This window comes from Pseudarthrobacter sp. C1, from assembly GCF_034720455.1.
Taxonomy (GTDB): Bacteria; Actinomycetota; Actinomycetes; order Actinomycetales; family Micrococcaceae; genus Arthrobacter.
Map to the genome: position 1 here is coordinate 120,903 of NZ_JAYESK010000009.1, position 50,634 is coordinate 171,536.

55 protein-coding genes and 1 tRNA gene (1 of these 56 cut by a window edge) are annotated in these 50,634 nt (G+C 66.1%); 40 read left to right on the plus strand and 16 right to left on the minus strand.

All coding sequences use genetic code 11. The features are described 5' to 3' along the window. The 4 genes from pstC to U7114_RS15480 form a co-directional block, all read left to right on the plus strand. Positions 1–354 carry the 3' end of a phosphate ABC transporter permease subunit PstC gene (pstC, locus tag U7114_RS15465; RefSeq protein WP_157239674.1) on the plus strand. 579 nt of this gene lie to the left of the window's left edge, so the window shows 354 of its 933 coding nt (coding positions 580–933); the start codon falls outside the window, past its left edge; it ends in the stop codon at positions 352–354. Next, positions 355–1,467 (plus strand): phosphate ABC transporter permease PstA, encoded by a 1,113-nt coding sequence (pstA, locus tag U7114_RS15470; protein WP_157239672.1) that lies wholly within the window; start codon positions 355–357, stop codon positions 1,465–1,467. 79 nt (positions 1,468–1,546) lie between these two features. Then, the gene (gene pstB / locus U7114_RS15475) at positions 1,547–2,326 is read left to right on the plus strand and encodes a phosphate ABC transporter ATP-binding protein PstB (RefSeq protein WP_009357830.1); all 780 of its coding nucleotides are present in this window, start codon (positions 1,547–1,549) and stop codon (positions 2,324–2,326) included. 169 nt (positions 2,327–2,495) lie between these two features. After that, positions 2,496–2,774: a hypothetical protein gene (locus U7114_RS15480; RefSeq protein WP_323057857.1), complete on the plus strand. Its 279-nt coding sequence runs from the start codon at positions 2,496–2,498 to the stop codon at positions 2,772–2,774. A gap of 1 nt (position 2,775) precedes the next feature. Here the strand turns inward: U7114_RS15480 and U7114_RS15485 are convergent, their stop codons facing one another. From U7114_RS15485 to U7114_RS15500, 4 genes are all read right to left on the minus strand, one after another. Then, positions 2,776–3,183, minus strand: a complete 408-nt coding sequence (locus U7114_RS15485; RefSeq protein WP_157239668.1) for a hypothetical protein — start codon at positions 3,181–3,183, stop codon at positions 2,776–2,778. Between the two features lie 203 nt (positions 3,184–3,386). Beyond that, positions 3,387–4,400, minus strand: a complete 1,014-nt coding sequence (locus tag U7114_RS15490; protein ID WP_323057858.1) for an inorganic phosphate transporter — start codon at positions 4,398–4,400, stop codon at positions 3,387–3,389. Position 4,401: 1 nt separating this feature from the next. Beyond that, entirely contained in the window at positions 4,402–5,019 is a 618-nt protein-coding gene (locus U7114_RS15495; protein WP_321215097.1) for a nuclease PIN, read from the minus strand. A gap of 318 nt (positions 5,020–5,337) precedes the next feature. After that, the gene (locus U7114_RS15500) at positions 5,338–5,997 is read right to left on the minus strand and encodes a hypothetical protein (protein ID WP_157239667.1); all 660 of its coding nucleotides are present in this window, start codon (positions 5,995–5,997) and stop codon (positions 5,338–5,340) included. A gap of 188 nt (positions 5,998–6,185) precedes the next feature. On the opposite strand from U7114_RS15500, the gene U7114_RS15505 reads away from it, so the two are divergent. Beyond that, positions 6,186–6,258 (plus strand) — tRNA-Lys (locus U7114_RS15505). A gap of 108 nt (positions 6,259–6,366) precedes the next feature. Here the strand turns inward: U7114_RS15505 and U7114_RS15510 are convergent. Continuing rightward, on the minus strand, positions 6,367–6,774 hold the full coding sequence (locus U7114_RS15510; protein WP_323057859.1) for a DUF302 domain-containing protein: 408 nt from the start codon (positions 6,772–6,774) through the stop codon (positions 6,367–6,369). Positions 6,775–6,927: 153 nt separating this feature from the next. Between U7114_RS15510 and U7114_RS15515 the strand changes: the two genes are divergently transcribed. The 5 genes from U7114_RS15515 to U7114_RS15535 all read left to right on the plus strand — a co-directional run bounded on the left by U7114_RS15515 (position 6,928) and on the right by U7114_RS15535 (position 11,191). Next, positions 6,928–7,956 carry a LacI family DNA-binding transcriptional regulator gene (locus tag U7114_RS15515; protein WP_323057860.1) on the plus strand — a complete coding sequence of 343 codons (1,029 nt, stop codon included), beginning with the start codon at positions 6,928–6,930 and terminating at the stop codon, positions 7,954–7,956. Between the two features lie 97 nt (positions 7,957–8,053). Then, a complete protein-coding gene (locus U7114_RS15520; RefSeq protein WP_323057861.1) occupies positions 8,054–8,887 on the plus strand; it encodes a DUF4397 domain-containing protein in 834 nt (277 codons plus the stop codon). 468 nt (positions 8,888–9,355) lie between these two features. Beyond that, the gene (locus tag U7114_RS15525) at positions 9,356–9,832 is read left to right on the plus strand and encodes a class F sortase (protein WP_323057862.1); all 477 of its coding nucleotides are present in this window, start codon (positions 9,356–9,358) and stop codon (positions 9,830–9,832) included. 50 nt (positions 9,833–9,882) lie between these two features. Further along, positions 9,883–10,461, plus strand: a complete 579-nt coding sequence (locus U7114_RS15530; RefSeq protein ID WP_157239661.1) for an RNA polymerase sigma factor — start codon at positions 9,883–9,885, stop codon at positions 10,459–10,461. Next, complete coding sequence (locus U7114_RS15535; RefSeq protein ID WP_157239660.1) at positions 10,448–11,191, plus strand: anti-sigma factor; 744 nt, start codon at positions 10,448–10,450, stop codon at positions 11,189–11,191. Before U7114_RS15530 ends, U7114_RS15535 begins: the two co-directional genes overlap by 14 nt. Before the next feature lie 18 nt (positions 11,192–11,209). Here U7114_RS15535 and U7114_RS15540 read toward each other — a convergent pair whose 3' ends face one another. After that, a complete protein-coding gene (locus U7114_RS15540) occupies positions 11,210–12,157 on the minus strand; it encodes an ANTAR domain-containing protein (RefSeq protein ID WP_323057863.1) in 948 nt (315 codons plus the stop codon). Between the two features lie 233 nt (positions 12,158–12,390). Between U7114_RS15540 and U7114_RS15545 the strand changes: the two genes are divergently transcribed. The 12 genes from U7114_RS15545 (at position 12,391) to U7114_RS15600 (ending at position 22,795) form a co-directional block, all read left to right on the plus strand. Beyond that, the gene (locus tag U7114_RS15545) at positions 12,391–13,917 is read left to right on the plus strand and encodes an alpha-N-arabinofuranosidase (RefSeq protein ID WP_323057864.1); all 1,527 of its coding nucleotides are present in this window, start codon (positions 12,391–12,393) and stop codon (positions 13,915–13,917) included. Positions 13,918–14,008: 91 nt separating this feature from the next. Then, positions 14,009–14,593: an HhH-GPD-type base excision DNA repair protein gene (locus U7114_RS15550; protein WP_323057865.1), complete on the plus strand. Its 585-nt coding sequence runs from the start codon at positions 14,009–14,011 to the stop codon at positions 14,591–14,593. Positions 14,594–14,716: 123 nt separating this feature from the next. Continuing rightward, positions 14,717–15,721: a LacI family DNA-binding transcriptional regulator gene (locus tag U7114_RS15555; protein ID WP_323057866.1), complete on the plus strand. Its 1,005-nt coding sequence runs from the start codon at positions 14,717–14,719 to the stop codon at positions 15,719–15,721. 52 nt (positions 15,722–15,773) lie between these two features. After that, positions 15,774–16,325, plus strand: coding sequence for a cysteine hydrolase family protein (locus tag U7114_RS15560; RefSeq protein WP_157239654.1), 552 nt, complete (start codon positions 15,774–15,776; stop codon positions 16,323–16,325). 123 nt (positions 16,326–16,448) lie between these two features. Next, complete coding sequence (locus tag U7114_RS15565) at positions 16,449–16,751, plus strand: urease subunit gamma (RefSeq protein ID WP_157239652.1); 303 nt, start codon at positions 16,449–16,451, stop codon at positions 16,749–16,751. A gap of 11 nt (positions 16,752–16,762) precedes the next feature. Further along, a complete protein-coding gene (locus U7114_RS15570; RefSeq protein WP_157239650.1) occupies positions 16,763–17,101 on the plus strand; it encodes an urease subunit beta in 339 nt (112 codons plus the stop codon). Next, positions 17,098–18,840, plus strand: coding sequence for an urease subunit alpha (ureC, locus tag U7114_RS15575; RefSeq protein ID WP_323057867.1), 1,743 nt, complete (start codon positions 17,098–17,100; stop codon positions 18,838–18,840). Before U7114_RS15570 ends, ureC begins: the two co-directional genes overlap by 4 nt. A gap of 25 nt (positions 18,841–18,865) precedes the next feature. Continuing rightward, complete coding sequence (gene ureE / locus U7114_RS15580) at positions 18,866–19,345, plus strand: urease accessory protein UreE (protein ID WP_323057868.1); 480 nt, start codon at positions 18,866–18,868, stop codon at positions 19,343–19,345. A 186-nt stretch (positions 19,346–19,531) separates the two neighbouring features. Then, a complete protein-coding gene (locus tag U7114_RS15585) occupies positions 19,532–20,197 on the plus strand; it encodes an urease accessory protein UreF (protein ID WP_323057869.1) in 666 nt (221 codons plus the stop codon). Positions 20,198–20,238: 41 nt separating this feature from the next. Beyond that, on the plus strand, positions 20,239–20,856 hold the full coding sequence (gene ureG / locus U7114_RS15590; protein WP_323057870.1) for an urease accessory protein UreG: 618 nt from the start codon (positions 20,239–20,241) through the stop codon (positions 20,854–20,856). Further along, positions 20,853–21,710 (plus strand): urease accessory protein UreD, encoded by an 858-nt coding sequence (locus U7114_RS15595; RefSeq protein ID WP_323057871.1) that lies wholly within the window; start codon positions 20,853–20,855, stop codon positions 21,708–21,710. Before ureG ends, U7114_RS15595 begins: the two co-directional genes overlap by 4 nt. Then, on the plus strand, positions 21,710–22,795 hold the full coding sequence (locus U7114_RS15600) for a nickel transporter (protein ID WP_323057872.1): 1,086 nt from the start codon (positions 21,710–21,712) through the stop codon (positions 22,793–22,795). The genes U7114_RS15595 and U7114_RS15600 overlap by 1 nt, the downstream gene beginning before the upstream one ends. A 37-nt stretch (positions 22,796–22,832) precedes the next feature. On the opposite strand, the gene U7114_RS15605 is transcribed toward U7114_RS15600, so the two are convergent. From U7114_RS15605 to U7114_RS15630, 6 genes are all read right to left on the minus strand, one after another. After that, positions 22,833–23,291, minus strand: a complete 459-nt coding sequence (locus U7114_RS15605; RefSeq protein WP_323057873.1) for a DapH/DapD/GlmU-related protein — start codon at positions 23,289–23,291, stop codon at positions 22,833–22,835. Between the two features lie 91 nt (positions 23,292–23,382). Then, on the minus strand, positions 23,383–25,692 hold the full coding sequence (gene treS, locus U7114_RS15610) for a maltose alpha-D-glucosyltransferase (RefSeq protein ID WP_157239638.1): 2,310 nt from the start codon (positions 25,690–25,692) through the stop codon (positions 23,383–23,385). A gap of 124 nt (positions 25,693–25,816) precedes the next feature. Beyond that, positions 25,817–26,476 carry a GntR family transcriptional regulator gene (locus tag U7114_RS15615; RefSeq protein WP_157239636.1) on the minus strand — a complete coding sequence of 220 codons (660 nt, stop codon included), beginning with the start codon at positions 26,474–26,476 and terminating at the stop codon, positions 25,817–25,819. A gap of 119 nt (positions 26,477–26,595) precedes the next feature. Further along, positions 26,596–27,621 (minus strand): transketolase family protein, encoded by a 1,026-nt coding sequence (locus tag U7114_RS15620; protein ID WP_323057874.1) that lies wholly within the window; start codon positions 27,619–27,621, stop codon positions 26,596–26,598. Further along, complete coding sequence (locus U7114_RS15625; protein ID WP_323057875.1) at positions 27,618–28,520, minus strand: transketolase; 903 nt, start codon at positions 28,518–28,520, stop codon at positions 27,618–27,620. Before U7114_RS15625 ends, U7114_RS15620 begins: the two co-directional genes overlap by 4 nt. Then, positions 28,520–29,857, minus strand: coding sequence for an MFS transporter (locus U7114_RS15630; RefSeq protein WP_157239630.1), 1,338 nt, complete (start codon positions 29,855–29,857; stop codon positions 28,520–28,522). Before U7114_RS15630 ends, U7114_RS15625 begins: the two co-directional genes overlap by 1 nt. 184 nt (positions 29,858–30,041) lie before the next feature. Here U7114_RS15630 and U7114_RS15635 point away from each other — a divergent pair, with 184 nt between their 5' ends. From U7114_RS15635 to U7114_RS15675, 9 genes are all read left to right on the plus strand, one after another. Beyond that, positions 30,042–30,866: a sugar phosphate isomerase/epimerase gene (locus tag U7114_RS15635; protein WP_323057876.1), complete on the plus strand. Its 825-nt coding sequence runs from the start codon at positions 30,042–30,044 to the stop codon at positions 30,864–30,866. 45 nt (positions 30,867–30,911) lie between these two features. Further along, positions 30,912–31,685, plus strand: a complete 774-nt coding sequence (locus U7114_RS15640) for an SDR family NAD(P)-dependent oxidoreductase (RefSeq protein ID WP_157239627.1) — start codon at positions 30,912–30,914, stop codon at positions 31,683–31,685. A 61-nt stretch (positions 31,686–31,746) separates the two neighbouring features. Further along, complete coding sequence (locus tag U7114_RS15645; RefSeq protein WP_323057877.1) at positions 31,747–33,495, plus strand: dihydroxyacetone kinase family protein; 1,749 nt, start codon at positions 31,747–31,749, stop codon at positions 33,493–33,495. Further along, a complete protein-coding gene (locus U7114_RS15650) occupies positions 33,492–33,983 on the plus strand; it encodes an RpiB/LacA/LacB family sugar-phosphate isomerase (protein WP_323057878.1) in 492 nt (163 codons plus the stop codon). The genes U7114_RS15645 and U7114_RS15650 overlap by 4 nt, the downstream gene beginning before the upstream one ends. A gap of 107 nt (positions 33,984–34,090) precedes the next feature. Then, a complete protein-coding gene (locus tag U7114_RS15655) occupies positions 34,091–34,804 on the plus strand; it encodes a FadR/GntR family transcriptional regulator (RefSeq protein ID WP_321215120.1) in 714 nt (237 codons plus the stop codon). A gap of 217 nt (positions 34,805–35,021) precedes the next feature. Further along, positions 35,022–36,392: an MFS transporter gene (locus U7114_RS15660; protein ID WP_321215121.1), complete on the plus strand. Its 1,371-nt coding sequence runs from the start codon at positions 35,022–35,024 to the stop codon at positions 36,390–36,392. A gap of 27 nt (positions 36,393–36,419) precedes the next feature. Then, positions 36,420–37,193: an SDR family NAD(P)-dependent oxidoreductase gene (locus U7114_RS15665; protein WP_321215122.1), complete on the plus strand. Its 774-nt coding sequence runs from the start codon at positions 36,420–36,422 to the stop codon at positions 37,191–37,193. 178 nt (positions 37,194–37,371) lie between these two features. Beyond that, positions 37,372–37,812, plus strand: a complete 441-nt coding sequence (locus tag U7114_RS15670; RefSeq protein ID WP_321215123.1) for an SRPBCC family protein — start codon at positions 37,372–37,374, stop codon at positions 37,810–37,812. A gap of 178 nt (positions 37,813–37,990) precedes the next feature. After that, complete coding sequence (locus tag U7114_RS15675) at positions 37,991–38,743, plus strand: GAF and ANTAR domain-containing protein (RefSeq protein ID WP_323057879.1); 753 nt, start codon at positions 37,991–37,993, stop codon at positions 38,741–38,743. On the opposite strand, the gene U7114_RS15680 is transcribed toward U7114_RS15675, so the two are convergent. Continuing rightward, a complete protein-coding gene (locus U7114_RS15680; RefSeq protein ID WP_321215125.1) occupies positions 38,728–39,018 on the minus strand; it encodes a hypothetical protein in 291 nt (96 codons plus the stop codon). The two genes, U7114_RS15675 and U7114_RS15680, sit on opposite strands and share 16 nt — an antisense overlap. A 203-nt stretch (positions 39,019–39,221) precedes the next feature. Beyond that, a complete protein-coding gene (locus tag U7114_RS15685) occupies positions 39,222–40,073 on the minus strand; it encodes a helix-turn-helix transcriptional regulator (RefSeq protein ID WP_416235564.1) in 852 nt (283 codons plus the stop codon). Positions 40,074–40,148: 75 nt separating this feature from the next. On the opposite strand from U7114_RS15685, the gene ilvD reads away from it, so the two are divergent. Then, a complete protein-coding gene (ilvD, locus tag U7114_RS15690; RefSeq protein ID WP_323057880.1) occupies positions 40,149–42,014 on the plus strand; it encodes a dihydroxy-acid dehydratase in 1,866 nt (621 codons plus the stop codon). Between the two features lie 24 nt (positions 42,015–42,038). Here ilvD and U7114_RS15695 read toward each other — a convergent pair whose 3' ends face one another. Then, positions 42,039–42,443 carry a hypothetical protein gene (locus tag U7114_RS15695; RefSeq protein ID WP_323057881.1) on the minus strand — a complete coding sequence of 135 codons (405 nt, stop codon included), beginning with the start codon at positions 42,441–42,443 and terminating at the stop codon, positions 42,039–42,041. A gap of 100 nt (positions 42,444–42,543) precedes the next feature. Between U7114_RS15695 and U7114_RS15700 the strand changes: the two genes are divergently transcribed. Both U7114_RS15700 and U7114_RS15705 read left to right on the plus strand, forming a co-directional pair. Then, entirely contained in the window at positions 42,544–43,008 is a 465-nt protein-coding gene (locus U7114_RS15700; RefSeq protein ID WP_323057882.1) for a phage tail protein, read from the plus strand. A 62-nt stretch (positions 43,009–43,070) separates the two neighbouring features. Continuing rightward, entirely contained in the window at positions 43,071–43,289 is a 219-nt protein-coding gene (locus U7114_RS15705) for a hypothetical protein (RefSeq protein ID WP_323057883.1), read from the plus strand. A gap of 177 nt (positions 43,290–43,466) precedes the next feature. On the opposite strand, the gene U7114_RS15710 is transcribed toward U7114_RS15705, so the two are convergent. Further along, positions 43,467–44,240, minus strand: coding sequence for a FadR/GntR family transcriptional regulator (locus tag U7114_RS15710; protein WP_157239603.1), 774 nt, complete (start codon positions 44,238–44,240; stop codon positions 43,467–43,469). 141 nt (positions 44,241–44,381) lie between these two features. Here U7114_RS15710 and U7114_RS15715 point away from each other — a divergent pair, with 141 nt between their 5' ends. From U7114_RS15715 to U7114_RS15740, 6 genes are all read left to right on the plus strand, one after another. Beyond that, positions 44,382–45,677, plus strand: coding sequence for a sugar ABC transporter substrate-binding protein (locus tag U7114_RS15715; protein ID WP_323057884.1), 1,296 nt, complete (start codon positions 44,382–44,384; stop codon positions 45,675–45,677). A 113-nt stretch (positions 45,678–45,790) separates the two neighbouring features. Next, positions 45,791–46,744 carry a carbohydrate ABC transporter permease gene (locus U7114_RS15720; RefSeq protein ID WP_228405109.1) on the plus strand — a complete coding sequence of 318 codons (954 nt, stop codon included), beginning with the start codon at positions 45,791–45,793 and terminating at the stop codon, positions 46,742–46,744. Next, positions 46,741–47,619 carry a carbohydrate ABC transporter permease gene (locus U7114_RS15725; RefSeq protein ID WP_157239597.1) on the plus strand — a complete coding sequence of 293 codons (879 nt, stop codon included), beginning with the start codon at positions 46,741–46,743 and terminating at the stop codon, positions 47,617–47,619. The genes U7114_RS15720 and U7114_RS15725 overlap by 4 nt, the downstream gene beginning before the upstream one ends. 7 nt (positions 47,620–47,626) lie before the next feature. Beyond that, positions 47,627–48,775 carry a galactonate dehydratase gene (gene dgoD / locus U7114_RS15730; protein WP_157239595.1) on the plus strand — a complete coding sequence of 383 codons (1,149 nt, stop codon included), beginning with the start codon at positions 47,627–47,629 and terminating at the stop codon, positions 48,773–48,775. A 53-nt stretch (positions 48,776–48,828) separates the two neighbouring features. Continuing rightward, positions 48,829–49,500, plus strand: coding sequence for a bifunctional 4-hydroxy-2-oxoglutarate aldolase/2-dehydro-3-deoxy-phosphogluconate aldolase (locus tag U7114_RS15735; protein WP_323057885.1), 672 nt, complete (start codon positions 48,829–48,831; stop codon positions 49,498–49,500). After that, entirely contained in the window at positions 49,497–50,486 is a 990-nt protein-coding gene (locus U7114_RS15740; protein WP_323057886.1) for a sugar kinase, read from the plus strand. The genes U7114_RS15735 and U7114_RS15740 overlap by 4 nt, the downstream gene beginning before the upstream one ends. Positions 50,487–50,634: the final 148 nt, after the last annotated feature.

Below are 50,634 nucleotides of genomic sequence, written 5' to 3' on the forward strand. Positions count from 1 at the left end.
GAGGAAGCCGCGCTCGCCCTGGGCGCGACGCGCTGGGAAATGATTAAGATGTCCGTCCTGCCGTTCGCCCGGCCCGGCATCATCAGCGCCGTCATGCTCGGCCTGGGCCGTGCACTCGGCGAGACCATGGCAGTCGCCCTGGTGCTGTCCTCCGGCGCCCTCACCGCCAGCCTGATCCAGTCCGGCAACCAGACCATCGCCGCCGAAATCGCCCTGAACTTCCCGGAGGCCAGCGGGCTCAAGGTCAGCACCCTCATCGCTGCCGGCCTGGTCCTCTTCGTCATCACCCTGGCCGTGAACATGATCGCGCGCTGGATCATCACCCGGCACAAAGAATTCTCGGGAGCCAACTAAATGACCTCCACGCTTACCCCTGTGCGCAGCAAGCGCTCGGCACTTACCAAAGGCCAGCTGCCCAAGTATGCGCCGTACGTCGTCCTTGCCGCAGCCCTGATCCTGGGTGCCGCCATCATGGCCCTGGTGGGCTTCAACCCCGTCGGCTGGGGCATCGTCTCGGCGTTGCTGTTTGCCATCGGGCTGGTGTCCTGGAGCGCAGCCGTGGAAGGCTCCCGCAAGGCAAAGGACAAGCTGGCCACCTGCCTGGTGGTGGGGTCCTTCCTCATCGCCCTGCTGCCGCTCATTTCGGTGATCTGGACGGTCCTGGTCAACGGCGTTCCCGGACTCCTCAACCCGGGGTTCCTCACGACGTCCATGAACGGGGTCACCGGTGTCTACGACAACCGGGCCGCGGAGGAAGGCGCCCCGGTCCTGGGCGGTATTTACCACGCCCTTATCGGCACCATCCAGATCACCCTCCTGGCCACGGTCATCTCGGTGCCGGTGGGCCTGCTGACGGCCATCTACCTTGTGGAGTACGGCAACGACGGCCGGCTGGCCCGCGCCATCACGTTCTTCGTTGACGTCATGACCGGCATTCCTTCCATCGTGGCAGGCCTCTTTGCGGCGGCCTTCTTCTTCGCCATTGTCGGCCCCGGCACCAAAACCGGCGCCGTTGCCGCGGTCGCGCTTTCCGTGCTCATGATCCCCGTGGTGGTGCGTTCCAGCGAGGAAATGCTGAAGATCGTTCCCAACGAACTGCGCGAAGCCGCGTACGCCCTGGGCGTGCGCAAGTGGCGGACCATCGTCAAGGTTGTCATCCCGACGGCGATTTCCGGCATTGCCTCAGGCGTCACCCTGGCGATCGCCCGCGTCATCGGTGAGACGGCGCCCATCCTGGTCACCGCGGGCTTCGCCACCAGCATCAACTCCAACGTGTTCAGCGGCTGGATGGCTTCGCTGCCCACGTTCATCTACACCCAGATCCTGAACCCCACGTCGCCGGCCAACCCGGACCCGTCATCCCAGCGTGCCTGGGGCGCGGCCCTCGTGCTGATCATCCTGGTCATGGTCCTCAACCTTGGCGCCCGCCTGATCGCCCGGGTTTTCGCCCCCAAGACGGGCCGCTGACAGTTTCCAGCCAGCGTCCCTTCCGGTCCTATCCGCCGGAACCTAGACTTCAATTCATACCAGTTAGTGAAGGAACACCATGTCTAAGCGCATCGACGTCAAGGACCTGAACGTGTACTACGGCGATTTCCTCGCCGTAGAGGACGTCACCATCAACATCGAGGCCAAGTCCGTTACCGCATTCATCGGACCCTCGGGCTGCGGAAAGTCCACCTTCCTGCGCACCCTGAACCGCATGCACGAGGTCCTCCCGGGGGCGCGCGTCGAGGGCGAGGTCCTGCTCGACGGCGACAACCTGTACGGCCCGGGCGTGGACCCCGTGACCGTCCGCTCGCAGATCGGCATGGTGTTCCAGCGGCCCAACCCGTTTCCCACCATGTCCATCCGGGACAACGTGCTGGCAGGGGTGAAGCTTAACAACAAGAAGATCTCCAAGGGTGAAGCCGACGTCCTGGTGGAACGCTCGCTGAAGGGCGCCAACCTGTGGAACGAGGTCAAGGACCGCCTGGAGAAGCCAGGCTCAGGCCTTTCCGGCGGACAGCAGCAGCGCCTCTGCATTGCCCGTGCCATTGCCGTGGAGCCGCAGGTGATCCTCATGGACGAGCCGTGTTCCGCGCTGGACCCCATCTCCACCCTGGCCATCGAGGACCTCATCAATGAGCTCAAGGACCAGTACACGGTGGTGATCGTGACGCACAACATGCAGCAGGCAGCCCGCGTCTCGGACCGCACCGCTTTCTTCAACATCGCAGGCACCGGCAAGCCAGGCAAGCTGATCGAGGTGGGAGACACGCACACCATCTTCAGCAACCCCACCCAGAAGGCCACCGAGGACTACGTCTCCGGCCGCTTCGGATAACCCGCCGTCTTTTTATCCAGGCGCTCCACAGCCCGAGGAGGAACCCTTCCTGCTCGGGCTGTCGGCTGCCCGGGAGGACGCCAAGGAACTGCTGGCGGGGACTTGGGGAATTTAGTACGCTGGACTAGATACTTCGGGAGCTAGTAACTAGAAGAAATAGGAGCTTTCCTTGACGCAGACGGCAAACGGCCTCAGGGGCCATCATCCCAACGGGCCTGGAACCTTCGTCGATGGGGAGCACCTCTCTGCGGTCTGGCGCACCAGTTCCTACCTGGAGAGCATCCAGTGGGAACTCGACGCCGCCCACGAGTCCCTCAGGGAAGCCGTCCAGCAGGCAGCCAGTTCCGGGGTGGACCACGGCGCGCTCCTCCAGGCGGCCAACATGACGTCCCAGGAACTGGAAGCGGCCCTGCTGGACGCCCCGCCAGCCTGGCCCACGGGGTTTTAGCCTACTCCGGCACTTCAAGCTGGAAGCCGCACCGGCAGCGCAGGACCCTCGTGGGCAGCGAAACCGCGTTGAGTCCCCCTCCGCTGTCGCTGCTGCGGTAGCAAAGCCGTTCGATCTCGAACTCGGCTTCCTCCATGGGAAACCCGCAGTGGATGTACTCGTCGCCGAACAGGATGACCTGGGCCATCCGGCGCACCTGGTGCAACGCCGCCGCCACATCCCGTGCATAGGCGAGGTGCTCCTGGAACAGCCCGCAGTCGTTGCAGGTGTATCCAACGGTGACCAGGTCCCCGTTGGCTGCCCCCATCGCACTGATGGCGTGGATGGTCAATTGATGTTCGGTCCCGCAGGTTTCGCAGCGAAGCTGCCGCGGCTGGGGCAGGGAATGCCGGGGCCTCGAAGTAGACATGATGCCTGCTCTTTTCCGCGAGGTGCATCCATGCCGCCGATATGCTGCAGCAGCCCAGTCCGCGGCCCTGCACCCGGCGGCGGATGTCCGGCCCGGGAAAGCGAAAGTACGGGATTCCAGGGACCTACTTTCGAATCTACGTCACCGTGATCAGCCTGTATAGGGCAATGAAGCCCCCGCATGAAGACATGGCACTACCAGGTTCAACCGGCCACCGGGGTGAGTGCCAGGGCCAGCACGAATGCCAGTGCAGCCGTGGCGGCGGGGGTGAGGACCCAGAGCCCCACGATCCGGATCACCAGCTTCCGGTTAGTCACGGAAAAGTGCTGGTTCTCTCCCGCCCCGAGGACTGCCGAAGTCACCGTGTGCGTGGTGGACAACGGCCAATGGAGCGCAATGGAACCCACAAAAAGCATCACGGCGCTGAGAGTCTGGGCAACAGACCCGCGCAGCGGATCCACCCGGGTGATCTTGTACCCGATCGTGTGCGAGATCCGCCAGCCGCCGAACATGGTCCCGGCGGCAATCATCACCGCTGTCAGCAACATCACCCACAGGGGCAACGAGCCGCCGTCGGAATACCCTGCGGCCAACAGCGCCAGCAGCAGCACGGCGCTCACGCGCTGCCCGTCCTGTATGCCGTGCCCAAAAGCCACGGCCCCGGCCGCCACTGCCTGGCTTCGGCGGAAGCGGTGGTTGACCACATTGGGCTGGGTGTAGCGGGCCGCCCAGGTGGCCGGATACACCAGCATGAATGCGCCGCTGTAGGCGACGAGCGGGGACAGCACCAGTGGAAGCACAACCTGGAAGAGCAGGGACTGGTCCACCCCTCCGACGCCGGTGCCGCCCACCGCCAGGCTGGCCAGGCCGGCGCCGGCAAGGCCGCCCACCAAGGCGTGGGTGGATGAGGCGGGAATGCCCCGCCACCACAGCAAAATCCCCCATGCGCACGCGCTTGCCAGGCCGGCCACCAGGATGCTGAGGCCCTGCGGACCCGGAGGAAGGCTGATCCAGGCCCGGCTGATGGCCACAGCCAGCCCGGCGCTCAGCAGGGCGCCAATGAAGTTGAAGAAGGCCGCCAGCAGGACCGCGACGCTGGGGGTGAGGGCCCTGGTGCGGACCGCAAGCGCCACGGAGGTGGAGGCATCGCGGAAGCCGTTGAGGAAGGCAAACGCCGCGGACAGCAGGACCACCAAGCCGAAAATGGCCGGCGTCACCTCAGGATTCCTTGACGATGAGGCTGCCCACCTGGGTGGCGATCCGCCGCATGTCCTTGGTGACCTCCACCAGCTGGTTGGCGATGTCCCGGTTGCGGGAATACTGCGCCCATTTCATGTCCGCGATCATGTCCGCCACCCATACGCGGTGGGTGCGTTCGGCGCGCTTGGTGAGGCGGAGGATTTCGATCCAGTAGTCCTCGAGGTCATCGAGGTTATTGAGCCGGCGCATTGCATCCACGGTCAGTTCGGCCTGCCGGCTGATGATCTCCAGCTGGTCGGCGGCCCGCTTGGGCAGCCGCTCCAGCTTGTACAGGGCCACCAGCTCTGCCGCCGCGTCCATCTTCTCCATCGCCTCGTTGAGGTAGCGGGAGAGCGCGTACATGTCCTCGCGGGGCAGCGGGTTCACGAAACTGGAGCGCATATGCGTCAGGAGGGCGAAGTGCAGCTCCGCGGACTTCGCCTCGTGGTTGTGCATGTCCTCCACCAGCTTGCCGTGTTCAGCGGCAGGGACGCCAAGAATTTCGGCCAGGGTGGCGGCAGCCAGCACAATCTGCTGGGCCAACTGCGAAAGGAGGTCCAGCCCGGCGGGCTCCTGGGGGAAAAGGCGCAGCTTCACGTGTTTACCGGTCTCCGGGGAAAAGTACGGGGCGGGGTGTTGCTGCCGTGTGACTTGACTCCGGCGCGCAACTGAGCCAACTCTACCGGCCCGTAACTTGGTGCTTGGAAACAGGCCCGGAATGTCTGGGAAGACGGGCAGGAAAAGTGGCAGAAAAATGGTGCCGAACCGGATACGCCTCTCGGCGGTAGGCCGCTCTAGGCGGCTAATTGTTGAAGCCCGGGGGTTTCGCGGCTCGGCACCGATTTCAGTTTTCTACTTTGGCTGGCGCAAGTCAATCTTGACAGATTGGGCAAGGGCGGGGCAGGCAGGGCGGTCTCAGTCGAGTTCACCCAGCCGCCACGCGTTCGCGGCATGTTCCAGGTCCTCAGCGGTCTTCACCAGCTGGTGCGAGTTTCGGGTGAGCTTGCTGGCGTGCGCTTCGTTGCCGTGCTCGGCGCCGTCGGCGATGGTTGCCTGGCCGAGTGCCACAACCCGGCAAAAGGCTGCGGAACGTTCCAGCGCGACGTCGAACTCGCCGTCGAACGCGCCGGAGAGGATGGCATCCGCCATGGCCCGCATCTCATCGGCGCCCGGAGGCTCGGCCGCTCCGGCCACCACGTTGGACACCTGGGCAGTGTCTTTTCCGGCCCGGAAATACACCGAGATGCGCTCCGGGTCCTGGACCGTCGCAGCACGCAGGGCGTAGAGGCGCCACAACGCGCCGGGAAGCGAACGCGCGGGACTTTCGGCCCACATTTCCGCGATGGCTTCCAGCCCCTGCTCGTCGGCGAGTTTCACCAGGCGCTCAGTGACCACGGGATCGTCACTGTCGCGGCCGTGGCGGACCAAGGCCTGGGCCGCGAGGTGGGCCGCCTCCGAGACCCGCGCGGGATCCGCGCCCCCGGCAAAGGGCTCGAAGTCGATGGGAGCGAAGGGCTTGGGCTTATGGTGCCGGTTCGCGCCGCCGTAAGGACTGGATCCTGCTTGCTCACTCATGCCCCCACGCTACTCCTGTGCCAAGGCGGAAATCGAGCATCCGTGCTCCCCGGCCGTAGCGTGATTCCGGGCCGACAGCGGTTTGGCAGCGTCGTGCGAACGCGCCGGAACCATGGGTTAGAGTATTAACGTCCAGAAATGGACTAGGCCGTATTGGCCAGCGCCGACGGCGCTGAACCATTCGGCGGGGGCCTTTAGCTCAGTTGGTAGAGCATCGGACTTTTAATCCGTGGGTCGTGGGTTCGAGCCCCACAGGGCCCACTCTTTTAGCGAAGAGTGGAAACCCCCGGTTCCTTGCACCTGCAGGGAACCGGGGGTTTTTCTTTGAGTTCATGCCGGATCCGAGCATCAGCGCCCGGGACTGGCGGATTAGTCGCTCAAGGCGTCAAGGACTTTGCGCAGCCGGGCACCGGCGTCGTCGGCAACCTCTTTGACGGCCGGCGCAGCGCTAAGCTGGGCCATGGTCTGGGGGTCGATGGCCTCGACAGTGGTGGCTCCCGCGTCTTTGCTGCGGCGTACGACGACATTACAGGGCAGGAGCGCGCCCATTTCCGGCTCTGCAGCAAGCGCCCGGCTGGCCAGCGCAGGGTTGCAGGCGCCAAGGATGACGTAGTCGCCGACGGCCTCAGCGGCTTCGGTGCCAAGCTTGGCTTCGAAGGTGGACCGGACGTCGATTTCCGTGAGTACTCCGAAGCCCTGCGCTGACAGGGCATCCCGGGTGCGGTCCAGGGCTTCGGCCCATGGAAGAGCGATGGTGGTGCTGAGCGTGTACGTCATGATTCTCCTTGGGTGGGCTTGACAGTGAAATTGATCAGGCGAGGGAAAAGAAGGACTTCTCCATAGATCGGGTCCTCCGTCCAGCTTATACCCCCTGGGGTGTTTTTCTCCGAGCGGAAGCCGCAATCCTCTGCACGCAGGCAGAATAGGCACATGGCAAAAAGTAGCAAGGGGCGGATGCCGCGCCTTGAAGATGTGGCGGACAGGGCCGGGGTTTCCCACCAGACAGTCTCCCGGGTGATCAACAACCACCCCAACGTCAGCGAATCGACGCGCGCGAAGGTGGAGGCCGCCATCGCCGAGCTGGGGTACCGCCGGAATACCGCCGCCCGTAGCCTGGTCACCCGGCGCTCGCAGACCATCGGCGTCCTGGCCAGCGAGCTGTCCCAATACGGTCCGGCCAACACGCTCCTGGGGGTTGAACAGGCCGCCCGGCACGCCGGCTATTTTGTCAGCATCGCAGCCCTCCGCGAGGTAGGCAGGGATGCCATTTCCGACGCCGTCAACCACTTCATGGACCAGGCCGTTGACGGAATTGCGGTGCTGGTGCCGCACGCCGACACCCTGCTGGCCCTGGAAGAAATGCGCCTGCCCGTGCCTGTGGTGGCGGTGGGGTCCCTAGGCAGCAGCAGTGTCAGCGGGGCCATGGTGGACCAGCGCCGGGGCGCCGAGCTCGCCGTAGAGCACCTGATCAGCCAGGGCCACCGCCGGATCGGCCATATCGCCGGACCGCAGGACTGGACGGACGGTTCAGAGCGCGCCGATGGCTGGCGCGAGGCACTCAGGGCTGCCGATCTGGCCGACGACCTCCTGGTGCAGGGCGATTGGAGCGCCGGCAGCGGGTATGAGGCAGGCCGGAAGCTCGCGGCCGACCGGACCGCGACGGCGCTCTTCGTGGGCAACGACCAGATGGCCCTGGGCGTGCTGTGCGCCTTCGCGGAAGCGGGGGTCCGGGTGCCCGACGACGTCTCCGTGGTGGGGTTCGACGACCAGCCGGAATCGGGGTACTTCACCCCGCCGCTCACCACGGTGCGGCAGGACTTCGAGGAGCTGGGCCGGCGCTGCATGGACATCATGCTCAAGGAGATCGAAGCCGGCGCCGACGTCAGCTCCACTGTGGTCACACCGGAACTGGTCCTCCGGGCGAGCACGGCCCCGCCCGCGCAACCGGAAAAATCCTGAACAAATTTCCATGCAAGTGCATCCAACCTTGATGCTGCGCCGGTAGTAGGGGTGTAAGCAAAAACGCCCGTACAGCGGGCCGATCAAGGAGAAGGACATGCGCAACAGGACTTTTACAGCAGGCGCCGGTGTGGCGGCAATCGCGGCAGCCATCGCTCTCGCCGGCCCGGCCCACGCTGCGGAGGGGGACGCGCAGCTGTCCGTCCTCCACGGTGTTCCGGGCTTGACCGTGGACGTCTGGGTCAACGGGGACCGGACACTGGACGACTTCACCCCAGGCAGCCTGGCCGGCCCGCTGGCCCTGCCGCCAGGGGCCTACGAACTCGCCATCACCGCCTCGGATGCCGCGGACGCATCCGCAGCCGTCATCGGCCCGGTCAGTGTCACCCTGGCCGCCAACGGCAACTACACCGCCGTGGCCAACCTCGATGCAGCAGGCAAACCCACCGCCAACCTCTTTACCAACAACGTTTCCCGGATCGAGGCCGGCAAAGGCAAACTGACCGTCCGGCACGCCGCCGCAGCTCCCGCCGTGGACGTCCTCGCCGGCGGCGCCGCCGTTGTTACCAACCTCGCCAACCCGAACGAACAGACCCTCACGCTTGACCCCGGCACCGTTTCGGCTGCAGTCGCCGCCACCGGAACCACCGCCCCTGTCATCGGCCCGGCCGACGTCACGATCGCTGAAGGTACGCACACCATCGTGTACGCCTGGGGCAGCCTGGCGGACAAGAACCTCCAGTTGGCCGTCCAGACCATCGAGGGCCTGCACTCAGCTCCCGCCTCGGTGCCTGGAGCCCGTGACGGCTCCGGCGATGTTGCCTCGACTGGCCCGGCAGCACTCGCGGTCGGTTTCGGCGCGGCAGCGCTGGCCCTGCTCCTCGGCGGCCTGGGCGTAGCCCGGACCGTCGCCGCCCGCCGGGCGGAGTAGACCCCCTGACGGCCGCCCGGTGAAAGCCGGGCGGCCGTCCCCTTGTCCCATCAGATGCAGGTTCCCGCCCAGGCGCGGACGCAAGAAAGGCCGGACAGATGGACCCGATACAACAAGCCGGCAAGGCAGGCGCCGGCCCGGCCGATGCCGGACAAGTTAAGGCAATCACGACGACGGCAGGGGAGTGCCGCCGTCGTCCTTCCGCTTTTTCTGTCGCCGGGGTCCTGGNCGGCCGATGCCGGACAAGTTAAGGCAATCACGACGACGGCAGGGGAGTGCCGCCGTCGTCCTTCCGCTTTTTCTGTCGCCGGGGTCCTGGTCGCGGCCGCACTGCTGCTTCCCGGCTGCGCGGCGGACCCGGCCCAGCAGGCTCCATCCTCCCCGCCGGCAGCCAGCCAGGCTGGCGCGGCGAGTCCAGCCCTGCCGGAAAGCTCCGCCGCCGGGACTGCGCCGGTTCCGGAGATTCCTGTGCGGCCCGCCACTCCGGAATCAACGGCCGCGGAGCCTTCCCCGGTTTCGCTCACGGTGGCCGGGACTTCCATCGACATGCCCGTAGTTCCGGTGGGAGTTGCGGAGGGCGGGGCCATGGAAATCCCGGACGCCTTCGACCGGGCGGGCTGGTACCGGTTCGGCCCGGCCCCGGGAGCCGCGGCCGGTACTGCCGTCATTGCCGGGCACATCGACACGAAATCGGACACCGCACCCTTCTCGCAGCTGAAAACGGTGGCGGCAGGAACCCTGGTGCAGGTAGGGCGGCAGGGTGCCCCTGCCCTGAACTACCGGGTGGTCGGGGTGGAACTGATGGCCAAGGACAGGTTCGACGGAAGCTCCGTGTTCCGGCGCTCGGGCCCCCATGAACTCAAGGTTGTCACCTGCGGCGGCGAATGGCTGGACGAACGAATGGACTACAGCGACAATGTGATTGTCACCGCGGTCCTTGAGTGAGCGGTGATGCTGCCTTGAACCTCGCCACCGATGCCGCGAAGGAGCCACGTTTGGTACCTCCCGACCAGGCTTCGCGGGGTTGGGAAGATGAGCTCACACCCTCCTTCCTGGCCGGAGACGAACGCGCCCTGGCGGCCGCCTACCGTGAATTCGCGCCGCTGGTGCACACCCTTGCATTGCGTTCGCTGCCCGACCGCTCGGCGGCGGACGATGTTACCCAGGAGGTCTTCATCCGCGTGTGGCGCTCCCGGAGCACCTTCAATCCGCAGGTTGCGAGGCTTCCGGCGTGGATTGTGGGCATCACCCGGAATGTCATCTCGGACACCCTGTCCGCATCGGCCCGGGAAACGCGGAAAGCCCTCGCGGTGGCGGGAGCCGGCCTGGCCGACGAAGCCGGGAACGGCCTTGAAGACGCGGAAATCCTGGCGGACAGGATCCTCCTGGACGGGGAACTGGACAGGCTTGGCGAACCCCAGGGCTCCATCATGAAGCTTGCCTTCTACGATGACCTGACCCATGAGCAGATCTCGCGGAAACTTGGCCTGCCCCTTGGTACCGTCAAAAGCCACATCCGCCGCAGCCTGTCGCACCTGAGAAACAGATTGGAGGTAAACCATGCCGCATCTTGATCCGGAAGAGTTGAGCCTCCTTGCCCTGTACGACGACTGGGACGACGGCGGCAGGGAGCACCTGCGGGTCTGCCCGGAGTGCGCGGCAGACTTTGCTGCGCTTCGCCGGGCGGTGGAGGCGGTAAAGACCACGCCGGATGCCGGCAGCCTCGAGCGCCCCGGCCCCCACGTGTGGGCCGGCATCCATCGGGAACTGGGCCTGTCCGGGTCTGTGCAGGAAGATCCGTTGGCCAGCGCCGGGCACAAGGCCGCGGCGGAGCCTGTTTCCCTGCAGGACAGGGCCGGAACCCGCCCGGCCCGGCGCGCAGCCTGGTGGCAGCGCCCGGGAACCTGGATGGCTGCTGCCGCGGCGGCCGTGCTTGTCACCGCAGGTGCTGTGTGGTCGCTCAACCAGGCGCCCCGGCCGCTTGCGGAGGCGGACCTGGCACCACTTGCCCAGTTCTCCGCCGCCGGTTCGGCAAAGGTGGTGGAGGCGGCGGACGGCTCCCGTGCCTTGGAGATACAGCTCAGCAAGGACGAGGCGAAGGGCTATCAGGAAGTCTGGCTGATCGCCCCCGACCTTTCACGGCTGGTGAGCCTGGGCGTGATGAATTCCGAATCGGGGACCTTCCAACTGCCCGCCGGCCTGGAGCTCTCGGAGTACCCCATTGTTGACGTCTCTGACGAGCCCGTGGACGGCAACCCGGCCCATTCAAGCGTCAGCATCGCCAGGGGGACGCTCAAAACCTGAGCGGCCGCTGCGCGCTGGCTAGTGGCCGAAGTGGGCGCGGGGCGGACCCTCGGGCAACCGCTCGAGGATGTCCTCCGCCACCCGGCGCAGCTTGATGTTCCGGTGGCTGGACGCCTTGGCGAGGATGGCAAACGCCTCGTGGTAGGAGCACCGGTTCTGCGCCATGATCACTCCGCAGGCGACATTGATTGACGTCCGGCTGTCCAGCGCCGAGCGCAGGTCGGTGGCCATGGACCTGGCGGAGTGGAGGCTGATGGCCACTCCCAGGCTTGGCGCGGCAAGTCCGGCGAAGGTGCGGGCTTCGGCGATGACCTGCAACGGGAAAGCCTTGGCGTCCTGGGTGAAGAATGCCAGGGCCGCACCTATGTCCCCATAAGCGGTTCCGTCCGCAGCCCCACTGTCCGCATAACCGGTTGCCATCCGGAGCCGTACCCCCATCGCGCTGCCGAACCCTGCCAGCTGCAGTTGGGTGGAATACCGCGGCCACCGGAAGTCCCCGTTCCGCTGGAGCACCGCCACCGGATGGCCGCCTGACAGGATGTCGTTGAGCGGGCCTTCCTTGGCTTCCTGCTCCCACTCCAAAACATGGACCACGTCGTCCGACGTGCCGGTGGCGGCTGGATTCCTCTTGGGCTGGCGCACCACCACCCCGCACTCGATCCGGATCCCCGTGGCCCGCACCACTGACCGGACGGCCGCGGCCGCCAGCAGGTCGAGGGATTCAATCAGGCTGTGGGTGCCGGTCACCAGGTCAAGCACCAGCCCATCCGGGGTGCCGGACTCCGCCGACCTTCCAGGGACGGGCCGCGCCGGCGCCTGCCGCCGGTCCAGGCCCTGCCGGGAACGAAGAGGGCCGGCGACGGCTGGGGGAGAGGCCTTGGTCTCAAAGGCCTCCTCGTCGCCGGCCCCGCTTAATACCCGCGTCCGATGGACCGGGAAGCCTGCGCTTGCCTGCTGTGCGTGCATTGCCGTCTCACACCCCCTAGTGAGCCAAGTACTACAGGCCGGAACACGTCTTGTCTCTGAGAAGAAAGTAGTTCCGCCGCAGGTCCCGGCGAACGCGTAAGAGGTACCCGACTTTGAGATTAGGTACTACTTGGATTTCCGCCTCCACCACCAGCCTGTGCTTGACTCCTGCCGCCGCAGCACGAACAATGCTTTCTATAACGTTGTAAAAGGACGAAGACGAGGACGTTTTAGTGACCGCCACAGAATCAGCCGCAGCCAAAATCACCATGGATCCCTCCTTCGTGGCGGGTCCGGTCCGCCGGCGTACTTTCGGTGCCTTTGTTGAGCACCTCGGCCGCTGTGTGTACACCGGCATTTTCGAGCCGGACCACCCCAGCGCCGACGGCGACGGGTTCCGCCGGGACGTGCTGGAGCTGACCCGGGAACTGGGGGTGTCCACGGTCCGCTATCCCGGCGGCAACTTCGTCTCCGGGTACCGCTGGGAGGACGGCGTGGGTCCGGCGGACCAGCGGCCTGTCCGGCTGGACCTGGCCTGGCACTCCACCGACCCCAACCTCGTAGGGGTGGACGAGTTCGCCAAGTGGTCCGCCAAGGCCGGCGTCGAGCCCATGATGGCCGTGAACCTGGGCACCCGCGGCACTCAGGAGGCGCTTGACCTGCTCGAGTACTGCAACATCGACGGCGGCACCACCTTCTCGGACCAGCGAAGGGCCAACGGCGCGGAGAACGGCTACGGCATCAGGATGTGGTGCCTCGGCAATGAAATGGACGGCCCCTGGCAGATCGGGCACAAGAACGCGCTGGAGTACGGGCGGCTGGCAGCGGACACCGCCCGCGGCATGCGCATGATCGAACCGGACCTGGAACTTGTGGCATGCGGCAGCTCCGGACCCACCATGCCCACCTTCGGGGAGTGGGAACGCGTGGTCCTGTCCGAAACCTACGAGCTGGTGGACCTCATCTCGGCCCACCAATACTTTGAAGACTTCGGGGACCTGCAGGAACACCTCTCCGCCGGGCACCGGATGGAGGCGTTTATCCATGACATCGTCAGCCACATCGACCACGTGAAGTCCGTGAAGAAGTCCGCCAGGCAGGTCAACATCTCCTTCGATGAGTGGAACGTCTGGCACATGAGCCGCGACGAGTCCCGCGTCCCCACGGGCAAGGACTGGCCTGTTGCCCCCGTCCTGCTCGAGGACACCTACACGGTGGCGGACGCCGTCGTCGTTGGCGATCTCCTGGTCACCCTCCTCAGGAACACGGACCGCGTCCACTCGGCCAGCCTGGCCCAGCTGGTCAACGTGATCGCCCCGATCATGACCGAACCGGGCGGCCGCGCCTGGAAGCAGACCACCTTCCACCCGTTCGCACTCACCTCCCGCCACGCTTCAGGAACCGTGCTGCAGCTCGCCGTCGAATCCCCGCGGATCAGCGGGGGAAAGACGGCCGGCTTTGCCGCAGTGTCCGCCGTCGCAACCTATGACGCCGAAAAAGGCGAAGCGGTTGTCTTTGCCGTCAACCGCTCGGCCACTGACGTGATTGCTTTGGATGCCGCGGTCTCCGGCCTCGGCAGCGTGCAGGTGGTGGAGGCGCTTACCTACGCGAACAAGGATCCGTACTGGCAGGCAACCGCCGACGACTCGACGTCCGTCCTGCCGGCCGAAAACGTCACGGTGAAGGCCGACGGCGGCCGCCTCACCGCCGAGCTCCCGGCCGTGTCCTGGTCCATGATCCGGCTGGCGGTGGGGCGCTAGCCTCCCGCCAGACTCCGGCCCGGCCCGGCCCGGCCCGGCCCGGCCGGGGCGGGGCAGGGCGGCATGACGGCGGCGGCCCGCGGGTGGGAGGATGGACCGCATGGAATTGCACATCACAGGGGATCCCGCCGCGGACAAGTTGCTGAGCGAGGACGCCTTCGCCCTGCTGACCGGCATGCTGCTGGACCAGCAGGTGACCATGGAGTCCGCGTTCGCGGGGCCGGAGAAGATCAGGACCAGGATCGGGTCAATGAAACCCGAAGCCATCGCCGCGCAGGAGCCGCAGGCATTCGTGGAGATGTTCAAGGAACGGCCCGCCGTGCACCGCTTCCCCGGCTCAATGGCCGCTCGCGTGCAGGCGCTCGCCGAAACGGTGCAGGACGAGTGGGACGGGGACGCCGCCGCCATTTGGGCCAGGGGCAATCCGGACGGCGCGGAGGTGCTTCGCCGGCTGAGGGCGCTGCCCGGCTTCGGGGAGCAGAAAGCCAAAATCTTCCTGGCACTGCTCGGCAAGCAGTGCGGGCTGCAGGCGCAGGGCTGGCGGGAAGCTGCCGGGCACTACGGCGAGGAGGGCTCGTACCTCTCTGTGGCCGACATCGTGGATTCGGAGTCCCTCACCAAGGTGCGGGCCAGCAAGCAGGCCGCGAAGGCGGCTGCCAAGGCAGCAAAGGGCTGACGGGCCGCTCCCTCGCGGCTTTCGGCGGCAGCGTTGGCCCGCTGCAGCGCTGGTTGCGGCACCCACGCCATCTTCTGCAACGATGTATGGCAGGAACTGGCGGAACCACACGAAGGAGCCATGATGGCGGTCACCATGAACGACGTTGCGAGGGCGGCCGGAGTGTCGCTCAAGACCGTTTCCAACGTGCTCAATGACTACGAGTTCATCCGGCCTGCCACCAGGCAGCGGGTCCTGGAGGCCATCGGGGAGCTGGGCTATGAGGCCAACCTGACCGCCCGCAGCCTCCGGTCCGGGAAGACCAGGATGCTGGGGCTGGTCCTCTCCGACCTTTCCGCGCCCTACTATGCCGAACTGGCGTCAAGGTTGATGAAAGCGGCGTCCCGGCGCGGGTACCGGGTCCTGGTGGAACAGTCCGACGCCGCGGGCGAGGCGGAACTTAACGCCCTGCAGGGCCCGTTCCGCCAGCTCACCGACGGGCTGCTGTTCACTCCCTTGATGGTTGACGCGGACAGCATCGCCGCCCGCCTCGGCAAGAAGCCCCTGGTCCTGCTGGGCGAACACATCCTGGATCCCCGGTTCGACCTGGTCACCATGAAGAACGGGGAAGCGGCTGCAGCCCTGACCGCCCACCTGCTGGCCGGCGGCCGCCGTCGGATTGCCGTGGTTGGTGCCCGCCCCGGGGAGTCCGCGGGCAGCGCCGGGCTGCGGCTCAACGGCTACCGCAAGGCGCTGGACCATGCAGGGATCCCGTTTGATCCGGCACTGATCGCGCCCTGCGAGTGGCGGCGGGACGGCGGAGCGGCGGCCGTGGCCGGGCTCCTGGACAGCGGCGTGAAGTTCGACGCCGTCTTCGGCCTGAACGATGTCCTCGCCTTGGGAGCCATGCACGAGCTGCTGATCCGCGGCGTGCGGGTTCCGCAGGAGGTGGCCGTGGCGGGCTTCGACGACATCGACGAGGCCCGGTTCGCCGCACCCTCGCTGACCACCGTCTCGCCCGGCATGGAGGAAATTGCGGAACGCTCCATCGGCCTGCTCATCGACAGGATCGAGGGGCTGGCCACGGAGGAACAGGGTGTGCACGTCGAGGCCGGCTTCCAGTTAAAAGTCCGCGAGTCGGCACCGTAGGGGTTGTACCTGCCGAGGTTTCGCCGGCAAGCCACGGGGTACGTTTCCGGACATGATCGCACTTCTTGTCATCGACATGCAGAACGCCTACTTCGAGGCGCCCGAACTTGCCGCGCACCAGGAACAGTTGGTGGCCTCCTGCAACCGGCTGCTGGAGGCCTTCAAGGCGAGCGGCCACAAGGCCCTGATGGTGGGGACGGAGCACGAGCTGGACAAGTCAACCTGGACGCTGAACATGCTCGACGACGACCAGGGCTTCGTTTTCCGCGGTACCGGGCAGGCCCAGGCAGTGCCGGGGCTCGCCCTCGACGGCCTGCCCCAGCTGAACAAAACCCGGGACAGCGCCTTCGTGGGCACCAACCTCCTGTCCCGGCTGCGCAACTGGGGCGCGGACGAGGTGGTCCTCGCCGGAGTCTCCACCCACAACTGCATAGCCCAGACCGGCGCCGACGCCTTCGCCCACAACATCCGGGTCACCTACGCCAAGGACGCGATGGCCTCCGAGGACAGCCAGGACGCCGCGGACATGCTGCGCATCCTCTCCGCCAGCTACCGCCAGCCCGTCCAGTCCACCGAGGAGATCCTGGCCCGGCTCACCACGTGAGCCACCTGCCGCCGGTGTCTTGCCTGGACTGGAGAGCCGCCCATAACAAAGCCGAAACGTAGCCGAAACGTCCGCCGCCTACTGTAGGTCCCACGCCGTCCGCTGGCTGCCGAAGGGACCCTCATGCATTTGATGCCACGTGAGCAGGAAAAGCTTCTGATCGTGGTGGCCGCCGACCTTGCGCGCCGCCGCCAGGCCCGCGGACTCAAGCTCAACTACCCGGAAGCCGTGGCCATCATCAGCTACGAACTGATCGAGGGCGCCCGGGACGGCCGTACCGTCGCGGACCTCATGAGCTACGGGACCACCCTCCTTCGCCGCGAGGACGTCATGGAGGGCGTGCCCGAAATGATCCACGACGTGCAGGTCGAGGCCACCTTCCCCGACGGCACCAAGCTCGTCACCGTCCACGATCCCATCCGCTGAAGGCGCAGGCCATGATCCCAGGAGAATACGTCCTCCGCCCGGAGCCCGTGACGGCAAACGCCGGGCGGACAGCGATCGAGGTCGCCGTGACCAACACCGGCGACCGGCCCGTCCAGGTGGGCTCGCACTTCCACTTTGCCGAGGCCAATGCTGCCTTGTCCTTCGACCGGGAGGCCGCCTACGGCCGGCGCCTGGACATTCCCGCAGGCACCGCAGCGCGCTTTGAACCGGGGGACTCCCGGAGCGTGCGGCTGATCGAACTGGCCGGGCGCCGCGAGGTGTTCGGGCTCAGCAACGCTGTCAACGGAAAGCTCGACGGCGGCACCCGCCCGGAAGGGGACGTCCAGTGAGCTTCGAGATCCCACGCCGGCAGTACGCGGACCTGTACGGGCCTACCGCCGGGGACAAGATCCGCCTGGCGGACACCGAGCTGTTCCTCGAGATCGAACAAGACCTTACCGTCTACGGCGAAGAGGTGGTGTTCGGCGGCGGCAAGGTGATCCGCGACGGCATGGGCCAGAACGGCCAGGCGGTCCGCGATGAGGACATCCCGGACACCGTGATCACCAACGCCGTGATCCTGGACTACACCGGCATCTACAAGGCTGATGTCGCCCTCAAGGACGGCCACATCTTCAAGATCGGCAAGGCCGGCAACCCGCAGATTACCGACGGCGTCACCATCACCATCGGCGCCAGCACCGAAATCATCGCCGGCGAACGCAAGATCCTCACCGCCGGCGGCGTTGACACCCACATCCACTTCATCTCCCCGGACCAGGTCCCGACGGCGCTGGCCAGCGGCGTGACCACCATGATCGGAGGGGGCACCGGTCCGGCCGAAGGCACCAAGGCCACCACCGTGACGCCCGGGAAGTGGCACATCCAGCGGATGCTGCAGGCGGCCGAGGGGTTCCCCATGAACATCGGCCTGTTCGGCAAGGGCCACGCGTCCGCCGTCGAACCCCTGGCCGAGCAGATCCGCGCCGGTGCCATCGGACTCAAGGTCCATGAGGACTGGGGGTCCACCACCTCCTCCATCGACACCTCCCTGAAGGTGGCGGACGAGTACGACGTCCAGGTGGCCATCCACACCGACACGTTGAATGAGTGCGGATTCGTGGAGGACACCATCCGCGCCATCGACGGCCGCGTTATCCACACCTTCCACACGGAGGGTGCCGGCGGCGGCCACGCCCCGGACATCATCAAGATCGCCGGGATGCCCAACGTCCTGCCGGCCTCCACGAACCCCACTCTTCCCTACACGCGAAACACCATCGAAGAGCACCTGGACATGCTGATGGTCTGCCACCACCTCAACCCGGACATCCCCGAGGATGTGGCCTTCGCCGATTCCCGGATCCGTGCCGAGACCATCGCGGCCGAGGACGTCCTGCAGGACCTCGGCATCTTCTCCATCACGTCGTCGGACTCCCAGGCGATGGGGCGCGTTGGCGAGGTGATCACCCGCACGTGGCAGGTGGCGGACAAGATGAAGAGGCAGCGCGGTGTCCTGGAAGACCCCCGCGGGGACGGCGCCGCCGGCACCCACGGCAGCGCGGGCAGCGACAACTTCCGGCTCAAGCGCTACGTTGCCAAGTACACGATCAATCCCGCCATCGCCCAGGGGATTGCTGACTCCGTGGGCTCGGTGGAGGTGGGCAAGTTCGCCGACCTGGTGCTGTGGGACCCGGCCTTCTTCGGCGTCAAGCCCGAGCTTGTCCTCAAGGGCGGCCAGATCGCCTACGCGCTGATGGGGGACGCCAACGCCTCCATCCCCACGCCGCAGCCGCGCACCATGCGGCCCATGTTCGGGGCGTTCGGGAAGGCGGTGCAGCAGTGCTCCATCACCTTCCTGTCCAAGGCAGCCATCGACGCCGGTGTCCCCGGGGAACTCGGGCTGGAGAAGGTCATCCGGCCTGTCTCCGGCATCCGGTCGCTCACCAAAGCCGACCTGAAATATAACGACGCCACCCCGGACATCCAGGTGGACCCGGAAACCTACCAGGTGACGGTCGACGGCGAAGACGTCACCTGCGAGCCGTCCGACGTGCTGCCCATGGCCCAGCGCTACTTCCTCTTCTGATTTCATCCAAGCCCTCGGAGACCCAGTGATCATCGACAAAGTCCTCGGCAACCTGCACGAAATGCCGGACCCGCACGCCTACGCGGGCGTGCACCAGGAAAAAGTGGTCCTCCCCAGCGCCCAGCTGGTCAAACGGATCCAGCGCGCGACGACGGACCACGGCAAGGAGATCGGCATCCGGCTGCCGTCCGGCTCCGGCGACTTGCGCGACGGCGACATCCTGCACGTCGAAGGGTCCAACATGATCGTGGTGTCCGTCCTGCCCACCGACGTCCTGGTGATTGCCCCGCGGACCATCTCCGAAATGGGCGTCGTGGCCCACTCCCTGGGCAACCGGCACCTGCAGGCACAGTTCTTTGATGCTGCCTCGGAGTACGGGGCCGACGTCATGGTGTGCGCCTACGACCACACCGTCGAGGACTACCTCCGCCACAATGCCGTGCCCTACTCCCGCCAGGAACGCGTCATGCCTGTACCTTTCCGCCATGCTGAACACTCGCACTAGTTCCAGCGTCACCTTGGGTACGGCGGCGGGTGAAGGGGGCTGTGCCCGTCCCCTGGCGCTCCCAACCCTCGCAAGCTCGGGCAGGGTCCCTCGCGCCGGTGGGCCCCCCACGCGGCCCACCACGCCGCGGCCCCTATCTCCCGCCTCCGCTGACCCGAAACGTCACCTTTCCGGCGGGGGACTGTCATGAGCTACCAGCTGGCGCTCGCGCAGCTTACTGACTCGGCGCTTCCTACCGGGGCGTTTGCTCACTCTCTTGGTTTCGAGGGGTACATCGAGCGGGAGCTCGTGCTTGATGAGGGGTCTTTTGCGGCGTGGCTCGGTGCCTTTATCGGGCAGCAGTTGACGTACTCGGATGGGTTGGCTGTCCGGTTCCTCTATGAGGGGGTTGATGTTCTTGAGCTTGATGCCCTGCTTTCCGCCTGTCTTTTGCCGCGGCAGGTTCGGGAGGCTTCCGTCAAGATGGGGACCCGGTTGCTGGAGATCGGGGCGGAGGTCTTTCCCTCGGCGGAGCTGGAACTGTACCGGGACCTGGTGACCACCGGCCGGGCCGCCGGGCACCAGCCGCTGGCGTTCGCCGTCGTGGCCCGATCACTCGGCGTGCCGCTGCAGGAGGCGCTCGCCGCCTACCTTTTCGCCACGGTCACGTCCCTGACGCAGAACGCCGTCCGCGCCATCCCGCTGGGCCAGAACGCAGGCCAGCGGCTGCTTCGGAAGGCGGCCGACGACGTTGCTGCCGCCGTCGAACGCATCCCGCACCTCACGCCCGACGACTTCGGGGCCTTGAGTCCCGGACTGGAAATTTCGCAAATGCGGCACGAACGCCAACGTGCCCGGATGTTCATGAGCTAACCGTGCATTTAGGTACTGCGCTTTCAAATTCAGGAGGAACCATGGCTGAACCCATCAAGATCGGCATCGGCGGACCCGTCGGGGCGGGCAAGACGCAGCTCGTGGAGCGCCTCACCCGGCACATGAGCAGGGAAGTCTCCATGGCCGCCATCACCAACGACATCTACACCATCGAGGACGCCAAGATCCTCGCCGCCAACGGCATCCTCCCCGTGGACCGGATCATCGGCGTCGAAACCGGCGGCTGCCCGCACACCGCCATCCGCGAAGACACCTCCATGAACACCGCCGCCATCGAGGAACTCAAAGCCCGGCATCCGGACCTGCAGGTCATCTTCGTCGAATCCGGCGGCGACAACCTCTCGGCCACCTTCAGCCCGGAACTCGTCGACTTCTCCATTTACATCATCGATGTGGCCCAGGGCGAGAAGATCCCCCGCAAGGCAGGCCAGGGGATGATCAAATCGGATCTCTTCATCATCAACAAAACCGACCTCGCGCCGCACGTTGGGGCTGACCTCGCCGTCATGGAGCGGGATTCCAAAGAGTTCCGCGGGGCCAAGCCGTTCTGCTTCACCAACCTCAAGACCGACGAAGGGCTCGACAAGGTCATCGATTGGATCCGGCACGACGTCCTGATGCTTGACCTGGCCTCATGAGCACGACGGCGGTCGGGTCACCGATGGGCCGGCTTGAGTTGGGCGTCAGTCTGCGGGGCGGCCGGTCGGTTGCCGCGCGCCAGTTCCACGAGGGCGCCTTACGGGTACTCCGGCCGCACTACCTCGATGACTCGGGGCAGGTTTGCTATGTCGTCGTCAACCCTGGCGGGGCGTATCTTGGGGCGGATCTCTTTGTGCTTGATGTCGAGGTCTGTGAGGGTGCTGACCTGTTGCTGACCACGCAGTCCGCCACCAAGGTCTACCGGACTCCCGGGTCCTTTGCCGAGCAGCGGATGGCTGTCCGGCTGGGGGAGGGGGCCCGGCTGGAACTGGTGCCGGACCAGCTCATTGCCTATCGGGAGGCCAGCTACCGGCAACGGACGCACATTACTGTTCGGCCGTCGTCGTGCCTTGTCATGGCCGAGGTGGTGACGCCGGGCTGGTCTCCGGACGGTGCAGCCTTCCGGTACGAGGAAGTGCGGCTGCGGAACGAAATCCACGTTGAAACTGAAGGCGCCACCCAGTTGCTGGCGCTGGACAACCTGCTCATCCGGCCACCGTCGGGGGATGTCACAGGGCTTGGCTTCATGGAAGGCTTCAGCCACCTCGGGTCGCTCATCGTGGTGGACCCCCGCGTGGACCAGGCGCTCGCGGATGAGCTGCACGGCACCACATCCAACACTGATGCCCTGACCGGCATCTCCCTCACCCGCACAATCGCCGGCACCACGGGCCTGGTCCTGCGCTCGTTGTCGAACAGTACCGGGGAACTGAACCGCCACCTCGGGGCCTGCATCGCGCTCCTCCGGGAGCGGTGGCACGGGCAGGGACCACTGGACCTGAGGAAACACTGATGACGGCTCTCGGCAACATCACCACGCTGTACCGGGAGCGGGAAGCGCTGCCGCTGCGGACCCGCCTGCTGTGGATGTTCGGTGCCGTGGCCGCGCTGCATGCAGCCGCCGTCGTGCTCCTGCTCGCCGGGAACGCAGGCAAGGCAGGCGGAACCGGGGCACAGGCACTCACGTGGGGGCTGGTCCTGACCGCCTACCTCTCCGGCGTGAAGCACAGCTACGACTGGGACCACCTCGCGGCCATCGACAACTCCACCCGCAAATTCGTGGCGCAGCGGCAGGACCCGGTGAGTGTCGGGTTCGCGTTCAGCCTCGGCCACAGCTCCGTGGTGACGCTGGCCGGCGTGCTGGTGATCGCGGGCGCTGCGGTGGTGGGGGAGTTCATGCAGGAAGGGTCCGCCGGGAACCTGGTGCTCGGGCTGGTGGGCAGCGGCGTGTCCGGACTGTTCCTGCTGGCCATGGGCCTGTTCAACGGTTCAGCGTTTGCCCGCTCGGCCCGCGCCTACCGCCGGGCACGGACCGGGGCCGCGATCAATCCGCAGGACCTCGCGCCGCAGGGACTGGTTGCCCGCCTCCTGGCGCGGCCGCTGGCCAGGGTGCGGCGGCCGCGGAACATCTATGTCATCGGCTTCCTGTTCGGGTTGGGCTTTGACACCGCCACCACCGTCGGACTGCTGATGATCACGACGGCGGCGTCGCTGGCCGGGGTGCCCGCGTTCGCCTTGCTGGCGCTGCCCCTCGCGTTCACCGCCGCCATGACCCTGTGCGACTCCCTCAACGGGATGGCCATGATGCGGATGTACCGTTCGGCCCTCGACGATCCGGAGCGGAAACTCGGCTTCAACGCCCTCGTCACCGGAATCTCGGCGGTCTCCGCCCTGTTTGTCGCGGTCATCACCCTGGGCGGCTTCGCCAACACAGCCTTCGCGCTGGAGGACCCCTTGACTGTGTGGCTGGGATCCGTTGACCTGGGCGACGCCGGCCTGCTGCTGGTGGCCCTGCTGCTGGCCGTCTGGGCAGCAGCGGCCCTGAAAGCACCGACGCAGGCAAAGCGGATGCAGGGCCGGCCCGCCCCCGGACCCTAGGCGGGTGCCGGCGCGACGGCCCGTGCGGCAGGGGGGCTCAGGCGGCCACCCGGCCCCTGCCCTTGGCGTGCGTCCGGCTCTTCCCGGGAGCTGGGCGGTGTCGTTTTCCATGGGGCCCGGACAGGACCTGTCCGCCGTCGGGCACCGTTGCGTCCGCTTCCAGACGGGCGCCGTGCTCAATCGTCACGCCGGAGCCGATCCGGGAATGGCTCCCGATGTGCACCCGGTTACCCACGACGGCGCCGCGGCCAATGCGCACACCGTCGCCGATCACCGTCCGCTCGCCCACTGTCGCGTCGCGGTCAATCCAGCTGCCGTGTCCGATCCGGCACCCCGGCCCGATCCGGGCGCCGCCCTCCACGTACGTCATGGCGCCAATCCGGGCGCTCTCGGCCACAACGGCGCCGGGCCCAACAAGCCCGCCGCCGTTGGCATGCCGGACGTACCGGGTGACCTTCCCGGCGTCGTCTTCCACTGATACAAACTTCGCGGTCATTCAATCCCTCGTTCGAATGAGCGGAACTTTCCACACATTCAGTTAACGGCGCGGAACTCAAGACGATTCCCGAACGGCGACGATCAGTCTGCTACGGCAGGTCCTTTCCGGGCTGTGCACCTTCAGCCTGCTCAGGGGCTGCCTCCTGCTCTGTCAGCTGCAGGACGGTTCCCTGGAAGGCGGGCAGTTCGAGGAAGAAACTGCACAGGTCATCCACCTGGCCAACAGCGTCGCCGCTGAAGAGGTCGTGGACAGCGGCCCCCGGCACCAGGTGGCTGGACTGGATGCTGCCGGCAATATCCTGGTCCGAGAAGTTCAGCACGGTGACCCCCAGGGCGCCGCTTTCCAGCCGGATGACCATCACCAGCAGGCCGCGGTTGGAAACGTCCGGAACATCGAGCAGGGCCCCTGTGGCTATGCCGTTTTCTTCGCGCACAGCGAGGATCCGCTGGAGCCTGCTGGCGTAGGAGTCCGGGTTCTTCAGCTGCTCGGGAAGGGGGCCGTAAAGGCTGCGCGCCCGGGGCATGCCCGAGGAGGACACTTCCGCGTCCGGGCTGGTGCCCATGATGTCGTGGGCCCCGCGGTTGATCCAGCGGGTGTCGCCCTGGGCGGTGAGTTCCTCGACGCTCTTCCGGTCCAGCGCGGTGATGCCGGCCAGGTCCCAGCCGGAAAGGGCGAAGACGCCCGGCTGGAGGGCGTTGAACATCGAGAGGAGGATGTGCACGTCCAGGACCCGCGCTTCCTCTTCGGAAGTGATGGCATCAGGGTCCCGGATTCCCAGCGCGGCCATGATGAAGCTAACTGTTGTGCAGGCGATGCCGTTAGTGGTGAACACCGCGTTGTAGGGGGCGTTCTCGCCGGTCAGCCGCTCGCGCATGGTCTGCTGCACCTGCTCCGCGAGCTGCGCCCCGGTGAGCTCCTGGCCGTTGAGCTCGAACATCTCGTCCCGGTGGCCGGCAGCGAAGTGCATCAGCTCGTAGGTCAGCTCATCATGGTTTTGCAGCGCATGCACCAGTGAAGCCTGGTCCACGCCGATCTCCATTGAGAGGCGCAGGGTCAGCCGCAGGAGTTCGGTGTCCGCAGTGACAAGCGCGTAGTGGTAGGCCGGCCTGGTGATGAAGTCGTAGGAAAGGTCAGGGCCTGCTTCGGAGGTCGCCTTGATGTCGTCGATGGTCAGGTTAAGCTCCTGGAAGGAGAACCCGCCCACCTTCCGGATCATGGAGCCAATGAGCTGGTTGGCCGCCTCGGACAGCGGATGCCCCTCGGACCAGCCCGGCTGCTCCTCGGCACTCTTTTCCACGCCGAGGAATCCGTTGGCGTCCAGCCTGAGGGCACCGGTGCCCAGGTCGACCAGGGAATGCAGCGCATCGCCCACCACCAGGCGCATCCCCGCGAACGTGGGGTCCAGCCAGTTGATGGACGGCTGTCCTGCCTTGAAGTAGTGCAGGTAGACCCAGCGGCGCGTTTTACCGGTGGTGTCAACGATCGGCCGGGTTGCGCTCCAGTTCGTTTCCTTGACGCCGGGCTCATAGAAGATGACCCGCTGCAGCCGGCCAATGATGTACCCGGCCTTCTGCAAGGCCTGTTCGGCGTCCGGGCTCAGGTTTACCGAGTCCTGCCCTTCGGGGACCTCCGGCAGCAGGTGCCAGTCCTCCTCCGGGATGTCCACCATGTGGTAGATCCCCGGGTAGTCCCGGAAATTCATTTCGGCGAGGCGGAAGTCCGCTCCCTTGCCCGTGTGCCCCGGGACGATGTCGTCAATGATGGTGCCGCCGTGGTCGGCAGCGACCTCGCACATCCGGCGGAATTCATCCTCCGTGCCGAACACAGGGTCGATCGCCATGCTGATCCTGTCGAAGTGGCCGTCCACGCTGGGTGTCTGGGACCAGCCGCTGATGCCGCCCGCCAGTTTGACCGGGCCCGTGTGGATGGCGCGGATGCCTATCTGGCTGAAGGCTTCCCACATGGCCGGATCACCGAGGGCCGAGAGGAAGGACTGGCTGGACCTGGTGATGAAGGACAGTGGATATGCGGTGAACCATACCGGCGCACGTTCAACGGCGGCCCGGGGATTCGGATGGGCGTAGGAGTTCTGCCACATGCTGGCCTGTCCCGAGAGTTGCCGGGCCAGCGTATTGGCGTCGCCCAGCATTGCCTGGTTCCGCAGCCATTCGACGTAGGCCGCATTGCGTCCATCGAATTCGAAGGACGGCCTGGTGGCGAAGTACTGGCGGCGGCGGGCAGTGGGGCGCAGCGCCTTGGGCCGGGCAGGATAGAACTGCTCGTCGAAATTGACGTCCGGTTCCACCGAGGGTTCAACAGTTACCGGAGTAGCTTCCTGGTCATCACCCGCAACGGTCTCCGCTTCATAAACACCGTCGCTGGCCATCGGTTCCCGCATACAGTCCTCTTTCTAACGTTGATTCCGCGGTCCCAAGGCGCGCTGCCTGACACCCTTCCCATAGTCCCAGTACCCGGGGGTGCCGAGACTATTCGGGGCGAACTACGAAACTACCAAGAAATGGCTAGGCCACAAGGTTGGCCGCGGCAGTGTCCATATGTTCCCGGATGGTTTTCCGGGCCAGCGAGGCGTCGCCGGTTTCGATGGCCGCCACAATATCGTGGTGCCGGTCCACGCTCATGTTCTTGACGCCCTTTTCGAGCCCGGCGAACATGATGGACATCCTGATGGACCCTTCCAGCGCTTCCCAGGTGTGCAGGAGTGTCTCGTTGCCCGTGAGCCGGCACAGCGTGCGGTGGAATTCCAGGTCGGATTCGACGCGCTGCTGCAGGCCTTCCTTCTCGGCTGCCTTCATCGCATCGATGGCTGAGCGGAGGGATGAGATGACGTTTTGGCGGTCCGGCAGTTCACAGAGCTCTCGGGCGGCCAGTGACTCGAGGGCGGCGCGAACTGTGTAGATGTCGCGGATCTCTTTTTCGTCCAGGTGCCGGACGGAGAGCCTGCCGCGCGGCCCGGCGGAGACCAGGCCTTCCTGTTCAAGCTGGCGCAGGGCTTCGCGCAGGGTTCCCCGGCTGATCTGCAGCATCTCGGAGAGTTCGGTTTCCACCAGGTGGCGGCCCGGTTCAAGTTCACCGCTGGTGATCGCGGTGCGCAGAGCCGACAGCGCCTGTTCGCGCAGGCTTTTCTTTTGCAGTCCCAGCAGCGGGGCGGTCAGTCCGGCCATGGCCTCTGTCCTCAATGTTGTAAGTCGACTGTTTACAGTCGGTAGTAGTTTCGATAGTACGGCAGAAAGCACGGCACCGGCCGGGACGGTGCCGTGCTTTCTGCGTTGCGGCACGGATGCTAGCCGAGTTCGGCGAGGACCTTTGCCACGATGCGGTCCACGGCCAGGCCGTAGCGGTCGTGCAGGGTGGGCAGTGCACCGGCGTCCAGGAACCGGTCCGGAAGTGCCACGGGCACCACCCGCTTGCCGAGCCCTGCTGTGACCACTGCGGAGGCGACGGTTTCGAACAGGCCGCCCACCACCGAGTGGTTCTCCAGGGTGACGGCGAGCCGGTCGGTGTTGATCTCCTTGAGGACGGTTTCGGCGTCGAACGGCTTGATGGTGGGGGTGTGCACGACGGCGACGTCCACGTTGTGTGCCGCCAGGGCCTTTGCTGCCTGCAGGGCCCGCATGGTCATCAGCCCGGAGGAGATGAACACGACGTCGTTGCCGCCGCGCAGGACCTTGGCCCTGCCGAGTTCGAACGTGTAGCCGTATTCATCCAGCACGGTGGGGACGTTGCCGCGCAGCAGGCGCAGGTACGTGGGGCCGTCGGAAGCGGCGAGCTGCGGGACGGCCTGTTCGATGTCGATCGAGTCGCACGGGTCCACGATGGTCAGGTTGGGCATGCCGCGGAAGATCGCCATGTCCTCGGTGGCCTGGTGGCTGGGGCCGTACCCGGTGGTCAGGCCGGGCAGGCCGCCCACGATGTTGACGTTCAGGTTCGGCTCGGCCGCGTCCAGGCAGAGGAAGTCGTAGGCGCGGCGGGCGGCGAACACCGAGTACGTGGACGCGAACGGGACGAGCCCGGTTTCGGCCAGGCCGGCGGCGGCGCCGAAGAGCAGCTGCTCGGCCATGCCCATCTGGAAGAACCGTTCGGGGAAGGCCTTGGCGAAGATGTGCATGTCCGTGTACTTGCCCAGGTCCGCGGTGAGGCCGACGATCTTGTCGTTCTCCTGCGCGGCCTTGACCAGGGCGTGCCCGAACGGTGCGGACGCGGTCTTCTGGCCGGGGTCGGCGAAGGAGGCGATCATCGCCGAGGTCTTCAGCTTCGGCTTCGGCTTCGCCGCTGTTGCGGTGTCGGGGGCCTCGGTGGTGGTGCTCATGCTGAAGCCTTCCCTTCGTAGCCGGCGGTGAGCTGCTCGCGGCAGATCTGCCATTCGTGTTCGTCGATGCGCATGAAGTGGGCCTTCTCGCGCTCCTCCAGCAGCGGCACCCCGCGGCCCACCTTCGTGTCGCACAGGATCACCGAGGGGCGTCCGACGGCGGCGGCCTGGGCGGCTGCATTGTCGAACGCTGACAGCAGCGCGCCGACGTCGTTCCCGTCCACCCGCTGCGTGTACCAGCCGAAGGACTCCCATTTCTCGGTCACCGGCTCGGTGCGGAGCACTGTGTCCGTCTTGCCGTCCGCCTGCAGGGCGTTGATGTCCACCATCGCGGTGAGGTTGCCCAGCTGGTGGTGGTGCGCACCCATGGCAGCCTCCCAGGTGGAGCCTTCGTCCAGTTCGCCGTCGGAGAGGAAGTTGAAGACGCGGGCGCTGGAGCCCTGGTAGCGCAGGCCCAGGGCCATGCCCACGGCAATGGTGAGGCCGTGGCCCAGGGAGCCGCCCGAGATTTCCATGCCGGGCGTGTAGGTGGACATCCCGGACATCGGCAGCCGGGAATCGTCCGAACCGTAGGTTTCCAGCTCTTCGACCGGGACGATGCCGGCCTCGGCGAGGGCGGCGTAGTGGCCGATTGCGTAGTGCCCGGTGGAAAGCAGGAACCTGTCCCTGGCCTCCCAGTGCGGATCCTCCGCCCGGAAGCGGAGCTGGTCTCCATAGACCGCGGCCAGCATGTCCGCGGCCCCCAGGGCCTGGCCGACATAGCCCTGGCCCTGGACCTCGCCCATGTTCAGGGCGTGGTGCCGGATGCGGTAGGCCGCGGCGCTGACCCGCGCCAACCGGTCCTGGACGATTCCTGTGGACATTGCTGTCTCCGTGTTCGATTCGTGGGTGATGGTCATCAGACAGTTACCGAATGCGGGGTGCTTTTGGTGGCCTCATCAGCCAGCTGGCGTTCGCGCTTGCCCCAGGTCTCCCGGGTGACGAGGGCGGCCCAGAGGCCGATGGCTGCGTAGAAGCTGAAGAGGAGCGCCGGGCCCATCCAGCCGAGGGCTACGAACAGCAGGGTGGTGACGAAGGGCGTGAAGCCGGAGACCATGGCTGAGATCTGGTACGCCAGGGACGCTCCGGAGGAGCGGGTCTTGGCCTGGAACAGTTCCGGGAACCACGGGCCCTGGGCGCCGGCAAGCGAGTTCTGGCAGACGGCGTAGGAGATGACGATCGTGGCAATGACGAAGATGAACAGCCCGGTGTTCACCATCAGGAACATGGGGATGCCGAACAGGGCAGCGAACGCTGTGGACCAGATGTACAGGGGCCGGCGACCGACGCGGTCCGTGAGGCGGGCCCAGGCCATGGTGGCGAAAATGCCGATGAACGAGGCGATGCAGAGGGCCACGAGGGTTTCGGTCTTGTTGGCGAGCTGCTGGGTGTGCAGGTAGGAGATCATGTACGTGACGGACACCGCGTAGCCTGCAGTCTCGGCGATGCGCAGGCCGATGCCGCGGACAATGCTTCGCCAGTCGGTCCGGATAACCTCGGTGATGGGCGACTTAACAATGGAGCCGCTTTCCTTGACCTCGTCGAAGACGGGGGACTCCGGCACCTTGGAGCGGATGATCAGGCCGACGGCGACCAGCACGATGCTTGCGAGGAACGGAACACGCCAGGCCAGTTCACCGCCAAGGTTCACACTGACCAGGAAGACGAGGTTGGCCAGGAGGAGGCCCACGGGGAAGCCGGCCTGCACAATGCCCGTGTACTTGCCCTTGGACTTCCAGGGCGCATGCTCGTAGCTCATGAGGATGGCGCCGCCCCATTCCGCGCCGAAGGCGAGGCCCTGCACGATGCGGACAAACACCAGCAGCGCGGGAGCCAGCAGGCCAACCTGTTCGTAGGTGGGCAGCAGGCCGATCAGGAACGTGGCCACACCCATCAGGATCAGGGAGGCAACCAGGACGGGCTTGCGGCCCACCTTGTCACCGAGGTGGCCGCCGATGATGCCGCCGATGGGGCGGGCGGCGAAGCCGACGCCGAGGGTGGCGAATGCTGCGAGCGTTCCTGTTACGGGATCGCCCGTGGGGAAGAAGGCTGTTCCGAAGTAGAGGGCCGCAGCGGTGCCGAAGCCGATGAAGTCGTAGGTCTCAATGACGGCGCCCACTCCGGAGCCGATAGCGACGCGCTTTGCATCCTTGGTGCCGTGAACGTGTCCACGCATTTTTAGAGCTTCGTTGCTCATGGTGTTTCCCTTTCGAAAAGCGGTCCGAGGGGATTCGGCCGCTGTCGACTGTTAACAAATGATATCCCCAGTGTGACCTGCCTCATGCTGACTGTCAACAGTCAATGTTGGAAGTTGACTGTTGACAATGGATGGGCCTACAGTGATTCACATCACCACCCGCTCATCCAGAGGATCAACGACGATGTTCAACTCCCGACTCGGCTGCTCGTCCATCAGCTTCAGGCACCAGGACCTGCCGGCCGCCCTGCGGACCATCAGCGGCCTGGGCTTCGAAGAGATCGATCTCGGCGCCCTCCCCGGCGTGTGCGATCACGTTCCGTACAACCTGGATGCGGCGGCCGTTGACGCGGTAACGGCCGAGGTTGCTGCGTCCGGGCTGCGCGTCCGTTCCGTCAACGGCGATATAGGCGACCTCAATGCCGTACTCGACGCCGGACAGCAGGCAGCCCGCGAGCGGCACCTGGAGGCGCTGCTGACCCTCACGCGGAATACCGGCGCGAAAGCGCTGGTCCTCCCGTGCGGTGCCCTCAGCCACGAACCTGTTCGGAGCCTTGGCGAGGACCTGGACCTTATTGCCGCCCAGCTCACCCACGCGGGGCAGCGCGCGGCGGAGTCCGGCGTCGAACTCTGGACAGAATCCCTGCACTTCCTGCGGTTCTGCTGGAACCTCGAACGCGCGGAACTGCTGGCCCAGCGGCTGGCGGGCACCGGCGTCGGGATTGTCATGGACTTCAGCCATATCGTCGCCGCCGGCGAAGACCCGCTGGAGTACCTCGAATCCCGGAAGGGCAGTATTTCCCACGTCCATCTCCGGGATGCCGTGCCGGGAAACATCAACCTCAGCATCGGCAACGGCAACGCCGACTTTGCCGCAGGGCTGCGCCGGCTTGCGGCGGACGGCTACCAGGGGCACTTCTCGCTGGAGCTCGAAACCAGGGACGTCACCAACGACGAACGCCCCGCAGCGGCAGCCAAAGCCGCGAGCTTCATCACCGACCTCATCTGACCATCGACACCCACTTCAACAATCCAAACGATTCAAGGGAGCATCATGACCACCATCCAGCGCACCGCCGTCCTCACCGGGGCAACCTCGGACCGGGGCATCGGCATCACCACCGCCCGCCGCTACGCACGCCAGGGCTGGGCGGTGGTGATCCTGGACCTCGACGGCGAGAAGTCCGCCAAGGTCGCCGCCGAAATCGGCAATGAATTCAACGTCCCCGCCTTCGGCCACGAGATCGACGTCGCCAACGAAGCGTCCGTCACCGCAGCCCAGGCCGCCGTCGCCGCCGAGGTCGCCTCCGGCAACCTGCCGCCGGTAGGCGCACTGGCCAACATCGCCGGCATCACCTCGCCGGTCCCGTTCCTGGAAACCACCCTTGAGCTCTGGCACAAGGTCATGGATGTCAACGCCACCGGCACGTACCTGGTCACCAAGGCATTCCTGCCGGACATGATCGACAACGGCTGGGGACGCATCGTGAACATGTCCTCGGTCTCCGCCCAGCGCGGCGGCGGCGTGTTCGGCAAGGTTCCCTACTCCGCCGCCAAGGCCGCCATCCTGGGCTTCACCAAGGCCCTGGCCCGCGAACTGGGCGCCACCGGCGTGACCGTCAACGCCATCACCCCCGGCGCCGTGGACACCAACATCCGCGTGGGCAGCACCGAGGAGCAGGAGGCCGCCATCAACGCCGGCATCCCGCTGGGCCGGAACGCCACCACCGAGGAAGTAGCCGCGGTGATCACGTTCCTTTCCTCCGAGGACTCGGCCTACCTCACCGGAACCACCATCGACATCAACGGCGGCAGCCACATCCACTAGGCAGCCGCCTCCCCTCAACAGTCCCTAAGCCCGCCCCGGAACCCACGGCAGAGAGCACATCATGACAAAAATCTTCAACGATCCCTCGGAATTTGCCGAGGAGGCCCTGGCGGGGTTCTGCGACGTCCACGCGGACCTGGTGCGCCAGGTTCCAGGCGGCGCCGTGCGGCGCCTCCGCCCCCCGCGGCCCAAGGTTGCCGTCCTGGCGGGCGGCGGCTCCGGGCACTACCCGGCCTTTGCCGGGCTGATCGGCGCCGGCTTCGCCGACGGCGCGGTGGTGGGAAACATCTTCACCTCGCCCTCCGCGCAGCAGGCCTACTTGGTGGCCAAGGCCGCAGAGTCCGGCGCCGGCGTCGTCTTTACCTACGGGAACTACGCCGGCGACGTCATGAACTTCGGCATGGCCAGCGAGCGCCTGGCTGCAGAGGGCATTGCCGTGGAGAACGTCCTGGTGACTGACGACATCGCCAGCGCACCGCCGTCGGAATCCGCCAAGCGCCGCGGCATCGCCGGTGACTTCACCGTCTTCAAGGTGATGGGGGCCGCAGCCGAGGCCGGCGCGGACCTCGCCGAAGTGGTCCGCCTGGGCCGGAAGGCCAATGACCGGACCCGCACCATCGGCAGCGCGTTCTCCGGCTGCACCTTCCCCGGCGCGGAATCGCCGCTGTTCTCCCTGCCCGACGGACAGATGGGACTGGGCCTGGGCATTCACGGGGAGCCCGGACTGTTCGACACCGCGCTGCCGCCCGCAAAGGAGCTGGGCCGGGAACTGGTGGCACGCCTGCTCGCTGAAACTCCGCCCGGCGCCGGCGAACGGATAGCGGTCATCCTCAACGGGCTCGGCTCCACCAAGCACGAGGAGCTCTTCGTTCTCTGGGGCACCGTGGCGCCGCTGCTCCGTGCCGCCGGGTACAGCCTGGTGATGCCCGAGGTCGGGGAACTCGTCACCAGCCTCGACATGGCCGGGGTTTCGCTCACCGTCACCTGGCTGGACGAGGAACTGGAACCGCTGTGGCTTGCCCCGGCGGAAACACCCGCCTACCGCCGCGGCAACGCGGTCCGGGAGGCCGGCACCGTGGCGGCCGGAGGAGCGTCCGACGACGACGCGGCCTCTGCCCCGTTCGTTGCCACCGACGCCTCCCGGCAGTACGCCGCCGCGGGCTTTGCCGCGCTGGAAGCCACGCAGTCCCTCCTGCACGACGCCGAGGAGCGGCTCGGCAGGATGGACGCCATCGCCGGAGACGGTGACCACGGGCGCGGCATGGTGCGCGGGATCGACGCCGCTGCCGCGGCTGCATCCGCTGCCCTCGCCCAGGGCGCCGGAGCGGGCGATGTGCTGGCAGCCGCCGGTGATGCCTGGGCCGACAAGGCGGGCGGAACGTCCGGCGTCCTGTGGGGAGCGGGATTGCGGGCTTTTGGTGAATCCCTTGGAAACAGCTCGGCGCCGGAACCCGCGCAGCTGGCAGCGGCGGTCAGGGCATTCGCGGACCGGATCGTGCAGCTGGGGAAGGCGGAGACAGGCGACAAGACCATGGTGGACGCGTTGCTGCCGTTCGCCTCTTCCTTTGCCGGGCTCGTGGCAGAAGGCGTGGAGCCGGGCCGGGCGTGGGAGGACGCGGCCCGCGACGCGACGGCGGCCGCCGAGGCGACAGCCGGCCTGCTGCCGCTCAAGGGCCGCGCCCGCCCTTTGGCGGAAAAGAGCCTGGGCACACCGGATCCCGGAGCAACCTCGCTGGCCATGATCTTCACCGTCATGGGCCCGCACCTCACCGCCGCCGTATCCAGCGAATCCGTGGGAGCACGGCAATGAACACTGAAGGACGAACCATGGGACTGAGACTTGTTGTAGGCGCGGACGAGGCGGGAGTCGATTACAAGGACAAGGTCCTTGAGGACCTCCGGCAGGATCCCAGGGTCAGGGAAGTGATCGACATTGGCGTCAACCGGTCCGATGCTCCGGATGACTTCACCAGGCCGTACCCGTATGTGGGTATCACGGCCGGCGAAATGATCAGGGACGGCGCCGCGGACCGGGCCATCCTCTTCTGCGGCACCGGAATCGGCGTGGCCATCGCGGCGAACAAGGTGGAAGGAATCAGGGCCACCGCCGCCCACGATTCCTTTTCCGTGGAACGCTCCATCCTGTCCAACGACTGCCAGGTCCTCACCATGGGCCAGCGCGTGGTGGGCATCGAACTCGCCCGCCGGCTGGCCAAAGAGTGGATCGGTTACACCTTCGATCCGGCCTCCGCGTCCGCGGGAAAGGTCAAGGTCCTCACGGACTTCGAGGCCTGCTGAGCGCGGTCCCGCTGCAGGAAGCAGGCCACGATGCTGATCAGGGCGGCATTCGACAGTAAAGTTTAGAGGGCCCGCACCAGCGGGCAACGCCAAGGGCAGGAGCCAGGATGGGCCGCAGGACACTCGTCGACGATCTTGTCGACGGCCTGCTTGACGACATACTGGCAGGCAAGCTAAAACCACACGATGCCATCCCGCCCGAAGCGGACATAGCAAAGGCGTACGACGTCAGCCGGCTCACGGTCCGCGAGGCGCTCAAGGCGCTGAGGGCGCAGAACATCCTCTACGTCAAGGCGGGGCGCGGAACCTTCGTGAACCCGTCGGACAACTGGACCGGCCTGGACGCGATCTTCAAGGCCGCCTCGCATGGAAACGGCGCGGACCAGGTGTCCGTGGGACTGATCGAAATGCGGCGCATGGTGGAAACGGGCGCGGCGTCCCTGGCCGCCAAGCGCCATACTCCCGAGCATGCCCGGCAAATGGAGCAGTGCATCGCGGACATGAAGCGCTTCCACGAGGCCGGGGACCTGGACCGCTTCGTCGACGCTGATATAGCGTTCCACGATGCTGTGCTCAGGGCCTCGGGGAACCCCTTCGTGCGGGCCCTCTTCGCGCAGTTGGGACAGTTGCTCTACATGACCCGGCGCGAGACCTCGGCCGTGCCCGAGATCCAGCTCCATGCGATCGAATACCACCAGAAGGTCATGGACAGCATCCTCAGCGGTGATGCCGAACTTTCCCGCCGGGTCATGGATGATCATATGGAGCAGACGTACCGCGACTACGAGCGCTACGTCCAGCACCCTGAATCGCACGGCTAGTTTCCAGGCGCCCCGGTTCCAGCGACACACCATCGCCGGTGGACGGCGCCCATTTTCGGGCGGCTTGACGTAATCCGGATCACCCTTCTATGATCTTTCTCATGTTGCTTCGTCAGATGTCAGACATCAGACCCAAATAGCAAGCAGACGGAATATCCCCATTTCCCTCGGAAGCGCCGCCCCCAATGCGCCGCTTCCGCCAGATAGAAGGTCGACGATGACTTCACTCTCCATGCCGTCCGCAGGACTGGGCGAACTCGGCGAGCGCACGCTCCGCAAGGTTCGCCGCCGCGTCATGCCGCTGATTGTCCTGCTTTACTTCATTGCCTACCTTGACCGCAATAACGTGGGCTTCGCCAAACTCACCATGAGCGAGGACATCGGCCTCACCGCCGCCGCCTACGGCCTTGGTGCCGGCATCTTCTTCCTGGGCTACGCCCTGCTGGAAGTTCCCAGCAACGCCGGGATGTACCGCTTCGGCGCCCGCAAGTGGCTGGCCAGAATCCTTATCACCTGGGGCATCTTTGCCAGCGCCATGGCGCTGGTCAACGGGGAAAGCACCTATTACATCATCCGGTTCCTGCTGGGTGCGGCCGAAGCCGGCTTCTTCCCCGCGATCCTCTTCTACCTGACCCTGTGGTTCCCCGCCGCCCAGCGCGTCACGGTCCTGGGCATCTTCATCCTCGCCCAGCCCATTTCCAACGCCCTCGGCGCCCCGGTCTCCGGCCTGCTGCTGCAGATGGACGGCATCATGGGCCTGCACGGCTGGCAGTGGCTCTACATTATCGAGGGCATCCCCGCCATCCTGCTCGGCCTGCTGACCCCGATGCTGATGACCGACCGTCCCCGTGACGCCAAGTGGCTCAGCACTGAAGAACGCGAATGGCTCGCCACCACCATGGACGCCGAACTTGCCGCCAAATCCAAGGGCGGCAGCCACAACTTCCTGGCCGGCCTCAAGGACAAGCGCACCCTGACCTACTCGGCCCTGTACTTCGGCCTGGTCTGCGGCATCTACGGCCTGGGCCTCTGGATGCCCACCATTGTGGCCGCCCTTGGCAAGTTCTCCACCGCCGAGGTGGGCTTCATTGTCCTCATTCCGTACTCCATTGCCGCGGTCTTTGTGTACTTCTGGAGCAGGCGGGCGGACCGCACGGGCAAGCGCGCCTGGCACTCCTCCGTCAGCATGGTGCTGGCCGGCATGGGCCTGCTGGCCGCGGGCTACCTGCTTCCGGTCAACCCCATCCTTGCCCTCATCGCCCTGACCGCTGCGGCGATGGGCATCTACGGCGCCATTGCACCGTTCCTGTCCATGCCGTCCGCCGCGCTCACCGGAGCTGCTGCCGCATCCGGGCTGGCGCTGGTGAACTCCCTCGGCAACCTCGGCGGCTTTGTGGCCCCGTACGCCGTGGGCCTGCTCAAGGACGCCACCGGCAACAACCAGAGCGGACTGCTCTTCCTGTCCTTCTGCCTGTGCGTCACGGCAGTGGCCACGTACTTCTACGCCCGGAAGCGGCCTGAGGGCGACGCCGCACTGGACCCGGCAGTTGCCGCTGCGGCAGAAGTCAACGCAGCCAAAGTCTCCTGACCCCGAACCCTGACGAAAGATACACCTGTGACAACCACACCATTTCCTGCCGACCGAACCGTCGTACTGACCGGGGCTGCCTCTGCCCGCGGCATCGGCCGCGCCACGGCGGACCTGATGGCCAGCGAGGGCTGGTCCATCGCGATCCTCGACATCAACGCCGAAGACGCCAAAGCCGCGGCTGCGGAAATCGGTTCCAACCGTGCAGTGAAGGCAATCGGAGTCGGCGCGGATGTTTCCGACGCCGCCTCCGTGGACCGGGCCATCAGCGAAATCGAAGACTCGCTGCCGCCCATCGTTGCCCTCGCCAACCTTGCCGGCATCAGCTCGCCCACAACCTTCATGGAGACCACCGTGGAGGAGTGGGACAAGGTGTTCGCCATCAACATGCGCGGAACCTTCATCGTGTCCCAGCGCGTCCTCAAGGGAATGATTGAGCGCAAGCTCGGACGCATCGTGAGCATCTCCTCGATTTCCGCCCAGCGCGGCGGCGGCACCTACTCCAAGGTGGCCTACAGCGCCTCCAAGGCTGGAATCATCGGCTTCACCAGGGCCCTTGCCCGTGAAGTGGGTGAGTTCGGCGTTACCGTCAACGCGATCGCACCCGGTCCCATCGACACCGACATCATGGGCGGCACCCTCACCGAGGAACGCAAGGCCCAGATGTCGGAGGGCATCATGATGGGAAGGGTGGGTACCCGCGAGGAAGTGGCCGCCCTGATTTCCTTCCTGCTCGGGAAGGACGCCGGCTACATCACCGCCGCGACCTACGACATCAACGGCGGCCTGCAGGTCAGCTGACCTCACAGCCGTGATTCACAGCAGAAGCGCCCCGGCGGGTTCCGTCCGGGGCGCTTCTGCTGTGCCCGTGCCCGTGCCCGGGCATCTGCATCCTGCAGATCCGCATCCGCATCCGGGACATCCCCGCCCTGGCGTCCGGGGGCTGGGCTTCCCGGGTGCCGGTTCCTACACTGGGGTGATGATCACAGTCACCGGAAGTGTGGAAACCAAACTGTCCGCAGACAAGGCCTTTGCCTTCCTGAGCGCGTTCGAGAACACCAGCGAGTGGGACCCCAACACTCCGGTGATGGAAAAGCTGACGCCCGGCCCGGTCGCGGTGGGGCACCGGTACCACGCCGAGTCCGAGTTCCGTGGCAAGCGCCAGTCACTGGAGTACGAGGTAATCGAGCTGACTGAAAACCACATCAAGCTCCGTGGCGAGAACAAATCCGTCACGGCCTTCGACTCCATCGACGTGAGTCCCGCCGCCCAGGGGTCGGTAGTGAAATACACCGCGGAGTTCAGCATCAAGGGGCCGGCAAAAATCGTCCAGCCGCTCCTGAAACCTGCCTTTATGTCCCTGCGGGACCCGGCGCTGAACGGGATCCGGGACACGCTCAACGCCCTGGCCGCCGCCTAGGCTTACGCCGTTACGCCGTGCTTCCCCGGGCATTCCCGGGTGCGCGGGCATGCGGTCGTCATGGTGGACACATTATGACTTTCCCGCAGGTAGGCTGGCATATACCGTTCGGCAGTGAGCGGCCAAGGCGTTCTTTAATGGACTACATGGCCTTTGTGCTGTTCGGGAGGGGGAAGCATTGGCTCACGCCGAAGCCGCGAATGACGAAGTTTTCGCAGACGTCGCGCTGCATCTTCAGGACCTGGTGCTGGACAGTGCCGATGTTGACGAGTTCCTTCGGGACCTGGCCGGCTATGCCGCGGCACGGCTCAGCAGCCAGGACCGGGAAGTTTTCTGCGGCGTTGCCGTCGAAAGGCACAAGAAGGCCACCGCCATAGCCGGCAGCGATCCCTGCATCCGCACCCTCGACCAGCTCCAGGACAAGTACGGCTATGGCCCGGGCATCACCGCCATGCGCACCACGGACACCGTTCTGGTCCCCGATGTGAGCCAGGAAAAGCGGTGGCCCGCGTATGCGAGTGCCCTCTCCCGGCAGGGATTGTTCTCCGCTGTGAGTGTGCCGCTCGTGCTTGGCGAAGACATCCGTGGCGCGCTCAGCCTGTACTGCCGGCGGCTTCAGGCGTTCAGCAGCGAAGACATTGCCACGGCCCGGGCCTTCTCCGGACAGGTTTCAAAAAGCCTGCGGCTGGCCCTGCGGATCGGCAGGTTGCAGGACACCAGGGACAGCATGAGCGCGGCCATGAAATCACGGACTGTGATCGACCTGGCCACAGGTGCCATCATGGCCCAAAGCCATTGCAGCCAGCACCAGGCGTTCAGCGTGCTGCTGCAGGCATCCAACACACGGAACATGAAGCTCAAGGACGTTGCCGCAACCGTGGTTGCATCAATCCCCGGCAGTTCCGGCATCTCGACCTACTTCGACGAGTAGGGTTCCTGTGAGTCGCTGCGTGCCCGGGCCAGCAGGGAGCCACTGAACGGCGCGCGGGACAGCAGCCCTGCTGCAGCACAATGTTCGTTGACGGCCTGGGCCAAAGCGTCCCGGTCCTTTGGAGGAAGGATTGCCAGCCCCGCGCTGTAGTCCCGGATTTCCTCCTCGGAGGCGTCGCCGCCGAGGGCCAGGTGTTCCAGCCACAACTGACCCATGTCCAGGCCGTGCTCCCGTATCACTGCGCCGGTCAAGGCCTGCTGGTCCGCTGCGTCCACCGCTCCGTCCTTTCCTGGAAGTACATCTTTACCCGGTGAAGGTTCGGAGCCGAGGCGCCGCTGGATGGGCGGGGTGGTGACTCTTTTTTCCAAGCCCGGCACTGCGGCGGGATTCCCGGAACCATCCGTGTGGAATGGAAGCACGACGACGGCGCGTTCCACCTTGAGGCGACGGACCTGGGGGAGTGGAGTCCGACGTCGTACTAGCTGCCCACGGCCAGGAGCCGCTGGATCTGCTCTGCAGCATCGCTGTCCGGTGCCGGGGTGTAGACCACAAGATGGAGGTCCGGCCGGTCCGACGGCGAGACCTGGTGGTGCTCCAGCCGGAGGACGCCCACCGACGGGTGGTGGAACAGCCGTTCGCGGGATTCGAAACCCAGGATGTCGTACCGGTCCCAGCTTTCCTTGAATTCCGGACTCGTCTCCTTGAGCCGCTCCACCTGGTAGGCCACGTCCGGATCGCCCAGCCGCTGCCCGGCTTCCGCCCGGAACTCTGCCAGGAACCGCCTGCTGGTGACGTCCCAGTCGGGGAGCAGTTCACGGACATACGGGTCGGTGAAAACCAGCCACAGCAGGTTCCGTTCCGGGGCGGCCACGTTGGCGATGTTGGGATAGAGCGCGGCATAGGCCCGGTTCCAGCCCGTGACGCTCCAGTCCGGGGCAAGCGCGAAGGCCGGGTTGGGGCCCAAGGCATCGAGGAGCCGCTGGATGTGGGCTGGAGCGTCTGCAGCTGCCGGGCCTGCGGACACCGGCGCGGAATAGCCTGCGAGGGACAGGACGTAGGAGCGGCCGGTCTCCGAGAGGTGCAGGGTCCGGGCCACGGCTTCCAGGACTTCCCGCGAGGGCCTGATCTCCCGGCCCTGCTCGAGCCACGTATACCAGGTGACGCTCACGCCGGAAAGGAAGGCCACCTCCTCCCGCCGCAGTCCGCGTTCCCGCCGGCGGGCCACGGGCGGCAGGCCGTACTCCGACCGCAGCGCCTGGTCGCGGCGTGCCCGCAGGAAAAGACCGAGTTCCTTGCGCTTTTCGCCTGCCTCTTTCACGACATCCAACACTAGTACTCTGGTACTCCTGCTACTAGTATCAGCACTGTCTTCCGCCCGCGCGCCCGGGACGGCAGGATCGGTAGCATGCCTCCTCTTCGTTCACGCACTGTCACCCACGGCCGCAACATGGCCGGAGCCCGCGCACTGCTGCGCGCCTCCGGCGTCGCCAACGCGGACATCGGCAAGCCGATCATCGCCGTCGCCAACTCCTTCACCGAGTTCGTCCCCGGCCACACCCACCTCGCCCCCGTGGGCCGGATCGTCTCCGACGCGATCCTCGCCGCCGGCGCCGTGCCGCGCGAGTTCAACACCATTGCCGTGGACGACGGCATCGCGATGGGCCACAGCGGCATGCTCTATTCGCTGCCGTCCCGCGACCTGATCGCCGACTCCGTGGAGTACATGGTGAACGCCCACTGCGCCGACGCGCTGGTGTGCATCTCCAACTGCGACAAGATCACCCCGGGCATGCTCATGGCGGCGCTGCGCCTGAACATCCCCGTGGTCTTCGTTTCCGGCGGACCCATGGAGGCCGGCCGCGTGACCCTGACCGACGGCTCCGTGCGCTCCCTGGACCTGGTGAACGCGATCGCCGACGCCGTGGACGAGTCCATCTCCGATGAAGACATCAACCTCATCGAAGAGAATGCCTGCCCCACCTGCGGTTCCTGCTCCGGCATGTTCACCGCCAACTCCATGAACTGCCTTACCGAGGCCATCGGCCTGTCCCTGCCGGGCAACGGCTCCGTGCTGGCCACCCACACCGCGCGCAGGGCGCTGTATGAGAAGGCCGGAAGCACCGTCGTCGAGCTGGTGAAGCGCTATTACGACGGCGACGACGACTCCGTGCTGCCGCGCTCCATCGCCACCGCCAAGGCATTCGACAACGCCATGGCGCTGGACATTTCCATGGGCGGCTCCACCAACACCATCCTGCACCTGCTCGCCGCGGCCCAGGAGGCGGGCGTGGACTACGGCCTGGCCGAGATGGATGCCAAGTCCCGCCAGGTGCCCTGCCTGGCGAAGGTGGCCCCGAACGTGGCCAAGGACAAGACCTACTACATGGAGGATGTGCACCGCGCCGGCGGCATCCCCGCGCTGCTGGGCGAGCTGAACCGCGGCGGCCTGCTGCACAAGGACGTCCACTCCGTGCACTCCGCCGACCTGGACGGCTGGCTGGACGACTGGGATATCCGCGGCGGCAAGGCAACCGACGAAGCGAAGGCCCTCTGGCACGCAGCCCCCGGCGGCGTCCGCTCCTCCACCGCGTTCTCCCAGTCGAACGAGTGGACCTCCCTGGACACCGACGCCGCGGAAGGCTGCATCCGCTCCGTGGAACACGCCTACTCCAAGGACGGCGGCCTGGCCGTGCTCCGCGGCAACGTGGCCGTCGACGGCGCCGTGGTGAAGACCGCCGGCGTGGACGAGTCCATCTGGACCTTCTCCGGCCCGGCCGTGGTGTGCGAGTCCCAGGACGAGGCCGTGGAAAAGATCCTGAACAAGACCGTCAAGGAAGGCGACGTGGTGGTCATCCGCTACGAAGGCCCCCGCGGCGGTCCGGGCATGCAGGAAATGCTCTACCCGACGTCGTTCCTCAAGGGCCGCGGCCTGGGCAAGAAGTGCGCCCTGATTACGGACGGCCGCTTCTCCGGCGGCACCTCCGGCCTGTCGATCGGCCACATCTCCCCGGAGGCCGCCTCCGGCGGCACTATCGCCCTGGTGGAGGACGGCGACATCATCAGCATCAACATCTCTCAGCGCTCAATGCAGCTGGAGGTCTCCGACGAGGTCCTTGCCGAGCGTCGCGAGAAACTGGAAGCCAATGGCGGTTACAAGGCCAAGAACCGGGACCGCCTGGTCTCCCCGGCCCTGCGCGCCTACGCCGCCATGGCTCTGTCCGCGGACAAGGGTGCGGTGCGGGATGTCTCGCTGGTGGAGAACCTCGTCTAGGTCTTCCCGGGCCCGGGGCGCGTCTTACGGCTGGAAAGGTTGGCTGGTGCGGAAGCGCGCGAAGCCGGCGTGGAGGTCGTGGACCGTGACGGAACCGGTGCCGAGGAGCTGTGCTTTCGCCCGAAGCCGGGCCAGCAGCTCCTCGGTGGGGCGGCCGAATATCTCGATGGATTTCATGATGATCAGCGGCGCAACCGGCGGGAACCTGGCGCCGGCCACCTTCAGGTGCAACTCCAGCGAGGCTAAATCCGAGTGCAGATGGAGGACCTTCATGGTGGATCCGTCGTCGGAGAAGTAGACGCTGTAGGAGAGGATCCGGGGCTCGTTCTGCTCAACGAAGGCCGCCAGTTCCGCCATGGCTTCCTTGAGCTCCCCAAGTTTGCCCGGGCGGACCTCCGAGGTGTCCAGGTATGCGATGAAATTGCCCATCCCGTCCTCCCGGTGCAGGCAAGGCTGATTGTTGGCGCTGCACCAACAATTGTCCTCCCTGTCTGCGAGGATGTGCGAAGGAGAATTCCCAGGAGGATCATTGCCGTACACCGTTGATTTCAAGAACGTGTCCACCGTGGGGCTGGAGTCCTCACCCGTCGCGGAGGCGCTGGCCGGGCTGCGTGCCAACGAGGCCCGCTACTACAAGAACAAGTACGGCCACGACTTCACGGTCACGCCCGCGGAGGAGGCGCCGGAGACGCTGGAATACGTGAAGAACATCCTCGCCACCGAGCGCAACCTCGTCATCTCATCGCGCCCGCTTGAGGTTTCTTCCTTCGAGGTGGGCGGGCTGCGGATGGCGTACGTGTTCTACGAATCCGGCCTGTCCATCAACGTTATGTACAGCATCGAGGACGGCGGGAAACGGGCGGTTGGTTTCAAGCTCTCCGACGGCATGGAGATTCCCGAGGAACTGGCGTCCACCTTCAAGTTCGCGCGCCAGAAGTCGAAGCTCGCCGGCACCATCAGGGGCTCCTACTTCGTGATCAAGGGCCAGTACTGAAGCGGGGACGGCTCGGCCACGGAGGCCAACCGCCCGCCAACACGCCAGCATGCAAGTAGGTCGTGCCGTCTCTTGCTGCAGTTCCTCCGGATGAGCGGCTGGACAAGCTCCACGAGGTCGCGCAGTGGAGCTTCCGGGACAGCGCCTGCGAGGCCCCACCGGTTGCCCGCAGCGGGAAAGGCCGGCTGGACTGGCAGCTGTTTGTCCCCACCGCCGCGTACCTAGTCGACGTCGTCGGATTCTCCCGCAAGTGGCTGCTGGATGTCCGCGCCGATCAGTAGGAGAACGGTGTCATCACCAACATCTCGCCGTCGCCGGGTCCGGAGGTTACATCGGCTGATTCACGGGCATCTTGAACCTCGCCGCGGGCACGCCCGAAGCATTGACCGCCCTGGAATTCCTCGCGAAGGTGCTGGGCTCGGCGAAAGGCGCCTGAAGCACGGTGGCCTAAGTGGATCCTAGGTGTGGGCGATGTCCGCCGGAGGGGCCAGCGGAGCGTTGCCCGCCCCGCCCTGGCTGCTTGACCAGATCTGGCCCATTTCTTCGGTGGACTGCTCCACAATCCTGCTCATCGCTGCGTGCGCTGCGCCCGCCTCGCCGCGCTGGATGGCGCTGGCAACATCTACATGCAGCTGCAGGGCTTCGTGGTGCGGCAGATGGGGCATCAGGCCATGTTCCGTCCGGCCGGTGAGGACCTCCGCCACAAGGTTCTGCAGCTGGGAGAACATTGCATTACCGGAAGCTTTGAGTATTGCGGCATGGAACTCCACGTCCAGCCGGAGGAATTCCTCCTGGTCTCCGCGTTGGCCGGCGGCCCACAGCTTGGCCGCAAGGGAAACGAGCTCGCTGCCGGCGTCCCAGGAGGCCCGTTCGGCGGCGAGGCGCGCGGCCTGCGGCTCGATGGCTCCGCGAAGTTCATTGAGGGACTGCAGCTGCTCCAGCCGGCGGGCGGAAGCCAGGCGCCAGCGGATCACTTGGGGATCGTAGAGATTCCAGCACTCTTCAGGCTGCACAACTGTCCCAAAGCGCCGCCGGGATTCCAGCATGCCTTTTGATGACAGCACCCGGGCGGCCTCACGGACCACGGACCGGGATACATTGTGCTGCCCCTCCAGCTCATCCAGCCGCAGTACGGAGTGCGGGGCCCAGCGCCCATCGGCGATGCCGAGCCCCAGGCTTTCGACCAGCGCCGCATGCAGGTCGGTAGGGGACTCCGCCTTTGGGATTTTCATAAATAAATCATACGGCTCACTGGCAAGGGGTTGTCTAAGTCTGCCTTATTTCCCTATGATCGCTTCCAAGACAGATGTAAAGATGCATTTGTAGGGCGGCTGGACAGTGACGTCAGCCCTCGGAAAGCAAAGGGAGTCGTAATGAAGCGACGTTCAATCGTGAAGTATGCGGCAGTCGCCGCAGCACTTTCGCTGGGGCTGACTGCCTGCAGCGGTGGCGGCGGCAGCACGGACGCCAAGGAATCAGGCACGGTGCGGGTGACGCTGGCCAACCATGTCTGGACTGAAGGCATCAAGGCAGCCATTCCCGACTTCGAGAAGTCCAGCGGGCTCAAGGTGGAGCTGACCCAGCTCGGCGAGGACCAGCTCTCGGACCAGTACAACGTCAAGCTCAACGCGGGCAGCGATGAGATCGACGTGATGATGTACCGCCCGCTCCAGGAAGGCAAGGCATTCGCCAAGAACGGCTACCTTGCTGACCTGACCGAAAAGGTGTCCTCCGATTCCGGCTGGGACTGGAAGGACTACCAGGAAGGCCCGGTCAAGGCCACCACCGCCGACGGCAAGGTCGTCGGCGTCCCTATCATCACCGAGCGCGAGGTCCTCTACTACCGCAAGGACCTGCTGCAGGCCGCCGGACTCCAGGTTCCCAAGACCATGGAGGAGCTTGAAGCGGCGGCCAAGGCCATCAAGGCGTCCAACCCCGACATCGCCGGCTTCGTGGCCCGCACCGGCAAGTCCGCGGCCGTCACCCAGTTCTCCAGTTTCCTGTACAGCTTCGGTGGCGACTTCACCGACTCCAGCGGAAAGTCTGCCGTCAACTCGGACGCGGCAAAGAAGGCCTACGGATACTACGGCGGCCTCATCAGGAACTACGGCCCCGCCAACGTCAGCACCGACATGAGCTGGCCCGAGGCCATGGCAATCTTCACCCAGGGCAAGGCCGCCTTCTACACCGAGGCGGACTCGCTCTACAAGAACGCCACTGATCCGGCCAAGTCCAAGGTGGCGGACTCTGTAGGTTTCGCAACCCTGCCGGCAGGTCCCGCAGGTTCCAAGCCGTACAACATCCCCTCATGGGGCTTGGCGGTCAACGAGGCGTCCAGCAACCAGGACAACGCGTGGAAGTTCATCCAGTGGGCCACGGGCAAGGAACGCACCCTGGCCGCGCAGAAGGCCGGTGTCCCCGGACCCCGGACTTCCGTGTGGTCGAACCCAGAGGGTACGTCCACCTACCCCAAGGACCTCGCCGAAGCCATCGCCGTCAGTGCGAAGAACGGTGTGGGCCATGACCGTCCGCAGGTTGTGACCGTGGGCAAGGCCAGGGAAATCGTGGGCGAGCCCATCGTAGCCAGCATCACCGGCGCCGACCCTTCCGCTGCGGCCGACTCGGCCAACGAAGCCTTCCAGAAGTTCCTGGACGGCGAAAAGAAGTAACGCCACAGGCGCCCGCGCTGCGTCCAGCGCAGCCAGCACCACAGCCCGGCGGGACGGCAGACCCCGGTCGCCGTCCCGCCGCGGACCGCTCCCCCCAACTCCTTAGGTGAACCATGTCCGTTACGAACGCTCCCCGCAGCGCTCCCGCCCGCAGCGCCGGCCGCCCTCCCAGCGTTGGGGGGAACATCTCCGCCTGGTCCAACCGGCACCGCAAATGGCTTTTTGCGGCCCCAGCGATGATCTTCGTCGGCGTCCTGATTGTCTTCCCTCTGGTGTGGACCCTGTACCTGAGCCTCACCGATTCGCAGGGCTCCGTACGCGCCGCCACGGAGTTCATCGGTCTGCAGAACTACCTGACAGTCCTCACTGACACCGAGCGCTTCTGGCCGGCGGTGGGCCGCACGTTGACCTTCACGGGTGTCGCACTGGTCTGCGAGGTTGTGCTCGGTATGGGCATCGCACTGCTCCTGTGGCGTCCCTTCCGCGGTGAAAAGTGGGTCCGCGTGGCCATCCTGCTTCCCCTGGTGGCCACCCCGGTTGCCGTCGGAATGATGTGGCGCCTGATCTTCGATCCCAACATCGGCTTCGCCAACCAGCTGCTCGGAATGATCGGCATTCCGCCGCAGCCCTGGCTTTCCGGCCAGGACACGGCCCTTGGCACCACCATTTTCATGGACGTCTGGCAGTGGACCCCGATGGTGGTGCTGATCCTCCTTGCCGGGCTGACGTCCCTCTCCGATGAACCTGACGAGGCTGCCCGGGTGGACGGCGCCAACGCCTTCCAGCGCTTCTTCTACATCACGCTGCCCCTCATGATGCCCACCGTGATCGTTGCCATCCTGCTCCGCGGCATCGACGCCCTGAAGACCTTCGACATCCTGTACGCCACCAAGGGCAAAGGCGGTGGTTCCTTCAACGAAGTGGAAACCCTGAACGTCTACGCCTACGGCCTGAGCTTCGACTACAACCAGTACGGGCTGTCCTCCGCCGTCCTGATCCTGTTCTTCATGATCATCATCGGCTCGATGTGGCTGCTGACCATGCGCAAGAAAGCGGTAAGCAAATGACCGTCCTGACCCCAACCCAAACATCCGGGAAGCCCCAGGTGCTTCACCGCCGCCGGAAGCCCCTGTCCGTCAGGCTCTACAAGGTCTTCCGGGTTGCAGCCCTCATTGCCGTGGTGCTGTTCCTCCTCGCCCCGCTGTTCTGGATGTTCCTTGCCTCCCTCAAGACCAACGTGGACATCTATGACACAGGCAAGGCCCTGTTCTTCACGCCCACCGGCGAGAACTACGCCAACGTCCTGCAGCGGAACAACTACTTCGTCTTCATCTTCAACAGCTTCTGGGTGGCCTTCGTTTCCACCGCACTGTCCATTGTGCTTGGGGTTCCCGCCGCCTACGCGATGAGCCGGTTCACCATGCACCGCTCCGCCCTCGTGGTCCTGATGGCCCGCGTGATCCCCGGCGTGTCCCTGCTGGTGCCGTGGTACTACGTGTTCTCCAACCTGCGGATGGTGGGCCGGTTCGAGGTGCTGATCCTCAGCCACATGTTCGTTGCCCTGCCGCTGATCGTCTACATCATGATGAGCTACTTCGATTCCCTGCCGCTCGAGCTGGAGGAGTCCGCCCAGGTGGACGGGCTTACCCCGATCGGAGCGTTCCGCCTCATCACGCTGCCCCTTTCCGTCGCGGGGATCGCCACGGCCGGGATCCTCTCGTTCATCTTTTCCTGGAACAACTTCATGTTTGCCCTGGTGCTCTCCGGCTCCAGCACCAAGACGCTGCCCGTGGCCATCTTCGACTTTGTGTCCTACGCCAGCATCGACTGGGGCGGGCTGATGGCCGCTGCCACCGTGGTCACCATCCCGATCATGATCATTGCGCTTTTCACGCAGAAGTACATCGTTTCCGGCCTCACCGCCGGCGCGACCAAGGGCTAGGCCACAGATGACGCTCATCAGCAGGATTGAAACCTTCCTCGTTGCGCCGCGCTGGCTCTTCGTCCGGATCGAGACGGACAGTGGAATTGTCGGCTGGGGAGAAGCTACGTGCGAAGGCCGCAGCGAGACGGTGCGCACCGCCGTCGAGCAGCTCGCCGAACTCCTGATCGGCAACGACGCACTGCGGATCGAGGACCACTGGCAGGTGATGACCAAAGGGTCCTTCTACCGCGGCGGCCCCATCCTGGCCAGCGCCGTCTCGGGCCTGGACCAGGCCCTCTGGGATATCGCCGGCAAGCACTTCAACACCCCCGTGCACCAGTTGCTGGGCGGCCACGTCCGGGACCGCATCCGGATGTACGGCTGGGTGGGCGGCGACGAACCCAACGAGGTGGCCGACCAGATCAGCGCCCAGCTGGAGGTGGGCCTCACCGCGGTGAAGATGAATGCCAGCGGGCGGATGAGTCCGATCGCCTCGGTGGCCGAGCTCGACGGCGTTGTCCGCCGGGTGGCCGCCGCCCGCGAAGTCCTGGGTGAGCACCGGGATGTTGCAGTGGACTTCCACGGCCGCTTCAGCCTCGCCAACGCCCGCCGCGTGGCGCCGCTGCTGGAGCCTTACCGGCCTTTCTTTCTCGAAGAGCCCGTGGTCCCCGAGAACACGCACCTGCTGCGCGAGTTCACGTCGTCCACCACCACGCCGGTCTCCACCGGCGAGCGGCTCTACAGCCGGCAGGAATTCCTGCCGGCGCTGCAGGCCGGCATCGCCGTGGCCCAGCCGGACCTCTCCCATGCGGGCGGCATCACGGAGGTCCGCAAGATCGCCTCGCTGGCCGAGGTCTATGAAGTCCAGCTGGCACCGCACTGCCCGTTGGGTCCGCTGGCACTCGCCGCATGCCTCCAGGTGGGCTTCGCGACACCTAACTTCCTGATCCAGGAACAGAGCATCGGCATCCACTACAACAAAGGCGCCGAGGTCCTGGACTACGTGGTGGACAAAACGCCGCTGAAGTTCGTGGACGGCCACATCGAGCGGCTCACCGGACCCGGCCTGGGCATCGAGATCGACGAAGCCGTGGTCCGGGCCGCGGACAAGCGCGGACACGCCTGGCGGGGCCCGGTCTGGCGGCAGCCGGACGGCGCGTTCGCAGAATGGTGACCGCCCGGGCTGCGGGCACGGACACAGACACCCCTCAAAAGGAGAAGCCCAGAATGGAAAACACCCTGACCCCCGAGGCTCTGCTGGCCGGGGTGCGCCAGGCCAGGCTGGTGGCGATCGTTCGCGGCACAGACGGCCAGGCCGCGGGGAGGGCGGCCCTGGCCGCGATGGAGGAGGGCTTCAAGTACGTTGAAATCGCACTGACGACGCCGGGGGCGCTCACCGCGATCAGCCAGGTTCGCGCCGCTGCACCTGCCGGGTGCTTCGTGGGCGCCGGGACTGTGCTGACACAGCAGGACGCGGAAGACGTCGAGTCGGCCGGCGGCCAGTTCGTGGTCACCCCGTCACTCGCCCCCTCCATTGAGGCAGCGGCCGGGCGGGGGATCGCCGTCCTGGCCGGGGCCCTCACCCCGAGCGAAGCATTCGAGGCGATGAACCGCGGCGCCACGGCAGTCAAGCTTTTTCCCGCCTCCATCGGCGGGCCCGGTTACCTCAAGGCGCTGCGCGACCCGTTCCCGGACATCCCGTTCATCGCGGTGGGCGGCGTCGGGCTCGATGAAGCCGCCGGATACTGGGGAGCCGGGGCCATCGCGGTTGGGCTGGGAGGCCCGCTGTTTGGAGATGCCGGATCCGGGGGCGACCTTGCTCCGATGCGCGGACGCGCGCGCCGCTTTGTTGCCCTTGCCGCAGAGTACAACGGCAGGGCCGCGGAGGACCTGCGGTGACTGCCGCCGTCGGACGCCCTTCTCCGGACCTCCTGACCTTCGGCGAGTCCATGGTGTCGCTGCGCTCCGCCGGGCCGCTTTCCGCCGGCGGCGCCCTCACCATGCACGTTGCCGGCGCCGAGTCGAACGTGGCCGTGGGCGTCGCACGGCTCGGGCACAGCGTCAGCTGGGCCGGCGTTGTGGGTGCCGATCCGCACGGCGAGTTCATCCTCCGCCAGCTCCGTGCCGAGGGAGTGCGGCTGGAGCACCGCGAGGACGCTGCCCGACGGACCGGGGTGATGTTCCTCGAACAACGCACGGCCGACGTGACCCGCGCCTTCTACTACCGCTCCGGCTCGGCAGGGTCAACGCTGTGCCCGGAGGACGTGGAACACGCCCTCCGGGCGGGCGCCCGCATCCTCCACCTGACCGGCATCACGGCCGCCCTCAGCCCCGAGTCCCGGAAGGCCGTGGAGTACGCTGCCGAACGCGCTGCCGCTGACGGCATCATGGTGTCGATCGACGTCAACTACCGCAGCAAGCTCTGGTCCCGGGACGAGGCACGGCAAGTGCTGGCACCGCTGGTGCGGCATGCCGGCATCCTGATCGCTTCCGACGACGAACTTGGCCTGGTTGCCGCCGCGCCGGACGGCGCACCGGGGGCGGACACCAATGAATCGGCGATGGTTGCCGAAATCCTTGGGCTCGGAGTGCGCGAAGTTGTGGTCAAGCGCGGCGCGGCCGGCGCCACCGTCCACACCTCGGAGGGCCGGTGGGACGCCCCGGCCGTCCCGGTCACCAGCATCGACACGGTGGGAGCCGGCGACGCCTTCACCGCCGGATACCTGTCCGCCCTGCTCGACGGCGCCGACGTGGCCGGCCGCCTGCAGCGCGGCGTGCTCACCGGAGCCTTCGCCGTCAGCACCGCGGGGGACTGGGAAGGCCTTCCCAACCGTGCGGAACTTGCCCTGCTGGGAACCACTCCCAGTGGAACCACGCAGCGTTGACCCGTTCGCGGTCCACCCCTGCCCGCACAACCCGCCGCCCCATCGATTAAGAAAGCCTGGATCTGTTGTGAAAATCATTGCTGCCGATGTGTTTGTGACCAGTCCCTCCCGTAACTTCGTGACGCTGCGGGTCACCACGGAGGATGGT

Excerpts from the sequence above, each read along its gene's own strand:
- pstA (WP_157239672.1), top strand. The coding sequence starts at position 355 with ATGACCTCCACGCTTACCCCTGTGCGCAGCAAGCGCTCGGCACTTACC.
- pstB (WP_009357830.1), top strand. The coding sequence starts at position 1,547 with ATGTCTAAGCGCATCGACGTCAAGGACCTGAACGTGTACTACGGCGAT.
- U7114_RS15485 (WP_157239668.1), bottom strand. The coding sequence starts at position 3,183 with ATGTCTACTTCGAGGCCCCGGCATTCCCTGCCCCAGCCGCGGCAGCTT.
- U7114_RS15500 (WP_157239667.1), bottom strand. The coding sequence starts at position 5,997 with ATGAGTGAGCAAGCAGGATCCAGTCCTTACGGCGGCGCGAACCGGCAC.
- U7114_RS15510 (WP_323057859.1), bottom strand. The coding sequence starts at position 6,774 with ATGACGTACACGCTCAGCACCACCATCGCTCTTCCATGGGCCGAAGCC.
- U7114_RS15515 (WP_323057860.1), top strand. The coding sequence starts at position 6,928 with ATGGCAAAAAGTAGCAAGGGGCGGATGCCGCGCCTTGAAGATGTGGCG.
- U7114_RS15520 (WP_323057861.1), top strand. The coding sequence starts at position 8,054 with ATGCGCAACAGGACTTTTACAGCAGGCGCCGGTGTGGCGGCAATCGCG.
- U7114_RS15535 (WP_157239660.1), top strand. The coding sequence starts at position 10,448 with ATGCCGCATCTTGATCCGGAAGAGTTGAGCCTCCTTGCCCTGTACGAC.
- U7114_RS15540 (WP_323057863.1), bottom strand. The coding sequence starts at position 12,157 with ATGCACGCACAGCAGGCAAGCGCAGGCTTCCCGGTCCATCGGACGCGG.
- U7114_RS15550 (WP_323057865.1), top strand. The coding sequence starts at position 14,009 with ATGGACCGCATGGAATTGCACATCACAGGGGATCCCGCCGCGGACAAG.
- U7114_RS15555 (WP_323057866.1), top strand. The coding sequence starts at position 14,717 with ATGGCGGTCACCATGAACGACGTTGCGAGGGCGGCCGGAGTGTCGCTC.
- U7114_RS15560 (WP_157239654.1), top strand. The coding sequence starts at position 15,774 with ATGATCGCACTTCTTGTCATCGACATGCAGAACGCCTACTTCGAGGCG.
- U7114_RS15565 (WP_157239652.1), top strand. The coding sequence starts at position 16,449 with ATGCATTTGATGCCACGTGAGCAGGAAAAGCTTCTGATCGTGGTGGCC.
- U7114_RS15570 (WP_157239650.1), top strand. The coding sequence starts at position 16,763 with ATGATCCCAGGAGAATACGTCCTCCGCCCGGAGCCCGTGACGGCAAAC.
- U7114_RS15585 (WP_323057869.1), top strand. The coding sequence starts at position 19,532 with ATGAGCTACCAGCTGGCGCTCGCGCAGCTTACTGACTCGGCGCTTCCT.
- ureG (WP_323057870.1), top strand. The coding sequence starts at position 20,239 with ATGGCTGAACCCATCAAGATCGGCATCGGCGGACCCGTCGGGGCGGGC.
- U7114_RS15595 (WP_323057871.1), top strand. The coding sequence starts at position 20,853 with ATGAGCACGACGGCGGTCGGGTCACCGATGGGCCGGCTTGAGTTGGGC.
- U7114_RS15600 (WP_323057872.1), top strand. The coding sequence starts at position 21,710 with ATGACGGCTCTCGGCAACATCACCACGCTGTACCGGGAGCGGGAAGCG.
- U7114_RS15605 (WP_323057873.1), bottom strand. The coding sequence starts at position 23,291 with ATGACCGCGAAGTTTGTATCAGTGGAAGACGACGCCGGGAAGGTCACC.
- treS (WP_157239638.1), bottom strand. The coding sequence starts at position 25,692 with ATGCGGGAACCGATGGCCAGCGACGGTGTTTATGAAGCGGAGACCGTT.
- U7114_RS15615 (WP_157239636.1), bottom strand. The coding sequence starts at position 26,476 with ATGGCCGGACTGACCGCCCCGCTGCTGGGACTGCAAAAGAAAAGCCTG.
- U7114_RS15620 (WP_323057874.1), bottom strand. The coding sequence starts at position 27,621 with ATGAGCACCACCACCGAGGCCCCCGACACCGCAACAGCGGCGAAGCCG.
- U7114_RS15625 (WP_323057875.1), bottom strand. The coding sequence starts at position 28,520 with ATGACCATCACCCACGAATCGAACACGGAGACAGCAATGTCCACAGGA.
- U7114_RS15630 (WP_157239630.1), bottom strand. The coding sequence starts at position 29,857 with ATGAGCAACGAAGCTCTAAAAATGCGTGGACACGTTCACGGCACCAAG.
- U7114_RS15635 (WP_323057876.1), top strand. The coding sequence starts at position 30,042 with ATGTTCAACTCCCGACTCGGCTGCTCGTCCATCAGCTTCAGGCACCAG.
- U7114_RS15640 (WP_157239627.1), top strand. The coding sequence starts at position 30,912 with ATGACCACCATCCAGCGCACCGCCGTCCTCACCGGGGCAACCTCGGAC.
- U7114_RS15645 (WP_323057877.1), top strand. The coding sequence starts at position 31,747 with ATGACAAAAATCTTCAACGATCCCTCGGAATTTGCCGAGGAGGCCCTG.
- U7114_RS15650 (WP_323057878.1), top strand. The coding sequence starts at position 33,492 with ATGAACACTGAAGGACGAACCATGGGACTGAGACTTGTTGTAGGCGCG.
- U7114_RS15655 (WP_321215120.1), top strand. The coding sequence starts at position 34,091 with ATGGGCCGCAGGACACTCGTCGACGATCTTGTCGACGGCCTGCTTGAC.
- U7114_RS15660 (WP_321215121.1), top strand. The coding sequence starts at position 35,022 with ATGACTTCACTCTCCATGCCGTCCGCAGGACTGGGCGAACTCGGCGAG.
- U7114_RS15670 (WP_321215123.1), top strand. The coding sequence starts at position 37,372 with ATGATCACAGTCACCGGAAGTGTGGAAACCAAACTGTCCGCAGACAAG.
- ilvD (WP_323057880.1), top strand. The coding sequence starts at position 40,149 with ATGCCTCCTCTTCGTTCACGCACTGTCACCCACGGCCGCAACATGGCC.
- U7114_RS15695 (WP_323057881.1), bottom strand. The coding sequence starts at position 42,443 with ATGGGCAATTTCATCGCATACCTGGACACCTCGGAGGTCCGCCCGGGC.
- U7114_RS15710 (WP_157239603.1), bottom strand. The coding sequence starts at position 44,240 with ATGAAAATCCCAAAGGCGGAGTCCCCTACCGACCTGCATGCGGCGCTG.
- U7114_RS15715 (WP_323057884.1), top strand. The coding sequence starts at position 44,382 with ATGAAGCGACGTTCAATCGTGAAGTATGCGGCAGTCGCCGCAGCACTT.
- U7114_RS15720 (WP_228405109.1), top strand. The coding sequence starts at position 45,791 with ATGTCCGTTACGAACGCTCCCCGCAGCGCTCCCGCCCGCAGCGCCGGC.
- U7114_RS15725 (WP_157239597.1), top strand. The coding sequence starts at position 46,741 with ATGACCGTCCTGACCCCAACCCAAACATCCGGGAAGCCCCAGGTGCTT.
- dgoD (WP_157239595.1), top strand. The coding sequence starts at position 47,627 with ATGACGCTCATCAGCAGGATTGAAACCTTCCTCGTTGCGCCGCGCTGG.
- U7114_RS15735 (WP_323057885.1), top strand. The coding sequence starts at position 48,829 with ATGGAAAACACCCTGACCCCCGAGGCTCTGCTGGCCGGGGTGCGCCAG.